The organism is Streptomyces sp. NPDC008092 (assembly GCF_042957285.1).
Taxonomy (GTDB): domain Bacteria; phylum Actinomycetota; class Actinomycetes; order Streptomycetales; family Streptomycetaceae; genus Streptomyces.
In genome coordinates, this window is sequence record NZ_JBIBHY010000008.1 from 170,921 (window position 1) to 226,801 (window position 55,881).

Annotated in this window: 53 protein-coding genes, 1 tRNA gene and 2 pseudogenes (2 of these 56 only partly in view); 30 read left to right on the forward strand and 26 right to left on the reverse strand. The window is 71.0% G+C overall.

The features are described 5' to 3' along the window. From ACFZB3_RS26280 to bldG, 3 genes are all read right to left on the reverse strand, one after another. Window positions 1-586, reverse strand: partial view of a sodium-translocating pyrophosphatase gene (locus ACFZB3_RS26280; protein WP_391379138.1) — the 5' end (the start) only. It extends 1,826 nt beyond the left edge of the window; only the first 586 of its 2,412 coding nucleotides appear in the window; it begins with the start codon at window positions 584-586; the stop codon falls past the left edge of the window. Between the two features lie 339 nt (window positions 587-925). After that, window positions 926-1,360: an ATP-binding protein gene (locus tag ACFZB3_RS26285; protein WP_391379140.1), complete on the reverse strand. Its 435-nt coding sequence runs from the start codon at window positions 1,358-1,360 to the stop codon at window positions 926-928. Window positions 1,361-1,611: 251 nt separating this feature from the next. Next, a complete protein-coding gene (bldG, locus tag ACFZB3_RS26290; protein WP_010986038.1) occupies window positions 1,612-1,953 on the reverse strand; it encodes an anti-sigma factor antagonist BldG in 342 nt (113 codons plus the stop codon). Between the two features lie 162 nt (window positions 1,954-2,115). Between bldG and ACFZB3_RS26295 the strand changes: the two genes are divergently transcribed. Then, complete coding sequence (locus ACFZB3_RS26295) at window positions 2,116-4,488, forward strand: DEAD/DEAH box helicase (RefSeq protein ID WP_391379142.1); 2,373 nt, start codon at window positions 2,116-2,118, stop codon at window positions 4,486-4,488. 64 nt (window positions 4,489-4,552) lie between these two features. Here ACFZB3_RS26295 and ACFZB3_RS26300 read toward each other — a convergent pair whose 3' ends face one another. The 7 genes from ACFZB3_RS26300 to ssd all read right to left on the reverse strand — a co-directional run bounded on the left by ACFZB3_RS26300 (window position 4,553) and on the right by ssd (window position 9,608). Further along, window positions 4,553-4,846 carry an Rv3654c family TadE-like protein gene (locus tag ACFZB3_RS26300; protein ID WP_391379787.1) on the reverse strand — a complete coding sequence of 98 codons (294 nt, stop codon included), beginning with the start codon at window positions 4,844-4,846 and terminating at the stop codon, window positions 4,553-4,555. A 128-nt stretch (window positions 4,847-4,974) separates the two neighbouring features. Then, window positions 4,975-5,289 carry a TadE family type IV pilus minor pilin gene (locus ACFZB3_RS26305; RefSeq protein WP_391379145.1) on the reverse strand — a complete coding sequence of 105 codons (315 nt, stop codon included), beginning with the start codon at window positions 5,287-5,289 and terminating at the stop codon, window positions 4,975-4,977. Window positions 5,290-5,317: 28 nt separating this feature from the next. Next, on the reverse strand, window positions 5,318-5,506 hold the full coding sequence (locus ACFZB3_RS26310) for a DUF4244 domain-containing protein (RefSeq protein ID WP_391379147.1): 189 nt from the start codon (window positions 5,504-5,506) through the stop codon (window positions 5,318-5,320). Between the two features lie 85 nt (window positions 5,507-5,591). Next, a complete protein-coding gene (locus ACFZB3_RS26315; protein WP_391379149.1) occupies window positions 5,592-6,380 on the reverse strand; it encodes a type II secretion system F family protein in 789 nt (262 codons plus the stop codon). Next, the gene (locus tag ACFZB3_RS26320; protein WP_391379151.1) at window positions 6,377-7,237 is read right to left on the reverse strand and encodes a type II secretion system F family protein; all 861 of its coding nucleotides are present in this window, start codon (window positions 7,235-7,237) and stop codon (window positions 6,377-6,379) included. The genes ACFZB3_RS26315 and ACFZB3_RS26320 overlap by 4 nt, the downstream gene beginning before the upstream one ends. Before the next feature lie 92 nt (window positions 7,238-7,329). After that, the gene (locus ACFZB3_RS26325; RefSeq protein WP_391379152.1) at window positions 7,330-8,511 is read right to left on the reverse strand and encodes a TadA family conjugal transfer-associated ATPase; all 1,182 of its coding nucleotides are present in this window, start codon (window positions 8,509-8,511) and stop codon (window positions 7,330-7,332) included. Then, window positions 8,508-9,608 (reverse strand): septum site-determining protein Ssd, encoded by a 1,101-nt coding sequence (gene ssd, locus ACFZB3_RS26330; protein ID WP_391379154.1) that lies wholly within the window; start codon window positions 9,606-9,608, stop codon window positions 8,508-8,510. Before ssd ends, ACFZB3_RS26325 begins: the two co-directional genes overlap by 4 nt. A 582-nt stretch (window positions 9,609-10,190) precedes the next feature. Here ssd and ACFZB3_RS26335 point away from each other — a divergent pair. After that, complete coding sequence (locus tag ACFZB3_RS26335) at window positions 10,191-11,015, forward strand: HAD-IB family hydrolase (RefSeq protein ID WP_391379156.1); 825 nt, start codon at window positions 10,191-10,193, stop codon at window positions 11,013-11,015. Window positions 11,016-11,491: 476 nt separating this feature from the next. Here the strand turns inward: ACFZB3_RS26335 and ACFZB3_RS26340 are convergent, their stop codons facing one another. Continuing rightward, entirely contained in the window at window positions 11,492-12,316 is an 825-nt protein-coding gene (locus ACFZB3_RS26340) for an oxidoreductase (protein ID WP_391379158.1), read from the reverse strand. Between the two features lie 100 nt (window positions 12,317-12,416). Here ACFZB3_RS26340 and ACFZB3_RS26345 point away from each other — a divergent pair, with 100 nt between their 5' ends. Continuing rightward, window positions 12,417-13,397, forward strand: a complete 981-nt coding sequence (locus ACFZB3_RS26345; protein WP_391379160.1) for an ATP-binding protein — start codon at window positions 12,417-12,419, stop codon at window positions 13,395-13,397. A gap of 26 nt (window positions 13,398-13,423) precedes the next feature. Here ACFZB3_RS26345 and ACFZB3_RS26350 read toward each other — a convergent pair whose 3' ends face one another. After that, window positions 13,424-14,686: a hypothetical protein gene (locus tag ACFZB3_RS26350; RefSeq protein WP_391379162.1), complete on the reverse strand. Its 1,263-nt coding sequence runs from the start codon at window positions 14,684-14,686 to the stop codon at window positions 13,424-13,426. Window positions 14,687-14,967: 281 nt separating this feature from the next. Between ACFZB3_RS26350 and ACFZB3_RS26355 the strand changes: the two genes are divergently transcribed. From ACFZB3_RS26355 to ACFZB3_RS26380, 6 genes and pseudogenes are all read left to right on the forward strand, one after another. Further along, window positions 14,968-17,373 carry a SulP family inorganic anion transporter gene (locus tag ACFZB3_RS26355; RefSeq protein WP_391379163.1) on the forward strand — a complete coding sequence of 802 codons (2,406 nt, stop codon included), beginning with the start codon at window positions 14,968-14,970 and terminating at the stop codon, window positions 17,371-17,373. Between the two features lie 242 nt (window positions 17,374-17,615). After that, a complete protein-coding gene (acs, locus tag ACFZB3_RS26360; RefSeq protein ID WP_391379166.1) occupies window positions 17,616-19,574 on the forward strand; it encodes an acetate--CoA ligase in 1,959 nt (652 codons plus the stop codon). A 208-nt stretch (window positions 19,575-19,782) separates the two neighbouring features. Further along, a pseudogene (gene nhaA, locus ACFZB3_RS26365) lies at window positions 19,783-21,256 on the forward strand (Na+/H+ antiporter NhaA). A 51-nt stretch (window positions 21,257-21,307) separates the two neighbouring features. Then, complete coding sequence (locus ACFZB3_RS26370; RefSeq protein ID WP_391379168.1) at window positions 21,308-21,796, forward strand: phage holin family protein; 489 nt, start codon at window positions 21,308-21,310, stop codon at window positions 21,794-21,796. After that, complete coding sequence (locus ACFZB3_RS26375) at window positions 21,793-22,713, forward strand: alpha/beta fold hydrolase (RefSeq protein WP_391379170.1); 921 nt, start codon at window positions 21,793-21,795, stop codon at window positions 22,711-22,713. Before ACFZB3_RS26370 ends, ACFZB3_RS26375 begins: the two co-directional genes overlap by 4 nt. A 127-nt stretch (window positions 22,714-22,840) precedes the next feature. After that, on the forward strand, window positions 22,841-23,020 hold the full coding sequence (locus tag ACFZB3_RS26380) for a hypothetical protein (RefSeq protein WP_391379172.1): 180 nt from the start codon (window positions 22,841-22,843) through the stop codon (window positions 23,018-23,020). A gap of 37 nt (window positions 23,021-23,057) precedes the next feature. Here ACFZB3_RS26380 and ACFZB3_RS26385 read toward each other — a convergent pair whose 3' ends face one another. The 3 genes from ACFZB3_RS26385 to nth all read right to left on the reverse strand — a co-directional run bounded on the left by ACFZB3_RS26385 (window position 23,058) and on the right by nth (window position 26,222). Beyond that, window positions 23,058-24,257 (reverse strand): MarP family serine protease, encoded by a 1,200-nt coding sequence (locus ACFZB3_RS26385; protein ID WP_391379174.1) that lies wholly within the window; start codon window positions 24,255-24,257, stop codon window positions 23,058-23,060. Window positions 24,258-24,376: 119 nt separating this feature from the next. Next, window positions 24,377-25,081, reverse strand: a complete 705-nt coding sequence (locus ACFZB3_RS26390) for an NUDIX domain-containing protein (protein ID WP_391379176.1) — start codon at window positions 25,079-25,081, stop codon at window positions 24,377-24,379. Between the two features lie 100 nt (window positions 25,082-25,181). Beyond that, window positions 25,182-26,222 carry an endonuclease III gene (nth, locus tag ACFZB3_RS26395; RefSeq protein WP_391379789.1) on the reverse strand — a complete coding sequence of 347 codons (1,041 nt, stop codon included), beginning with the start codon at window positions 26,220-26,222 and terminating at the stop codon, window positions 25,182-25,184. Window positions 26,223-26,555: 333 nt separating this feature from the next. On the opposite strand from nth, the gene ACFZB3_RS26400 reads away from it, so the two are divergent. Then, on the forward strand, window positions 26,556-27,230 hold the full coding sequence (locus ACFZB3_RS26400; RefSeq protein WP_018547939.1) for a Crp/Fnr family transcriptional regulator: 675 nt from the start codon (window positions 26,556-26,558) through the stop codon (window positions 27,228-27,230). Window positions 27,231-27,281: 51 nt separating this feature from the next. Then, window positions 27,282-28,112: a nucleotidyltransferase domain-containing protein gene (locus ACFZB3_RS26405; RefSeq protein WP_391379179.1), complete on the forward strand. Its 831-nt coding sequence runs from the start codon at window positions 27,282-27,284 to the stop codon at window positions 28,110-28,112. A gap of 53 nt (window positions 28,113-28,165) precedes the next feature. On the opposite strand, the gene ACFZB3_RS26410 is transcribed toward ACFZB3_RS26405, so the two are convergent. From ACFZB3_RS26410 to ACFZB3_RS26425, 4 genes are all read right to left on the reverse strand, one after another. Further along, window positions 28,166-29,008 (reverse strand): MBL fold metallo-hydrolase, encoded by an 843-nt coding sequence (locus ACFZB3_RS26410; RefSeq protein ID WP_391379181.1) that lies wholly within the window; start codon window positions 29,006-29,008, stop codon window positions 28,166-28,168. A 2-nt stretch (window positions 29,009-29,010) separates the two neighbouring features. Next, window positions 29,011-29,886, reverse strand: a complete 876-nt coding sequence (locus tag ACFZB3_RS26415; protein WP_391379183.1) for an NUDIX hydrolase — start codon at window positions 29,884-29,886, stop codon at window positions 29,011-29,013. A gap of 118 nt (window positions 29,887-30,004) precedes the next feature. After that, on the reverse strand, window positions 30,005-30,469 hold the full coding sequence (locus ACFZB3_RS26420; protein WP_391379185.1) for an Atu1372/SO_1960 family protein: 465 nt from the start codon (window positions 30,467-30,469) through the stop codon (window positions 30,005-30,007). Then, window positions 30,469-30,627 carry a DUF4177 domain-containing protein gene (locus ACFZB3_RS26425; protein ID WP_019992579.1) on the reverse strand — a complete coding sequence of 53 codons (159 nt, stop codon included), beginning with the start codon at window positions 30,625-30,627 and terminating at the stop codon, window positions 30,469-30,471. The genes ACFZB3_RS26420 and ACFZB3_RS26425 overlap by 1 nt, the downstream gene beginning before the upstream one ends. Before the next feature lie 107 nt (window positions 30,628-30,734). On the opposite strand from ACFZB3_RS26425, the gene ACFZB3_RS26430 reads away from it, so the two are divergent. After that, window positions 30,735-31,712 carry an ArsA-related P-loop ATPase gene (locus ACFZB3_RS26430; protein WP_391379187.1) on the forward strand — a complete coding sequence of 326 codons (978 nt, stop codon included), beginning with the start codon at window positions 30,735-30,737 and terminating at the stop codon, window positions 31,710-31,712. Beyond that, window positions 31,709-33,064: an ArsA-related P-loop ATPase gene (locus ACFZB3_RS26435; RefSeq protein WP_391379191.1), complete on the forward strand. Its 1,356-nt coding sequence runs from the start codon at window positions 31,709-31,711 to the stop codon at window positions 33,062-33,064. Before ACFZB3_RS26430 ends, ACFZB3_RS26435 begins: the two co-directional genes overlap by 4 nt. Window positions 33,065-33,078: 14 nt before the next feature. Here the strand turns inward: ACFZB3_RS26435 and wblA are convergent, their stop codons facing one another. Further along, window positions 33,079-33,417 carry a transcriptional regulator WblA gene (wblA, locus tag ACFZB3_RS26440; RefSeq protein ID WP_132856581.1) on the reverse strand — a complete coding sequence of 113 codons (339 nt, stop codon included), beginning with the start codon at window positions 33,415-33,417 and terminating at the stop codon, window positions 33,079-33,081. Between the two features lie 538 nt (window positions 33,418-33,955). Between wblA and ACFZB3_RS26445 the strand changes: the two genes are divergently transcribed. Further along, window positions 33,956-36,250, forward strand: coding sequence for a transglycosylase domain-containing protein (locus ACFZB3_RS26445; RefSeq protein ID WP_391379193.1), 2,295 nt, complete (start codon window positions 33,956-33,958; stop codon window positions 36,248-36,250). A gap of 128 nt (window positions 36,251-36,378) precedes the next feature. Here ACFZB3_RS26445 and ACFZB3_RS26450 read toward each other — a convergent pair whose 3' ends face one another. Continuing rightward, window positions 36,379-36,846 (reverse strand): GatB/YqeY domain-containing protein, encoded by a 468-nt coding sequence (locus ACFZB3_RS26450; protein ID WP_391379195.1) that lies wholly within the window; start codon window positions 36,844-36,846, stop codon window positions 36,379-36,381. Between the two features lie 103 nt (window positions 36,847-36,949). Between ACFZB3_RS26450 and ACFZB3_RS26455 the strand changes: the two genes are divergently transcribed. The 3 genes from ACFZB3_RS26455 to ACFZB3_RS26465 all read left to right on the forward strand — a co-directional run bounded on the left by ACFZB3_RS26455 (window position 36,950) and on the right by ACFZB3_RS26465 (window position 39,002). Continuing rightward, complete coding sequence (locus ACFZB3_RS26455; RefSeq protein ID WP_391379197.1) at window positions 36,950-37,876, forward strand: metallophosphoesterase; 927 nt, start codon at window positions 36,950-36,952, stop codon at window positions 37,874-37,876. A 282-nt stretch (window positions 37,877-38,158) separates the two neighbouring features. Then, a complete protein-coding gene (locus ACFZB3_RS26460; protein WP_391379199.1) occupies window positions 38,159-38,854 on the forward strand; it encodes a Pr6Pr family membrane protein in 696 nt (231 codons plus the stop codon). Window positions 38,855-38,928: 74 nt separating this feature from the next. After that, window positions 38,929-39,002, forward strand: a tRNA-Pro gene (locus tag ACFZB3_RS26465). 250 nt (window positions 39,003-39,252) lie between these two features. Here ACFZB3_RS26465 and ACFZB3_RS26470 read toward each other — a convergent pair. Then, window positions 39,253-39,480, reverse strand: a pseudogene (locus ACFZB3_RS26470) (PE-PGRS family protein); the annotation flags it as partial. A 713-nt stretch (window positions 39,481-40,193) separates the two neighbouring features. Between ACFZB3_RS26470 and ACFZB3_RS26475 the strand changes: the two are divergent. The 3 genes from ACFZB3_RS26475 (at window position 40,194) to ACFZB3_RS26485 (ending at window position 45,279) form a co-directional block, all read left to right on the forward strand. Next, window positions 40,194-41,579, forward strand: a complete 1,386-nt coding sequence (locus ACFZB3_RS26475) for a DUF4041 domain-containing protein (protein ID WP_391379201.1) — start codon at window positions 40,194-40,196, stop codon at window positions 41,577-41,579. Window positions 41,580-41,610: 31 nt separating this feature from the next. Next, window positions 41,611-42,507, forward strand: a complete 897-nt coding sequence (locus tag ACFZB3_RS26480) for a phosphorothioated DNA-binding restriction endonuclease (RefSeq protein ID WP_391379202.1) — start codon at window positions 41,611-41,613, stop codon at window positions 42,505-42,507. 96 nt (window positions 42,508-42,603) lie between these two features. Continuing rightward, on the forward strand, window positions 42,604-45,279 hold the full coding sequence (locus tag ACFZB3_RS26485) for an ATP/GTP-binding protein (protein WP_391379204.1): 2,676 nt from the start codon (window positions 42,604-42,606) through the stop codon (window positions 45,277-45,279). On the opposite strand, the gene ACFZB3_RS26490 is transcribed toward ACFZB3_RS26485, so the two are convergent. Continuing rightward, window positions 45,242-45,781, reverse strand: a complete 540-nt coding sequence (locus tag ACFZB3_RS26490; RefSeq protein WP_391379792.1) for an ATP-binding protein — start codon at window positions 45,779-45,781, stop codon at window positions 45,242-45,244. The two genes, ACFZB3_RS26485 and ACFZB3_RS26490, sit on opposite strands and share 38 nt — an antisense overlap. Before the next feature lie 233 nt (window positions 45,782-46,014). Between ACFZB3_RS26490 and ACFZB3_RS26495 the strand changes: the two genes are divergently transcribed. From ACFZB3_RS26495 to ACFZB3_RS26520, 6 genes are all read left to right on the forward strand, one after another. Then, on the forward strand, window positions 46,015-46,932 hold the full coding sequence (locus tag ACFZB3_RS26495; protein WP_391379794.1) for a Scr1 family TA system antitoxin-like transcriptional regulator: 918 nt from the start codon (window positions 46,015-46,017) through the stop codon (window positions 46,930-46,932). Continuing rightward, the gene (locus ACFZB3_RS26500) at window positions 46,892-47,026 is read left to right on the forward strand and encodes a DUF397 domain-containing protein (RefSeq protein WP_391379206.1); all 135 of its coding nucleotides are present in this window, start codon (window positions 46,892-46,894) and stop codon (window positions 47,024-47,026) included. The genes ACFZB3_RS26495 and ACFZB3_RS26500 overlap by 41 nt, the downstream gene beginning before the upstream one ends. A gap of 282 nt (window positions 47,027-47,308) precedes the next feature. Beyond that, entirely contained in the window at window positions 47,309-48,193 is an 885-nt protein-coding gene (locus ACFZB3_RS26505; RefSeq protein ID WP_391379208.1) for a hypothetical protein, read from the forward strand. Window positions 48,194-48,278: 85 nt separating this feature from the next. Continuing rightward, the gene (locus ACFZB3_RS26510; protein ID WP_391379210.1) at window positions 48,279-48,935 is read left to right on the forward strand and encodes a DUF433 domain-containing protein; all 657 of its coding nucleotides are present in this window, start codon (window positions 48,279-48,281) and stop codon (window positions 48,933-48,935) included. Window positions 48,936-48,966: 31 nt separating this feature from the next. Next, window positions 48,967-49,311, forward strand: coding sequence for a toxin-antitoxin system, toxin component, PIN family protein (locus ACFZB3_RS26515; RefSeq protein WP_391379211.1), 345 nt, complete (start codon window positions 48,967-48,969; stop codon window positions 49,309-49,311). Between the two features lie 75 nt (window positions 49,312-49,386). Then, a complete protein-coding gene (locus tag ACFZB3_RS26520; RefSeq protein WP_391379214.1) occupies window positions 49,387-50,163 on the forward strand; it encodes a hypothetical protein in 777 nt (258 codons plus the stop codon). An 87-nt stretch (window positions 50,164-50,250) separates the two neighbouring features. On the opposite strand, the gene ACFZB3_RS26525 is transcribed toward ACFZB3_RS26520, so the two are convergent. After that, window positions 50,251-50,718: a hypothetical protein gene (locus ACFZB3_RS26525; protein ID WP_391379216.1), complete on the reverse strand. Its 468-nt coding sequence runs from the start codon at window positions 50,716-50,718 to the stop codon at window positions 50,251-50,253. 397 nt (window positions 50,719-51,115) lie between these two features. Here ACFZB3_RS26525 and ACFZB3_RS26530 point away from each other — a divergent pair, with 397 nt between their 5' ends. Continuing rightward, window positions 51,116-51,406, forward strand: coding sequence for an SCO0607 family lipoprotein (locus ACFZB3_RS26530; protein ID WP_391379218.1), 291 nt, complete (start codon window positions 51,116-51,118; stop codon window positions 51,404-51,406). A gap of 60 nt (window positions 51,407-51,466) precedes the next feature. On the opposite strand, the gene ACFZB3_RS26535 is transcribed toward ACFZB3_RS26530, so the two are convergent. Then, window positions 51,467-52,294: a hypothetical protein gene (locus tag ACFZB3_RS26535; protein ID WP_391379220.1), complete on the reverse strand. Its 828-nt coding sequence runs from the start codon at window positions 52,292-52,294 to the stop codon at window positions 51,467-51,469. Window positions 52,295-52,467: 173 nt separating this feature from the next. After that, complete coding sequence (locus ACFZB3_RS26540) at window positions 52,468-52,929, reverse strand: hypothetical protein (RefSeq protein WP_391379222.1); 462 nt, start codon at window positions 52,927-52,929, stop codon at window positions 52,468-52,470. A 553-nt stretch (window positions 52,930-53,482) separates the two neighbouring features. Between ACFZB3_RS26540 and ACFZB3_RS26545 the strand changes: the two genes are divergently transcribed. The 3 genes from ACFZB3_RS26545 to ACFZB3_RS26555 form a co-directional block, all read left to right on the forward strand. Then, complete coding sequence (locus ACFZB3_RS26545; RefSeq protein ID WP_391379225.1) at window positions 53,483-54,097, forward strand: DUF1326 domain-containing protein; 615 nt, start codon at window positions 53,483-53,485, stop codon at window positions 54,095-54,097. Further along, the gene (locus ACFZB3_RS26550) at window positions 54,094-54,861 is read left to right on the forward strand and encodes a DUF2182 domain-containing protein (RefSeq protein ID WP_391379226.1); all 768 of its coding nucleotides are present in this window, start codon (window positions 54,094-54,096) and stop codon (window positions 54,859-54,861) included. Before ACFZB3_RS26545 ends, ACFZB3_RS26550 begins: the two co-directional genes overlap by 4 nt. Window positions 54,862-55,267: 406 nt before the next feature. After that, window positions 55,268-55,881, forward strand: the 5' end (the start) of a protein-coding gene (locus ACFZB3_RS26555; protein WP_391379227.1) for a beta-1,3-glucanase family protein. 742 nt of this gene lie beyond the right edge of the window; 614 of the gene's 1,356 nt are visible here — the first part of the coding sequence; its start codon is at window positions 55,268-55,270; its stop codon lies beyond the right edge, outside the window.

Genomic DNA, 55,881 nt, shown 5'->3' on the forward strand with positions numbered 1-55,881 from the left:
CGTCGGCCGCGTACACCAGCACCACACAGGAGGCGCCGAGCAGGCCGAGCCCCACCGTGAACATGCCGACGACGCCGCCCGTGCGGAAAGCGATCTTCATGGCCTTGTGCGAGACGGCGGTGAGATCCTTTTCCGGTTCGCCCGCCGCCGGAGTGGCTTCCCGGGCCGCCGCGGCGACGCGCACATTGCTGCGCACGGCGAGCCACATGCCGATATAACCGGTGGTCGCCGAGAAGGCCGCGCCGATCAGGAAGAAGATCGACCGGCCGGCGCGCTGATTCCAGTCGTCCGCGGGCAGCAGCAGGAGCAGGAAGAACACCACGACGGCGAATACGCCGAGAGTGCGCAACTGCCGGCCCAGATAGGCGTTGGCGCCTTCCTGGACCGCCGCCGCGATCTTCTTCATGCTGTCGGTGCCCTCGCCCGCCGCGAGCACCTGGCGTACCAGGATCCAGGCGACCACGAGCGCGGCCAGCGCCACGGCGGCGATGACCGCCACCAGGACCCGGTTGTCGTCGGTCAGGACCGCGGCTGCGAGGGTTGTGGGGTGGTGGCCCAACTGATGAGGGGTAGAAAGCCCCGCCATTCGTCCTCCTTGACGCTTGGGCTGAGCTCAAGATGTGGACGGATTCTAGGTACCCGCGAGTGATCTAAACAGGGGACGGTAAACGGAATTGGCCTTCTTGTGCTCTTCAGCAAATGATCGAGGTCACGCCGGAGGACCCGAAAGCGGTAATGCCCTAAAAGCATTGACGACGGCGTTTACTTGATCGAATTATCGCCCGATTGATCGTGAATGAATTCACTAAACACATCGCACGAGATCACTGTACGACCGGCCGCAGGTGGCACAGCCGCCGGGACTCGCGGACATGCCGAAGGGCCCCACTCGGTGGGGCCCTTCGTTACCCGGTCAGGGTGACTCTCAGGTGAGCGCGACCCCGGGCGGGGTCGTCGGCCAGGTCATGCGGATCAGCCCGCCGTGCTCCCCGGCCGTGACCTCCACGTCGTCCACGAGGCCGCTGATGACCGCGAGGCCCATCTCGTCCTCCTCGGCCTCCACGTCCGCGTCCGCCGCGCCACCGGAGACCCGGTCGCCGGGAACGGAACGGGGTGCCTCGTCGCCGACCTCGATGGAGAACTGTTTCTCCTCTTCGATCAGCGCCACCCGCACCGGCTCGGTGATGCCGGCGGCCTGGTGCAGACCCACGGCACGGGAACAGGCCTCGCCGACGGCCAGCCGGACCTCGTCCAGGACGGCCTCGTCCACTCCGGCCCTGCGAGCCACCGCCGCCGCCACCAGTCGGGCGGTGCGGACGTGCTCGGGCAGCGCGCTGAAGCGGAGTTCAACGGTGGCCATACGTCCCCCTCGGAACTACGGGCGTGCGGTGGGGGGCCGGGCCGCCGAAGAACCCGGAACCCCCCGATGAATTGCGTCCGCCCGCGGGCAGTGCGGCCCGTGCGCGGCTGGCGGCACGGACACGCGGGCCCGAACGGGCGGGGATGGCACGGGCGTCCGTACGGCGCGCATGGCGCGCACGAGCCCGTGCCGAGGGCCGGCCGGACGGCACGGACCGATCGGCGGTCCGGGGTACGTCGGCCGGCCCGGGGTCAGTCGGTGGCCGCCACCGCTTCCTCGACCGAGGTGTGGATCGGGAACACCTTGGTGAGGCCGGTGATACGGAAGATCTTCAGAATGCGCTCCTGGTTGCAGACCAGGCGCAGCGAGCCCTCATGGGCACGCACCCGCTTCAGGCCGCCGACCAGCACGCCGAGCCCGGTGGAGTCGAGGAAGTCCACGCCCTCCATGTCGACGACGAGGTGGAAATTCCCGTCGTTCACCAGCTCGACCAGCTGCTCGCGCAGCTTGGGCGCGGTATATACGTCGATTTCGCCACCGACCTCGACGACCGTACGATCGCCGACTGTACGGGTCGACAGGGACAGGTCCACGGATCCTCCAGCACCTTGCTATCGAGCGGTCGCCCCTCGGGACACCTCGGCTTGCGGCCCCCGGGACGGTTCGCCAGCCGCGATGGCATTCAATCACTTACGGCAGGCGTGCACGACGCCTTGGCCCCATTGTCCGTCACGCCAGTGACACACTCGGTCCCGATGGCCATAAATCACCGATCCGATCGACAGCCGGTTCCGGCCGTGTCCGGGTTCTCTCCGGGCACGGTCCTGGACCGGCTCGCCTCCGGGCCGAGCCGGGCTTCGCGCATCACTCATACGGAGCACTTGCCCCCGCGCGCGGGTCGGCATGCCGTCTGGCCTGACCGGATTCGTTCGGAGGTCGTCGCGGCCGTCCAGGAGTGCGGCATCGAACATCCCTGGGAGCACCAGGCGCTGGCCGCCGAGCACGCCCTGGACGGCGACTCGGTCGTGGTCGCCACCGGCACCGCCTCCGGAAAGTCCCTGGCCTACCTCGTACCGGTGCTGTCCACCCTCCTGGACGGCTCCGAGGCCGCCAACGGCCGCGGCGCCACCGCCCTCTACCTGGCGCCCACCAAGGCGCTGGCGGCCGACCAGTGCCGAGCTGTGAAGGAACTTTCACAACCGCTGGGAAACTCGGTCCGCCCCGCGGTCTACGACGGCGACACCCCGTACGAGGAGCGGGAGTGGATCCGCCAGTACGCCAACTACGTGCTCACCAACCCCGACATGCTGCACCGCGGGATCCTCCCCGGGCACGCCCGTTGGTCCTCCTTCCTGAAGTCGCTGAAGTACGTCGTCGTCGACGAGTGCCACACCTACCGGGGCGTCTTCGGCTCGCACGTCGCCCAGGTGCTGCGCCGGCTACGCCGCCTGTGCGCCCGCTACGGCGCCTCCCCGGTCTTCCTGCTGGCCTCCGCGACCGCCGCCGAGCCGGCCGTGGCCGCCGGGCGGCTGACCGGCCTGCCGGTCGTGGAGATCGCCGACGACGCCTCCCCGCGCGGCGAGCTGGTCTTCGCCCTCTGGGAGCCGCCGCTGACCGAGCTGCACGGCGAGAAGGGCGCCCCGGTCCGCCGTACCGCCACCGCCGAGACCGCCGACCTGCTGACCGACCTCGCCGTGCAGGGCGTGCGCTCGGTCGCCTTCGTGCGCTCCAGACGCGGCGCGGAACTGATCGCCGTCATCACCCAGGAACGGCTGGCCGAGGTGGACCGTTCCCTCGCCCGGCGTGTCGCGGCCTACCGCGGCGGCTACCTCCCCGAGGAGCGGCGCGCCCTGGAACGCGCGCTGCACTCCGGGGAACTCCTCGGGCTTGCCGCCACGACGGCCCTGGAGCTGGGCGTGGACGTCTCCGGGCTGGACGCCGTACTGATCGCCGGGTACCCCGGTACGAGGGCCTCTGTGTGGCAGCAGGCGGGTCGCGCGGGCCGGGCCGGGCAGGGCGCCCTCGCGGTCCTGGTCGCCCGCGACGACCCGCTGGACACCTTCCTCGTCCATCATCCCGAGGCCCTGTTCGACCAACCGGTTGAATCCACCGTCCTCGACCCCGACAACCCGTACGTCCTCGCCCCGCACCTGTGCGCCGCCGCGGCCGAGATCCCGCTCACCGACGACGACCTCGACCTCTTCGGCCCCGCCTGCAAGGAGCTGCTGCCGCAGCTGGAGGCCGCGAAGCTGCTGCGCCGCCGGACCAAAGCCTGGCACTGGACCCGCCGGGAGCGGGCCGCCGAGCTGACCGACATCCGCGGCGAGGGCGGCCGCCCGGTGCAGGTCGTCGAGGCGGGCACGGGGCGCCTGCTCGGCACGGTGGACGCGAGCGCCGCGCACTCCACGGTCCACGAGGGCGCCGTCCACCTGCACCAGGGCCGCACCTACCTGGTGCGCTCCCTCGACCTGGAGGACTCGGTGGCCCTGGTCGAGCAGGCCGAACCGCCGTACTCCACGGTCGCCCGCGACACCACGGCCATCTCCGTCCTGGAGACCGACACCGAGATCCCCTGGGGCGACGGCCGGCTCTGCTACGGCTCCGTCGAGGTCACCAACCAGGTGGTCTCCTACCTGCGCCGCCGGCTGATCACCGGCGAGGTCCTGGGCGAGACGAAACTCGACCTCCCTCCTCGTACCCTGCGCACCCGCGCGGTGTGGTGGACCGTCACCGAGGACCAGCTCGACGAGGCCCGGATCAACCCGGAGATCCTCGGCGGCGCCCTGCACGCCGCCGAACACGCCTCCATCGGCCTGCTCCCGCTCTTCGCCACCTGCGACCGCTGGGACATCGGTGGCGTGTCGATACCGCTGCACCCCGACACGCTCCTGCCGACCGTCTTCGTCTACGACGGCCACCCCGGCGGCGCGGGCTTCGCGGAACGCGCCTTCCACACGGCCCACACGTGGCTGACAGCGACCCGGGAGGCGATCGCCGCGTGCGAGTGCGACGCCGGGTGCCCGTCCTGCATCCAGTCCCCCAAGTGCGGGAACGGGAACGAGCCGTTGCACAAGCGGGGGGCGGTGCGACTCCTCACGGTGCTGCTGAGGGGGGCGCCGACGGGGTAGGCGTTCGGCTGCGGGCCGGTGGGGGCTGGTCGCGCAGTTCCCCGCGCCCCTTCGGGGCGCGTTGTCAGGGGCGCGTTGCGACAGGGCCGGCTCTGGCCCGGACCTCTGCCGTGAACGGCCCGCCGCCCGAGGCCGCCAGGACATCCGAGACGTCACCGACGATCACACACCGCGTCAGCCGCGTGTCCTGAGCCCGTGCCACGCGGTCCGCCAGGGCGCAGGCCGCTGCCGTGCCCTCGGCCCAGTGGTCCGCCGCGGCGAGGGCGGCCATGTCGGCGCCACCCGCCGCCCGATGCCGGACGACCACGGCCTGCCCCAGCCCCAGCACGACCCCGAACACCACGCACAGCACGGCAATCGCTCCGACGCTCCAGACGGTGGCTGAGCCTTGATCACGAGCCCCGCTGCAACGCGCCCCGAAGGGGCGCGGGGAACTGCGCGACCAGCCCCCACGCAGCCGCAGCCGAACGACCACCGCACGCCCCCTCACGGCCCCTCCGCGAGTGCCACCGCCGACTCCCGCACCTCGAACGGCAACGCGCCGAGCACCGGCGGCCTCGCCACCACCGTCACCCGCACCACGTCACCCTCCCGGCCGACCGTCACCGCCGCCCCGTCCGGCGCCGCCTCCTTCGTCACCGCGATCACCGCGTCCTCGGCGTCCTGCCGCGCCGCGGCCCGCGCCCCGGTGCGGGCGGCGTCCACGCACCTGATCTGGGCGGCCACCACGAGCAGCCCCCACACCAGCGCCATCGTGAACGCCACCAGCACCGGCAGCACCACGGCCGCCTCCGCGGTCACGAACCCCCGGTCCGCCCCGCGCCCCCGCTCACATCCGCGCACTGAGGGCTCGTTTCACGATGGCCTGGAGCTCCGCGCTGACCTGCCCGCTCGTCACGACCGCGTAGAGGACCGCCGCGAACCCGACGGCGGCGATGATCCCCATCGCGTACTCGGAGGTGACCATTCCCGCGTCCCTGCGCGTCAGCTTCCACATCTTCCAGCACATCTCACGCATTTCGACTCCCTTGAACTCTCTCGAACTCGCTTGAACTCGCTTGGATTTGACTTCGTTTCCCGTCGGCGGCCCGCTATCGCGCCCTTCATCCACCACCCCCTCGCAGCACCCCGCCCGCGAGTCCGATCACCACGGGCAGCACACCGACCGCGATGAACGCGGGCAGGAAGCACAGCCCCACCGGCGCCGAGATCAGCACGGCCGCCCGTCGTGCCCGCGTGGTCGCGCTCCTTGCCCACTCGGCCCGGGCGTCCGAGGCGAGCCGGGCGACGGGCGCGGCCGCCGGCATCCCCGACTCGTCCGCGCGCTCCAGCAGCCGGGCCAGGGCGGCGGCCCCCGGCAGTCCGGCCAACCGCCGCCAGGCTGCCGCCGGTTCGCCGCCCAGTCGCACCTCCGCCGCGCCCCGCGCCAGCCCCTCCCCGACAGGCCCGCCGAGGGCCTCTCCGACGGCCTGGGCGGCGACCACCGGACCGGCCCCCGCGGCGATGCAGGCCGCCAGGAGGTCGGCGGCGAGCGGGAGTTGACGCGCGGCCTCGGCCGCCTCCGCCTCGACCGTCCGGTCCGTGCCGCCCGCCCGGCTCCGCCACTGCCACAACCCCACCGCCGCGGCCAGCCCCAGCAGCACCCCGACGACCCCGCCGACCAGCACCCAGCCGCCGCACACCACCCCGACGACCGGCAGCCACCTGCGGACGGCATCGCCGACGGCGGACTGCTTCTCCGCCTGCGCCGGCCTCTCCAGGCCGAGCAGTTCGGCCACCTTGCGCCGGGCCCAGCGCCTGTGCCTGGCCCGCTCCAGCCGCCATGCCGACCAGCCCAGGACCGCCAGCACGGCGACCGTCACCCCCAGCCTGTGGACAACCTCCGCGCTCATGCCGCCTCGGCTCCCCGCACGATCCGGACCGCCCACCACATCCCGGCGCCCTCGAACACCGCACCGGCGACCAGGCAGCCCAGGCCCGCCCCGGTGTGCAGCAGCACGTGCAGCGGGTCGGCGCCCATGGCCGAGCCGAGCAGGAGGCCGAGGGCGGGCAGCGCGGCGAGCATCACCGCGGTGGCCCGGGCTCCCGACAACTGGGCGCGCAGGTCGGCGCGTTGGTCGCGTTCGGCACGCAGGGCGGCGTCCAGGCGGTCGAGACCGGCCGCGAGTCCGGCGCCCTGGTCGACCGCCACCCGCCAGCAGGCCGCGAGCCCCAGCAGGCCCTCGGCACCGGGCTGCCGCGCCGCCAGCGCCAGCGCCTCCGGCACGTCCCCGCCGAAGCGGGCCGCCGCCACCACGGCCGGCCGGGCCTCACCGAGCCCGCCGGAGTCCTGAGCGGCCCGCAACAGCGCCTCACCCGGCTGGCGTCCCGCACGCACCTCGCCGGCGAGCGCCCCGCACAGCGCGATCACCGCGTCGGCGCGCGCCTGCCGGGTCCGCCGCGCCCGTCGGGCCAGCCGTACCCGGCGCAGCACCGGCACCCCGGCCGCTCCCGCGAGGACCGGAAGGACCGAGGCGGCGAGAAGCGCGAGCGCGACACCGACGGCCAGGGCCCACCACTCACCCCGCCAACGGCCGTGCAGCCGCCGTAGTTCCCCGAGCGCCTGCTCCCAGGAGGGCGGCCCGGTGGTCACCGCCCCACCACCGGCGAGCAGCAGCCGCGTCCGCCGTACCTCACGCTGCCGTTCGGCCAGCAGCCAGGCCAGGACCCCGCCGCACACCACGGCCGCGCCGACCGTCGTCTCACCCATCACACACGCCCCTTTCAACCCATAAATGGCTTTCAACTCACGGATCTCTTTCAACTCACGGATCACTGAGGTCACTTCGGACCGGGCGGAACTCACAGGCAGGCCGCGTCGCTCCGCAGCAGCCCCCGCAGCCGCTCCCACCCCTGCTCCCGCGCGAACTCCGCCGCGTCCCAGCGCAGTGCCGGCACCGTTCGCACCAGTCCGGAGGGGTCCCGCTCCAGGACGTGCACCTCGGCGATCCGCCGCCGGCCCGCACGGTCCCGGACCAGGTGCAGCACCACCGACAGCGCGGCAGCGAGCTGGCTGTGCAGGGCGGCCCGGTCGAGCCCGGCGGCCGTGCCGAGTGCCTCCAGGCGGGCCGGTACGTCCGCGGCCGCGTTGGCGTGCACGGTGCCGCAGCCGCCCTCGTGGCCGGTGTTGAGCGCGGCCAGCAGGTCGACCACCTCGGGCCCGCGGACCTCGCCGACGACGAGCCGGTCGGGCCGCATCCGCAGGGCCTGCCGGACCAGGTCCTCCAGGGTGACCAGGCCGGCGCCCTCCTGGTTGGCGGGTCTGGTCTCCAGCCGTACGACATGCGGGTGTTCGGGCCTGAGCTCCGCCGAGTCCTCGGCGAGCACGATCCGCTCGCCCGGGCCGACGAGACCGAGCAGGGTACTCAGGAGGGTCGTCTTTCCTGTGCCGGTACCACCGCTGACCAGGAAGGACAGCCGGGCCGCGAGGAGGGCCCGCAGGATCCGGTCGCCGCCCGGGGGCACGGTCCCGGCCGCGACCAGTTCGTCGAGGGTGAACGCCCGCGGACGGACCACCCGCAGGGACAGGCAGGTGCAGCCGACGGCCACCGGAGGCAGGACCGCGTGCAGGCGGGTGCCGTCGGGCAGCCGGGCGTCCGCCCAGGGACGCGCGTCGTCCAGGCGCCGGCCGGCCACCGCGGCCAGCCGCTGCGCGAGGCGCCGTACCGCCGCCGCGTCCGGGAAGGCGACGCCGGTCAGTTCGAGGCCGCCGCCGCGGTCCACCCAGACCCGGTCCGGGGCGGTCACCAGGACGTCGGTGACCGCGGGGTCGGCGAGCAGGGGCTCCAGGGGGCCGCTGCCGACCAGTTCGGAGCGCAGGCGCTCGGCCGCGCCGAGGACCTCGGTGTCGCCGAGGACCCGTCCCTGGGCGCGCAGTGCCTGTGCCACCCGCGCGGGTGTCGGTTCGGCGCCGCTCTCGGCGAGCCAGCGCCGTACTCCGTCGAGGAGGGCCGGGCCGTCGGTGCCCGCGGTGCCGGGCCTCATGCGACACCGCCGGCCTCGACCAGCGTGCGCTCCCAGAAGCCCTTGCAGAAGCGGGCCAGCGGTCCGCGTGCGGCGGACCCGGGCGGTTTCCGGTTCGGGCGGGACAGGCCGGGTTCGGCGGGTACCTCGCCGGCCAGCGGCAGGCCGAGCAGCCGGGCCACCTCGCGGTCGTCGAGGCCCGGCGCGTACGGCCCCCGTACCGCCACCCTGAGGTCGCGCACGACCATGCCGACGGTGGCGGCCACCCGGCCGGCCGCGGCGACGGCGCGGAGTTCGGCGGGGACCACCAGGACGGCCAGGTCGAGCTGGGTGAGGACCTCGGCGACCCCGTCGTCCAGGCGGCGCGGCAGGTCGACGACGACCGTGCCGCCGCGCCGCCGGGCGGCGGCGAGCACCGCGCGGACGGCGGGCGGCGGGATCGCCACGCAGTCGCCGCGGTCCCAGCTGAGGATCCGCAGCGAGTGCAGTTCGGGCAGCGACTCCTCCAGGGCGCCGCTGCCGAGCCGGCCGCGCGAGGCGGCGAAGGCGGGCCAGCGCAGGCCCTCGGCGGTCTCGCCGCCGAGGAGTACGTCGATTCCGCCACCCAGCGGATCCGCGTCCACGAGCAGGGTGCGCAGTCCCTCCCTCGCGGAGGTGACGGCGAGCGCGCAGGCAAGCGTGGAGGCACCGGCCCCGCCCCGGCCGCCGATGACGCCGACGGTGAGGGCCGGGCGGCCCACGCCCTCGACGACGTCGGCGATCCGGTCCACGAGCCACTGCTCGCCGTCGGGCAGCATCAGGACGTGGTCCGCGCCGATCTCCACGGCCCGTTTCCAGACGTCGGGGTCGTCCTGGTCGAGGCCCACCAGGACCACCCCGCGCCGGCGCGTGGCTCCGCGGACCCGCCGTGCGGCGTCGTCGCCGACCAGGACGAGCGGGGCGGACTCCCAGCCGCCGCCGCGTTCCGGAGGGCCGTGGTGGACCTCCGGTTTGGCGCCGGCCGCGGCGCACAGGCGCAGCAGGTCGTCGAGGAGTTCGGCGTCCTCGGTGACGATCATCGGGCGTCCGGGCCGTCCCGAGGCGGCGGACGGCGGGTCGTGGGTGACAGTTCCGGCCACGTGAGCTTCCCCCTTGGCTGCGTTCTCCCGCGTGGCCCCTGCGGCCACGCGATTCCCAAACGTGCGAAGAACCGGCAAGCGGCTCCTTATGCACGGCCGACAGAAACCGGCCATTGGCGCCCGACAAACGGAACCGGCCATGAACTCGCCGCCGCCGGAGCGCGCTGGAATCACGGTGCAGCGAACCCGGAAATCGTGTGGATCTTGGTCCGAAACTGTGGACAACTCGACGGCTGTGAATATCGCCGTCACCCATACCGGTGAGGCCCGTTCCGGGCTCCGTGCGACTTCCACAGCGCAGCGCTGCGACTACCCACCGTGACGGATCATGGGCATGCGAAAGGGGCGGCCGAAGCCGCCCGACCACGGCCTCACGGCCCGCGAGAGAGGAGAAAAACCCACCCGGACATGCGACGACCCCCACCGGGGGGGAGAGTGGGGGTCGTCTCCACGGCCGACTCGGGGGGGGAGGAGCCGGACCGGGTTAGCACGGTCGCGAACGATCCGTGACTTCCATGGTGTACCCGAGAGCCCTCTCAGGCAAACCCACGCGCCACACCTTACGCCGAATGGTGGGCGCCTATGCTCGGGGGCGTGGAAAGCCACTCCTTGCCCCGCACAGCGGCCTTCTTTGACCTGGACAAGACGGTCATTGCGAAGTCGAGCACGCTCACCTTCAGCAAGTCGTTCTACCAAGGCGGTCTGATCAACCGCAGGGCGGCGCTGCGCAACGCGTACTCCCAGTTCGTGTTCCTGGTCGGCGGTATGGACCACGACCAGATGGAGCGCACCCGCGCGTACCTGTCCGGCCTCGTCCGTGGCTGGAATGTCCAGCAGGTCAAGGAGATCGTCGCCGAGACCCTGCACGACCTGATCGACCCGATCATCTACGACGAGGCCGCCTCCCTCATCGAGGAGCACCACAAGGCAGGCCGGGACGTCGTCATCGTCTCCACCTCGGGCGCCGAGGTGGTCGAGCCGATCGGCGAACTGCTCGGCGCCGACCGGGTGGTGGCCACCCGCATGGTCGTCGGCGACGACGGCTGCTACACCGGCGAGGTGGAGTACTACGCGTACGGGCCGACCAAGGCCGAGGCCGTCCGGGAGCTGGCCGCCTCCGAGGGGTACGACCTGGACCGCTGCTACGCCTACAGCGACTCGGCGACCGACCTGCCGATGCTCCAGGCCGTCGGGCATCCGCACGCCGTGAACCCGGACCGCACGCTGCGCCGCGAGGCCCTCGCCCGCGGCTGGCCGATCCTGGACTTCCACCGGCCGGTACGGCTCAAGCAGCGGATCTCCGCGCCCCCGCGCCCGGCCCTGGTCGCCGCGGCGGCCATAGGAGCGGCCGCCGCCACCGCGGGCCTGGTCTGGTACGCGAGCCGGCGCCGGAGCACGGTCGCCTGAACCGGCCACTCCGGCCCTCCCGGCCCTCCCGGCCCTCCCGGCCCTCCCGGCCCTCCCGGCCCTCCCGGCCCTCCCGGCTCCCCGGCCCCATTCACCCGTTCGGCCTGTCGGCGCCCCTTTAGGGAGTCTTTGAACCCAAAAGTAAAGAACTGCAGGCAGGGGTTCCGCTTGCTCCGGGCTTGCAGTACAAAGGGGTTAGCGGCCCGCGAGACCAAAGGACATCCGAGAGGATCACCTTTAAAACGCATTTGGCCCCACGGACCGAGCATGGACACTGGGCACCCACGCGACGTCGACCCGTCGATTACGGGCCAGCCGCACCAGGTGACGGGCAAAGCACCCGACCTGATGGGCGACATATCGAGGACGCTTGGTAACCCGGCGAGCATGCCAGCGGCGGTACGAGAACTCGTACCGCCGCAACCCTTTTCCGGAGCCTCGCCCGGCCTTGCGCCCGGGCCCCGCGCCGCCCCGCCCTACGCCGCCCCGCGCTGCAGCGCCTCGCACACCGCCGTCGACTCGCGCACGCCGAGTTCGACCGCGCGCCCGCAGTGTGCGATCCAGGCCGCCATCCCTTCCGGAGTGCCGGACACATAGCCGTCCAGGGCCGCCAGATAGGAGGCGCGGCCCAGTTCGGCGTGGCCGACCTCGGCGGGGCAGATCGCCTTGGGGTCGAGGCCGCTGGCGATCAGCACGATCCGCTCGGCCGCGCGGGCGACCAGCCCGTTGCACGAGGTGAAGGGCCGCAGCGCGAGCAGTTCGCCGTGCACCACGGCGGCCGTCACCAGCGCGGGCGCCTCGCTCCCCGCGACGATCAGTTCGGAGAGCCCCTCCAGGCGCCCCGACACCTCGTCGGCGTCGGGCAGTTCCAGTTCCACCAGCGGCTCGTCGACGCCCTCGCCGGCCCGCCGCGGCCGGCCGACCTGCTCGTCGCCCGTCGCGGCCGCCACCAGGTGCAGGCGGGCCAGCACCCGCAGCGGCGACTGCCGCCAGATGGACAGCAGCTGGCCCGCCTCCGCGGTCAGCCGCAGGGCCGCGCCGACGACGCGCGCGTCGTCGTCCACACCGAAGTCGGAGCGCCGCCGCACCTCCTCCAGCGCCCAGTCGGCGCCGGAGAGCGCGGCGCTGCCCCGGGCGGCCCGCAGCGCGGCCTCCGAGGTGACGGCGTTGCTGCGGCGCCGCATGACCCGGTGCCCGTAGACCCGGTCCACGGCCTTGCGCACGGACTCCACGGACTCGGCCACCCCGGACAGCGAGCCCAGGGCCGCGAGCGGATCAGCGGTCGCACCAGTCGTACTCATGAGTACGACACTACGCACCCCGCCCGGGGACTCCACGAAGGAGTGGTCTTCTTCACTTCACGTGACACGTACAGCTATCACCCGACTACCCTTCGTGAACATGAAAATTGCTTTCGTCGGAAAGGGCGGCAGCGGCAAGACCACGCTCTCCTCCCTGTTCATCCGCCACCTCGCGGCCGCCGGTGCGCCGGTCGTCGCCGTCGACGCCGACATCAACCAGCACCTGGGCCCCGCGCTCGGCCTCGACGAGGCGGAGGCGGAGGCACTGCCCGCGATGGGCGAGCGGCTCTCCCTGATCAAGGACTACCTGCGCGGCCACAACCCGCGCATCGCCTCCGCCGCGACCATGATCAAGACCACCCCGCCCGGCGAGGGTTCGCGACTGGTCCGGGTGCGGGAGCCCAATCCGGTGTACGACGCCTGCGCACGTCCGGTGGAACTCGACGGCGGCGCCGTCCGTTTGATGGTCACCGGGCCCTTCACGGACGCCGACCTGGGGGTCTCCTGCTACCACTCCAAGACGGGAGCGGTGGAGCTGTTCCTGAACCACCTCGCCGACGGCCCCGACGAGTACGTCGTGGTGGACATGACGGCGGGCTCGGACTCCTTCGCCTCCGGCATGTTCACCCGCTTCGACATCACGTTCCTCGTCGCCGAGCCGACCCGGAAGGGGGTCTCCGTCTACCGCCAGTACAAGGAGTACGCCCGGGACTTCGGCGTCGTCCTGAAGGTCGTGGGCAACAAGGTGCAGGGGCCGGAGGACATCGACTTCCTGCGCTCGGAGGTCGGGGACGACCTGCTGGTCACGGTCGGGCACTCGGACTGGGTGCGCGCCATGGAGAAGGGCCGGCCGCCCCGGTTCGACCTCCTGGAGACCCCCAACTCCCGCGCCCTGCGCGCCCTCAAGGTGGCCACCGACGCGACGTACGAGCTGCGGGACTGGGAGCGCTACACCCGGCAGATGGTCCACTTCCACCTGAAGAACGCCCTGTCCTGGGGGAACGAGCGCACCGGAGCCGACCTGGCGGCGCAGATCGACCCCGGCTTCGTGCTCGGCGAGGGAGTGGCCACCCCTGCCTGACGGGTGGCCGGCCCCGGTCTCCGCGCCTACTGCTTGACGGCCGGCGCCCCGGGCACCCCCTTCGGTGCCGGGGCGGGGCGGCCGGACAGGAAGGACTCCCAGCCCAGCCGCGGCGCCTCGCCCACGTTCAGGGTGCGCAGCCTCGCCAGGACCTGCGGGTCCTGGGCGTCCAGCCAGTCGGCCAGCTGGCGGAAGGAGACACAGCGCACCTCGGGCTTGTTGCAGACGTCGGCGACGACCTCGTCGAGGGCGCGCATGTAGGTGCCGCCGTTCCAGGACTCGAAGTGGTTGCCGATGACGAGCGGTGCGCGGTTGCCGTTGTAGGCCCGGTTGAAGCCCTGGAGCAGCCCGTCGCGCATCTGGTCGCCCCAGTAGTCGTACTTGTCGGGGTCGCCCTGGGTCGACGTTCCGGACTGGTTGACCATGAAGTTGTAGTCCATGGTCAGCTGCTCGTAGGTGTGGCCGGGGAAGGGGACGAGCTGCATCGACAGGTCCCACAGCCCTTCCCGCTTCTTGGGCCAGACCTGGTCGTTGACGCCACTGGTGTCGTAGCGGAAGCCCAGTCGGCTCGCCGCCTTCACGAAGTTCTTCTGCCCCTCCAGGCAGGGGGTCCGGGCGCCGATGAGCTCCTTGTCGTAGTCGAAGGGCAGCGGTGCGGCGTTCTTCATGCCGGTGTTGGTCTTCCAGGTCTTCACGAACTGCTTGGCCTGGGCGATCTCGCTCTTCCACTCGGCCACCGACCACTCACCGACCCCGCCGTCGGGGCCGCAGAAGTGCCCGTTGAAGTGGGTGCCGATCTCGTTGCCCTCCAGCCAGGCCAGCCGTAGCTGCTTGACCGTGTCGGTGATGCCCTGCTCGTCGTTGAAGCCGATCTCGGAGCTGCCGGGCGAGTGCTGCGGGGGCCGGTAGAGGTCACGCTTCTCCTCGGGCAGCATGTAGACGCCGCTGAGGAAGAACGTCATGTTCGCCCGGTTCTCCTTGGCGACCTTGCGGAAGTGCGAGAACAGCTTCTGGCTGTCCTCGCCCGAGCCGTCCCAGGAGAACACCACGAACTGCGGGGGCTTCTCACCGGCCTTGAGCCGCTCGGGCCGGGGCAGATGCGGCTGCGCCCCGGTGTACGCGGTGGATCCGTCGCCGATCAGACGGACTACGCTCTGGGGCGCCGGCGCTCCTTTCTGCGGCCCGGACGCCCCTTGTTCGGAGTTGGTACCGGTCGCGCAACCGGCGACCGACGCGGCACAGGCCGCGGCGGCCACGGCACCGACCGCAATCCTCTGGGTGGCGGCCAATTCCGCTCACCTTCTTCCTTCTCTCGGCGAACGCCGGTGACGGCGTTTTATGGCGATGTGCCGGGTATCTGCCGACAGCGCGGCAAAGATCGCATAGGACCGAGTGAGGGATTAATACGACAAGCCGATGAACTGCTCACTTCATCCATTGAGGTGAAGGGGTGCCCCATTTGCGCAGTAAATCCATGCTTGACCTTTACCTTGCATTACGATTCGTTTACTGAACGTTGGTTCATCCCGCCCAGATCCGCGACCGCGCTGCCCCGGAGGAGACGGGAAACATGTCATCAGCCTGCGTACCCGCCCACCCCGAGAGCCTCGGCCTCGCCCGAGCCACAACTCCCAAGGCCGTCACCGGCGCTGACCGGCCACAGCGCCCGCCCACGCCCCCGCCCCCACCCACGCGCGGCCGCCTTCCCCTCGCGGGCGCCGATCTGTCCGCGTCCGTCGCGGTGTTCCTGATCGCCCTCCCGCTGTCCCTCGGCATCGCCCTCGCCACGGGTGCCCCGCTCCAGGCCGGCCTGGTCGCGGCGGCCGTCGGCGGTCTGGTCGCCGGACGGCTCGGCGGCTGCCCGCTCCAGGTCAGCGGCCCCGCCGCCGGACTCACCGTGGTCACCGCCGACCTGATCCACCGGTACGGCTGGCGGGCCACCTGCGGCATCACCGTCCTCGCCGGACTGGCCCAACTGGGCCTGGGCTGCCTGCGCGTGGCCCGGACCGCGCTCGCCGTCAGCCCGGCCGTGGTGCACGGCATGCTCGCCGGCATCGGTGTCACCATCGCCGTCGCCCAGCTGCACATCGTCCTCGGCGGCACCCCGCAGAGCTCGGTCCTCGCCAACGTCCGGGCGCTGCCAGCCCAGTTGGTGAACCTGCACCCGGCCGCCGTCGCGATGAGCGCACTGACCCTGGCCCTGCTGTTCGGCTGGCCCCGGATCCCGGGCAGAGCGGGCCGGCTGCTGCACACGGTCCCGGCCGCCCTGGTCGCCGTGGCCGGTGCCACCGCGACCGCCTCGCTCACCGGGCTCACCCTGCCCCGGGTCGACCTGCCGTCCTGGAGCAGCCATGCCCTGGCGGGGCTGCCCGAGGGGCCGGCGCTCGGCCTCGTCGCCGCCGTGCTCACCACCACCCTGGTCTGCAGCGTGCAGTCGCTGCTGGGCGCGGTCGCCGTGGACAAACTGGTGGCGGGCCGCACCGGACCCCAGTCCCGGCTCGGCCGCTCCGACCTGGACCGGGAGCTCCTCGGTCAGGGCGCGGGCAACATCGTTTCGGGGGCGCTCGGCGGGCTGCCGATCGCGGGGGTCGCGGTGCGCAGCTCGGCGAATGTGCAATCAGGCGCCGTGAGCCGGAACTCCACGATGATGCACGGCGTTTTCGTAGTAGCCGCCGCGCTGCTGATGGTCCCGGTCCTGGACCTCATCCCGCTCGCCTCGCTCGCCGCCCTGGTGATGGCCGTCGGCATCCAGATGGTGTCCCTGCACCACATCCGTACGGTGACCCGCCACCGCGAAGTGCTGGTGTACGCCGTCACCACGCTCGGGGTGGCTCTCCTCGGCGTCCTGGAGGGCGTGGTCCTCGGGGTCTCCGTGGCCGTCGCCGTCGCCCTGCACCGCCTCACCCGCACCCGCATCACGCACGAAGAGAAGGAAGGAGTCCATCACGTACACGTAAGAGGACAGCTGACGTTCCTCGCGGTGCCCCGGCTCAGCAGAGTCCTGCATCACGTGCCCCAAGGCGCCCACGCCGTGGTGGAGCTGGACGGTTCGTTCATGGACCACGCGGCGTACGAGTCACTGCGGGACTGGCGCAGGGCCCACACCGCGCGGGGCGGCTCCGCCGAACTGACCGGCTGCCGTGTGGGCGTCCGCGCACCGGAGTACGGCCACGGGCCGGAGCACGGCCGCCGCGCCGAGCCGCACACGGGTCATGGTCCCGGCCCGCGTCCCGGCCCGCGTGCCGGTCTCGGCCCCTGGCGCCGGTTCGGGAGGCCGGCCGGCGCGGGTCATGAACTCGCCCGAGGGATCAGCGCGTTCCAGCGCGACACCGCGCCCCTGGTGCGGGAGGAGCTGGCCCGGCTGGCGCGCGAGGGGCAGCGGCCGTCGCAGCTCTTCCTCACCTGCGCCGACTCCCGGCTCGTCACCTCGATGATCACCTCCAGTGGTCCGGGTGACCTGTTCGTGGTCCGCAACGTCGGGAACCTGGTCCCTCTTCCGGGTGAGGAGAACGGCGACGACTCGGTGGCGGCCGCGATCGAGTACGCGGTGGACGTGCTGAAGGTGCGGTCCATCACGGTGTGCGGGCACTCCGGGTGCGGGGCGATGCAGGCGCTGCTCGGCTCCGGGACCGGCGGTACGGCGACCCCGCTCGGGCGGTGGCTGCGGCACGGGCTGCCGAGCCTGGCGCGGCTGGCCGACGAGGGCGGAGCGGGGGCCCGGCTGGCCGGGCGGGCGGCGGCGGACACGGTGGAGCGGCTGTGCCTGACCAACGTGGTCCAGCAGTTGGAGCACCTGCGGGCGCACGACTCGGTGGCGCGAGCGCTGGCCGCGGGTGCGCTGGAGCTGCACGGGATGTACTTCCACGTGGGTGAGGCGCAGGCGTATCTGCTGAGCCGGGGCGGTGCGGACGCGGCGGGAGAGGGAGGCGTGTTCCAGGGGGTACCCGGCACGGAGGAGCTGGCCAGCCCGGCGTGAGCGGAAGGGCGGGCCCGGTGCGCCGCACCGCGGCCTGGACTGGCAGGCTCGGCACGCCCGACGGTGACACGGGGGTGACACGGGGGACGACGACACCGCGGACGGTGACGCGCCCGACCGTGGCTCACCCCGCCGGAACCGATAGGTCTAAACCAATTATTCGGCGGCCCTTGTCACCGGGGCCCCAGGTCTGATGAGCTGTGGCCTGGGACACAACGGACACCCTTCGAAAGGGAGATGTCGTGAGCAACGAAAGCCTGGCCAACCTCTTGAGGGAGGAGCGACGCTTCGCGCCGCCCGCTGACCTGGCCGAGAACGCCAATGTCACGGCCGAGGCGTACGAACAGGCCAAGGCTGACAGGCTCGGCTTCTGGGCCGCGCAGGCCCGTCGGCTGACCTGGGCCAAGGAGCCGACCGAGACGCTGGACTGGTCGAACCCGCCGTTCGCCAAGTGGTTCAAGGACGGCGCGCTCAACGTCGCGTACAACTGCGTGGACCGGCATGTGGAGGCCGGGCTCGGCGACCGGGTCGCCATCCACTTCGAGGGCGAGCCCGGCGACAGCCGCGCGATCACCTACGCCGAGCTGAAGGACGAGGTCTCCAGGGCGGCCAACGCGCTGCTGGAGCTCGGAGTTCAGAAGGGCGACCGGGTCGCGGTCTACATGCCGATGATCCCGGAGACGGCGATCGCGATGCTCGCCTGCGCCCGGATCGGCGCCGCGCACTCCGTGGTCTTCGGCGGCTTCTCGGCGGACGCGCTGGCCACCCGGATCCAGGACGCCGACGCCAAGGTCGTCATCACCTCCGACGGCGGCTACCGGCGCGGCAAGCCGTCCGCGCTCAAGCCGGCCGTGGACGAGGCGATCGGCAAGGTGGACAACGTCGAGCACGTGCTGGTCGTGCGCCGCACCGGGCAGGAAGTGGCCTGGGACGACGCGCGGGACGTGTGGTGGCACGAGATCGTCGAGCGGCAGCCGGCCGAGCACACGCCGGAGGCCTTCGACGCCGAGCACCCGCTCTTCATCCTCTACACGTCCGGTACGACGGGTAAGCCGAAGGGCATCCTGCACACCTCGGGCGGCTACCTCACGCAGGCGTCGTACACGCACTGGGCGGTGTTCGACCTCAAGCCGGAGACGGACGTGTACTGGTGCACGGCCGACGTCGGCTGGGTGACCGGCCACTCGTACATCGTGTACGGGCCGCTGGCCAACGGCGCGACGCAGGTGATGTACGAGGGCACCCCGGACACCCCGCACCAGGGCCGGTTCTGGGAGATCGTGCAGAAGTACGGGGTGACGATCCTGTACACGGCGCCCACCGCGATCCGCACGTTCATGAAGTGGGGCGACGACATCCCCGCGAAGTTCGACCTGAGCAGCCTGCGGGTGCTGGGTTCGGTGGGCGAGCCGATCAACCCCGAGGCGTGGATCTGGTACCGCAAGCACATCGGCGCCGACCGGACGCCGATCGTGGACACCTGGTGGCAGACCGAGACCGGCGCGATGATGATCTCGCCGCTGCCGGGCGTCACCACGACCAAGCCCGGTTCCGCGCAGACCCCGCTGCCCGGCATCTCGGCGACGGTCGTCGACGACGAGGCGCACGAGGTGCCGAACGGCGGTGGCGGCTACCTGGTGCTGACCGAGCCGTGGCCGTCGATGCTGCGCACGATCTGGGGCGACGACCAGCGGTTCCTGGACACGTACTGGTCGCGGTTCGAGGGCAAGTACTTCGCCGGTGACGGCGCGAAGAAGGACGACGACGGCGACATCTGGCTGCTCGGCCGGGTGGACGACGTCATGCTCGTCTCCGGGCACAACATCTCGACCACCGAGGTGGAGTCGGCGCTGGTGTCCCACCCGTCGGTCGCCGAGGCGGCCGTGGTCGGCGCGGCGGACGAGACGACCGGTCAGGCGATCGTCGCCTTCGTGATCCTGCGCGGCACGGCGAACGCCGAGGACGAGAACCTCATCGCCGACCTGCGCAACCACGTCGGCGCGACGCTCGGCCCGATCGCCAAGCCCAAGCGGGTCCTGCCGGTGGCCGAGCTGCCGAAGACCCGCTCCGGCAAGATCATGCGCCGGCTGCTGCGCGACGTCGCAGAGAACCGCCAGCTCGGCGACGTGACGACGCTGACCGACTCCACGGTCATGGACCTCATCCAGGCGAAGCTGCCGGCGGCGCCGAGCGAGGACTGACCTCGACCGGCCCGGCCGGCACAGCCACGCAGGCCCGAAGGGCGCCCGGCGCGAAACGCGCCGGGCGCCCTTTTTGCACCTACCGTGAAACTCACCTGGCAACTCCCGCCACACCTTAGGTAAACTAAGCAAAGTAGCGTGACCTCAAGGTGTGCCGGGAAGTCTGGTCGGCAAGTAGCCCTGTCCTGCCCACCGACCGGAGGTTCCCGTGTCCGCGCCCCGCACCGCCCCTGTCCGGAAGGTCCTCGGGCGGCTCTCGCTGCCCGAGCGGACCATCGTGGCGGACGCGCTGCGGACCGAGACCGTCGGCGGTGTGCTGCTGCTCGTCGCCGCGATAGCCGCGCTGGTCTGGGCGAACATCCCCGCGCTCCACCACAGCTACCAGAGCGTCGCCGACTTCCACTTCGGCCCTCGCGCCCTCGGCCTGGACCTCTCCGTCGCCCACTGGGCCGCCGACGGACTGCTCGCGGTCTTCTTCTTCGTCGCCGGCATCGAGCTCAAGCGCGAGCTGGTGGCGGGCGACCTGCGGGATCCGAAGGCGGCCGTCCTCCCGGTGGTCGCCGCGCTGTGCGGGATGGCCGTACCGGCGCTCGTCTACGCCCTCACCAACCTCGCCGGCGGCGGCTCCTTGCAGGGCTGGGCGGTGCCCACGGCCACCGACATCGCCTTCGCGCTGGCCGTGCTGGCGGTGATCGGCACCTCGCTGCCGGGCGCCCTGCGCGCCTTCCTGCTCACCCTCGCGGTCGTCGACGACCTGTTCGCGATCCTGATCATCGCGGTCTTCTTCACCGAGCGGATCGACTTCGCCGCGCTCGGCGGCGCGGTCCTCGGCCTCGCCGTCTTCTGGCTGCTGCTGCGCAGGGGCGTGCGCGGCTGGTACGTGTACGTCCCGCTCGCGGTCGTGATCTGGGCGCTGATGTACAACAGCGGCGTGCACGCGACGATCGCCGGTGTCGCGATGGGCCTGATGCTGCGCTGCACCACCCGCGAGGACGAGCAGCACTCCCCCGGCGAGCACGTCGAGCATCTGGTGCGGCCGTTGTCGGCGGGGCTGGCCGTGCCCCTGTTCGCGCTCTTCAGCGCCGGCGTGAAGGTGTCCGGAGGGGCGCTCGGCGACGTCTTCACCAAGCCGGAGACGCTCGGGGTCGTCCTCGGCCTGGTGGTGGGCAAGGCGGTCGGGATCTTCGGCGGGACCTGGCTGACCGCCCGCTTCACCCGGGCCTCGCTCAGCGAGGACCTCGAATGGGCGGACGTCTTCGCGGTGGCCTCGCTGGCCGGCATCGGCTTCACCGTCTCGCTGCTCATCGACGAACTCGCCTTCGCCGGCGACGCCGTGCTCACCGACGAGGTCAAGGCCGCCGTGCTCACCGGCTCGCTCATCGCGGCCCTGTGCGCCACCGTGCTGCTGAAGATACGCAACACCCGCTACCGCAGGCTGGTCGAGGCCGAGGAGCGGGACGACGACCTCGACGGCATCCCGGACGTCTACGAGCAGGACGACCCGGCGTACCACCTGCGGATGGCGGAGATATACGACCGCAAGGCCGCCGAACACCGCCGGATCGCCGCCGAGAAAGCCGCCCAGTAGCCGCCCCGCAGCCACCCCGCGGCCGCCCCGAAGGCATGACGCGCCTGCCGAAGTGCCGGGCGGGGCAGGCGAGCAGGGCGGCCGTCCGGCATGATCTGACGAGACGGTACAAAAGACGATGACAAGTACGCAGAGGGAGATCGCGATGAGCGCACCCGACGGCAGCCCGGTCGGTGCCGAACGCAGCGTCGGCCAGCTGTTCGCCTCGGCCACGGCCGAGATGTCGGCGCTGGTGCACGACGAGATCGCGCTGGCCAAGGCCCAGCTGAAGCAGGACGTCAAGCGGGGCGCGGTGAGCGGCGGCGCGCTCACGGTGGCGGGTGTGCTGCTGCTGTTCTCCCTGCCGATGCTCAACTTCGCGCTGGCGTACGGCATTCGGACCTGGACCCAGTGGAATCTCGCGCTCTGCTTCCTGCTCTCCTTCTTCGCGAACGTCCTGGTGGCCATCGTCCTCGGGCTGATCGGCGTGGCGTTCGCGAAGAAGGCCAGGAAGGGCCAGGGCCCGCAGAAGGTGGCCGCGTCGATGAAGGAGACGGCGGGCGTGCTGCAGAACGCCAAGCCGCATCCGCGCCCGGAACTCCCCCGGGACGACGTGCGTGCCATCGAGGCCGCTGTGGGACGCTCGTCGTCATGACGGACCCCGCTCCCTCGGCCGTACGGCTGGAGGGCCCCTGGACGCACCGGGACGTCGCCGCGAACGGCGCCCGCTTCCACATCGCCGAGCTCGGCGACGGACCGCTGGTCATGCTGGTGCACGGCTTCCCGCAGTTCTGGTGGACCTGGCGGCACCAGCTGGTCGCGCTCGCCGACGCGGGCTTCCGGGCCGTGGCCATGGACCTGCGCGGCGTCGGCGGCAGCGACCGCACCCCGCGCGGCTACGACCCGGCGAACCTCGCGCTCGACATCACCGGCGTGATCCGCTCCCTCGGCGAACCGGACGCTGCGCTGGTCGGCCACGACCTGGGCGGCTACCTGGCGTGGACGGCGGCCGCGATGCGCCCGAAGCTGGTACGGCGGCTCGCGGTGGTGTCCATGCCGCACCCGCGGCGCTGGCGCTCGGCGATGCTCCGGGACCGCCGGCAGACCGCCGCCGCCTCCTACATCTGGGGCTTCCAGCGGCCCTGGATCCCCGAGCGGCAGCTCATCGCCGACGACGGTGCGCTGGTCGGCCGGCTGATCCGGGACTGGTCCGGCCCCCGGCTGCCGGACGACAAGGCCGTGGAGACGTACCAGCGGGCCATGTGCATCCCGTCCACCGCGCACTGCTCGATCGAGCCGTACCGCTGGCTGGTGCGCTCGCTGGCACGCCCGGACGGCATCCAGTTCAACCGCAGGATGAAGCGCCCGGTGCGCGTCCCGACGCTGCATCTGCACGGCTCCCTGGACCCGGTGACCCGCACCCGCAGCGCGGCGGGCTCCGGCGAGTACGTCGAAGCGCCGTACCGCTGGCGGCTGTTCGACGGGCTCGGGCACTTCCCGCACGAGGAGGACCCGGTCGCGTTCTCCGCCGAACTGGTCAACTGGCTGAAAGACCCCGAACCCGATCGGTGACCGCGCCGATGCGCCCGGTATCCGGATCTGCACACCTGTTCTACGAACGGCCACATGCCCGGCGCATAGGCCGATTGAGGGGCGTGCGAGAGGTTATCGACCTTGGGGCAGGGGCAGACGTCGGGGTATGGGCTGGACGCACGACTACAGTGACGCACCCCGCAACCGCCGTACGACAGGCGGCCTGAACCCCCATCGGGGAGGTGCCCCGCAGCTGCCGGGAACCGACCTCAGGGTGGGGATTCCGCACATCCTGCGCCGCCGGGCCCGCTGGGTCTCGGTACGTCTGCGCCATACCCGCGGCTGACACCTCGAAGGGCCCCGCAGCACCCCTGAGGGGGCTCCTAGAGGGCGCAGCTGTCGGTGCCCACCTGCTGGCTCGCGGTACGGCCCCGGGCGATGTCCGCCTGGATCTCGTCGGCCGTGAGGGCGTACCCGGTGTCGGCGTCGTCCAGTGACTTCGCGAAGACGACCCCGTACACCCTGCCCTGCGGCGTGAGCAGCGGGCCGCCGGAGTTGCCCTGGCGGACGGTCGCGTACAGCGAGTAGACGTCACGGCGGACGGTGCCGCGGTGGTAGATGTCCGGGCCGTTGGCCGTGATCCGGCCGCGCACCCGGGCCGGCCGGACGTCGTACGAGCCGTTCTCCGGGAACCCGGCGACGATCGCGCTGTCGGTCGTCTCCGCGTCCTGGGCGGAGAACTTCAGGGCCTTGGCCCGCAGGTCCGGCACGTCCAGTACGGCGATGTCGCGCTGCCAGTCGTAGAGGACGACCTTGGCGTCGTACCTGCGGCCCTCGCCGCCGATCTGGACGGTGGGCTCGTCGACGCCGCCGACCACGTGCGCGTTGGTCATGACACGGCGGTCGGCGAAGACGAAGCCGGTGCCCTCCAGGATCTTGCCGCAGCTCTGCGCGGTGCCCGTCACCTTGACGATGGACTGCTTGGCGGTGGTGGCCACCGCGCTGTTCGCGAGAGCCGGGTCGGGCGGCGAGACGTCGGTGATCGGCTCGTTGGCGAAGGGGCTGAAGACCTGCGGGAAGCCGTTCTGCGCGAGGACCGCGGAGAAGTCCGCGAACCAGGTGTCGGCCTGGTTGGGCAGCGCTCTGGACACCCCGAGCAGCACCTTGGAGTTGCGCACCTCCTTGCCGAGCGTCGGCAGGGTGGTGCCCGCGAGGGCGGAGCCGATCAGCCAGGCGACCAGCAGCATCGCCACCACGTTGACCAGCGCGCCGCCGGTGGCGTCCAGGGCGCGGGCCGGGGACCAGGTGATGTACCGGCGGAGCTTGTTGCCCAGGTGGGTGGTCAGCGCCTGGCCGACGGAGGCGCAGACGATGACGACGACCACGGCGACGACCGCGGCGGTGGTGCCCACCTCGGCGTTGTCGGTCACCGCGTCCCAGATCACCGGCAGGACGTAGACGGCGACCAGGCCGCCGCCCAGGAAGCCGATCACCGACAGGATGCCGACGACGAACCCCTGGCGGTAGCCGACGATCGCGAACCACACGGCGGCGACCAGCAACAGGATGTCCAGCACGTTCACCGAGTCAAGCCTCGCCTCGTCGCTTCGCGGTCTCTACAGGTCGGCCGGGGGTCCGGCCCGCCGCGCAGCGGAAATCGGACACAGCGTCCCCCGGATGGCACAGCACGGTGGACACCCTGTCATGACCGCCAGTCGAGCGGGACCAGCTTCTCGCGGTCCCAGGAGCGCTCCCATCCCGCGTAGTGCAGCAGGCGGTCGATCACCCCGGCCGTGAACCCCCATACCAGGGTCGATTCGACCAGGAATGCCGGACCTCGGTGGCCGCTGGGGTGCACGGCGGTGGCCCGGTTGGCCGGATTCGTGAGATCCGCCACGGGGACCGTGAAGACCCGCGCCGTCTCGTTCGGATCGACCACGCCCACCGGCGTCGGCTCGCGCCACCAGCCCAGCACCGGGGTGACCACGAACTTGCTCACCGGGATGTACAGCCTGGGCAGCACCCCGAAGAGCTGGACACCGGCCGGATCCAGCCCGGTCTCCTCCTCGGCCTCACGGAGAGCGGCCCGCAGCGGCCCGTCGGCCTTCGGGTCGCCGTCCTCGGGGTCGAGGGCGCCGCCGGGGAAGGAGGGCTGCCCGGCGTGTGAGCGCAGCGAACCGGCCCGCTCCATCAGCAGCAGCTCGGGCCCCTGCTCTCCCTCACCGAACAGGATCAGCACGGCCGACTGCCGTCCCGCCCCGTTCTCCGGGGGCAGGAAGCGGCTCAGCTGGAGCGGCTGGACGGTCTCTGCGGCCCGCACCACCGGGTCCAGCCACCCCGGCAGCCCCTCCTTGCTGAGCGCCACATCCCCGCGCGGCCCGTCCGTCTGCGCCTTGCTGTGTGTCACGGCATCCCCCGTCCTGCCCTGCTCCCCCGTCCTGCTGCCCGTTCCAACGCCCGAAGTCTCCTTGATCGTTCCGTTCTCCGTCCCTGAGAAGACCCCTGGGTCATGTCCCTGATACGCCGCCCAGCGGCGGCGCCGGCCGGCCGCCCGCGTCCAGATACGCCTGCGGCGGCTTCAGCCGCTGGCCGGGCAAGCCGCCCTTCTCGTACTTGAGCAGCTTCTTCGCCTTCTCCGGGTCGGTCTCGCCCTCCCCGTAGGCCGGGCAGAGCGGGGCGATGGGGCAGACGCCGCAGGCGGGCTTGCGGGCGTGGCACATCCGGCGGCCGTGCCAGATCACGTGGTGCGAGAGGTCGGTCCAGTCGCTCTTGGGGAACAGCGCGCCGACGGCCGCCTCGATCTTGTCGGGGTCGGTCTCCGCGGTCCACCGCCAGCGCCGGACCAGGCGCTGGAAGTGCGTGTCCACGGTGATGCCGGGGCGCCCGAAGGCGTTGCCGAGCACGACGAACGCGGTCTTGCGGCCGACGCCGGGCAGCTTGACCAGGTCTTCGAGCCGGCCGGGGACCTCGCCGCCGAACCCCTCCACCAGGCCCTTGGAGAGCCCTATCACCGACTTGGTCTTGGCCCGGAAGAACCCGCACGGCCGCAGGATCTCCTCGACCTCCTCCGGGTTGGCGGCGGCCAGGTCCTCGGGGGTGGGGTACTTCGCGAACAGCGTCGGGGTGGTCTGGTTGACCCTGAGGTCGGTGGTCTGGGCGGACAGCACCGTGGCGACCAGGAGCTGGAAGGGGTTCTCGAAGTCCAGTTCGGGGTGGGCGTAGGGGTACACCTCGGCGAGCTCGCGGTTGATCCGGCGCGCCCGGCGGACCAGCGCGGCCGGCGACTCGGGCTTCCCGGCCGGCCGCGGCTGCTCGGCGACGGCCTTCTCGACCACCGCCTTCCTGGCGGCCACCTTCTTCGCCGGGGCCTTCTTCGCCGGGGCCTTCTTCGCCGGCGAAGCCTTTGCGGCGGTCGCGGTCTTCGCCGGCGCCGCCTTCTTCACCGCCGTCTTCTTCGCGGCGGCCTTCTTCGCCGTGGTCGTTCTCGCCGCCGTTTTCGCTGCCGTTTTCGCTGCGGTCTTCACTGCGGTCTTCTTCACGGCTTTCACCGCTTTTGCCGCCTTCTTCGGCTCACCGGAGGCGGCATCGGACCCTTGTTCGCCCACAGCGGAATCACCTCGTACAACCACCCGCCCAGCCCCCTTGGCCTGTGCTCTCACCGGCGATTTGGACACCCGGCCAGCCTAAAGCCCGGCACCGACATCCGCTCCGGACCCGGAAGATCAGCCCCCGATTGGACCCCTGCCGCTTACCTGGGCACACCTGTGCGGCATCCTTGTGACAGATCACACTGTTTGGACCGTCCGGCAAAATGGGGAGCACGGTCCCCTGGTACCAAGGGGGAGCAAGATCCCCTGAGCAGGTCGACAAGGAGAGAACTCGTGGACGACGTTCTGCGGCGCAACCCGCTCTTCGCGGCGCTCGATGACGAGCAGTCCGCGGAGCTGCGTGCCTCCATGAGTGAGGTGACCCTCGCGCGTGGCGACTCCCTGTTCCACGAGGGCGACCCGGGCGACCGGCTCTACGTGGTCACCGAGGGCAAGGTCAAGCTCCACCGCACCTCCCCCGACGGCCGCGAGAACATGCTCGCCGTCGTCGGCCCCGGCGAGCTGATCGGCGAGCTGTCGCTGTTCGACCCGGGCCCGCGCACGGCGACCGCGACCGCGCTGACCGAGGTCAAGCTGCTGGGCCTCGGCCACGGCGACCTCCAGCCCTGGCTGAACGCCCGCCCCGAGGTCGCCACCGCACTGCTGCGTGCCGTCGCCCGCCGACTGCGCAAGACCAACGACGCCATGTCCGACCTGGTCTTCTCCGACGTGCCGGGCCGGGTCGCGCGCGCCCTGCTGGACCTCTCCCGCCGCTTCGGTGTGCAGTCCGAGGAGGGCATCCACGTCGTCCACGACCTCACGCAGGAGGAGCTGGCCCAGCTGGTCGGCGCGTCCCGCGAGACCGTGAACAAGGCGCTGGCGGACTTCGCGCAGCGCGGCTGGCTGCGCCTGGAGGCGCGAGCCGTGATCCTGCTGGACGTCGAGCGGCTGGCGAAGCGGTCCCGGTAGGCACCGTATTCCGGGGGCGCAGCCCCCGGACGGGCTGGTATCTGGTTCCCCATGCCTAAAAAAGTCGCGTCCCGGGGCCTCGACCCACTGGGCTTCATCGAGCGCGAAGGCTCGCACGCGCGCGTGCCGCACGTGTTCCGTCCCGTGGTCGCAGCCGCCCGCGACCGGCTTCTGGACGTCTTCGGCGCGCGCCTGGACAGCGCCTACCTCTACGGCTCGATCCCGCGCGGCACCGCGCGGGCGGGGCACAGCGACCTGGACCTCGTGGTCGTCCTGCGCGAGGAGCCGACCGGCGCCGACCGGGACGCGGCGCGCGCCCTCGGCGAGGCCGTGGACAAGGAGTACGCGCAGATCGACGGGGTCGGGACCCTGCTCTTCTCCCGCGCGCGGGTGCTCAGCGAGGTGGAGCGCCACGACATCGGGTGGTTCGTGGCCTGCCTGTGCACCCCGCTGCTCGGCGAGGACCTCGCCGAATTCCTGCCCCGCTACCGCCCCGACTCGCTGCTCGCCCGCGAGACCAACGGCGACCTGGCCGGGTTGCTGCCGCGCTGGCGGGAGCGGATCGCGGCCGCCGAGGACACCGAGGAGAGCCTGCGGCCCCTGGTGCGCTTCATGTCACGCCATCTCGTCCGCACCGGCTTCACCCTCGTCATGCCCCGCTGGAACGGCTGGACGAGCAACCTGCGGGAGATGGCCGAGGCGTTCGCCGGCTACTACCCGGAGCGGGCCGGACAGCTGCGCCGCGCCGCCGAGTCGGGGTACGAGCCGGTCGGCGACCGTGCCGTACTGCGGTCGTACGTGGACGACCTCGGCCCCTGGCTGGCGGACGAATACGCGCGCGTGCACGGCGTGAAGGCGCCCCGGCCGCCGGGCTGGGACTGACGCCGACGGCAGAGGCCGACAGCAGAGGCCGGACGGAAACCCGGACTGGAGCTCTAGAGCTCGGCCTGGATCAGCCCGTGTTCGGTCAGGTAGTCCAGCTGGGCCCGTACCGACAGTTCCGCCGCCGGCCACAGCGAGCGGTCCACGTCGGCGTACACGTGCGCGACGACCTCGGCGGGGCTGCGGTGGCCGTTCTCCACGGCCGTCTCGACCTGGGCCAGCCGGTGGGCGCGGTGGGCCAGGTAGAACTCGACGGCGCCCTGGGCGTCCTCCAGGACCGGTCCGTGGCCCGGCAGGACGGTGTGGACGCCGTCGTCGACCGTCAGCGAGCGCAGCCGGCGCAGCGAGTCCAGGTAGTCGCCCAGACGGCCGTCCGGGTGCGCCACGACCGTCGTACCGCGCCCCAGGATGGTGTCACCGGTCAGGACCGCGCGGTCGGCCGGCAGGTGGAAGCACAGGGAGTCCGACGTGTGGCCCGGGGTCGGTACGACCCGCAGCTCCAGCCCGCCGGTGGTGATCACGTCTCCGGCGGCCAGGCCCTCGTCGCCGAGCCGCAGCGCCGGATCGAGGGCACGCACGCGCGTGCCGGTCAGTTCCGCGAACCGTACGGCGCCCTCGGCGTGGTCCGGGTGGCCGTGGGTCAGGAGGGTGAGCGCGATCCGCTTGCCGGCCTTCTCGGCGGTGTCGACGACGTTCTTGAGGTGGCCGTCGTCCAGCGGGCCCGGGTCGATCACCACGGCCAGGTCGGAGTCGGGCTCGGCGACGATCCAGGTGTTGGTGCCGTCCAGGGTCATCGCGGAGGCGTTGGGAGCCAGCACGTTGACGGCCCGCGCGGTGGCGGGCCCCGGGAGCACTCCGCCGCGCGGCTGGCCGGGCAGGGCTGCTGCGTCCGTCATGGTCAGGCTCCACCGGTCGTCAGGTCGGTCGGTATGTGCTTGGTGAACTCCTCGTGGCCCGGCCAGGTCAGGACGATCTCGCCGTCCGCCAGCCGGGCGCGGGCCAGTACCGGGGTCATGTCCCGCGCGGGCGCCGCGGCGAGCGTCCCGGCGGCCGTGGCGTACGGCAGGAGCTGGCGCAGGGTGGCGATGGTGGGCGGCATCATCAGCAGCTCGCCCTTGTCGTAGCCGGCCGCGGCCTCGGCCGGGCGGATCCACACCGTGCGGTCGGCCTCCGTGGAGGCGTTGCGGGTGCGCTGGCCCGCCGGGAGGGCGGCGACGAAGAACCAGGTGTCGTAGCGGCGGCTCTCGAACTCCGGGGTGATCCAGCGCGTCCAGGCGCCCAGCAGGTCCGAGCGCAGGACCAGGCCCCGCCGGTCCAGGAACTGGGCGAAGGACAGCTCACGGGCGACCAGGGCCGCGCGGTCGGCCTCCCAGTCGTCCCCGGTGGTGTCGCCGACGACGGCGTCCGGGGCAGGACCGGCGAGCAGCACGCCGGCTTCCTCGTACGTCTCCCGGACGGCCGCGCAGACGATCGCCTGGGCGCCCGCCTCGTCGACGCCGAGCCGGTCGGCCCACCACGCGCGCGTGGGGCCCGCCCAGCGGACCTGGTGGTCGTCGTCGCGCGGGTCGACACCGCCGCCCGGATACGCGTACGCGCCTCCGGCGAAGGCCATGGAGGCGCGTCTGCGCAGCATGTGGACGGCGGGACCGTCCGGGGTGTCCTTCAGGAGCAGCACGGTGGCCGCCCGCTTCGGGGCCACCGGCACGAGGGTGCCCTCCGCGTGTGCGCGGATGCGGTCCGGCCACTCGGGGGGATACCACTGTCCATCGGCCATTACCGGAGGCTATCCCGTGGGGAGCGAATGTTCGAGAGGGGCTTCGGCGGACCACCCCTCCGACTCCGGCGGACCACCCCGCCGGCTCCGGCCGGCACCGCCCCGGGGCTCTGGTCGGTTACGGCTCCAGCTCGACCTGGACCTCCACCTCGACCGGCGCGTCCAGCGGCAGCACCGCGACGCCCACCGCGCTGCGCGCGTGCACGCCCTTGTCGCCGAGGACCTCGCCGAGCAGCTCGCTGGCGCCGTTGATCACGCCCGGCTGCCCGGTGAAGTCGGCGGCGGAGGCGACGAAGCCGACGACCTTCACCACGCGCGCGACCCGGTCCAGGTCACCGGCGACGGACTTCACGGCGGCCAGGGCGTTCAGCGCGCAGATGCGGGCCAGCTCCTTGGCCTCCTCCGCGGTGACCTCGGCGCCGACCTTGCCGGTGACCGGAAGCTTGCCGTCCACCATCGGCAGCTGGCCGGAGGTGTAGACGTACGCACCGGTCCGCACGGCCGGCTGGTAGGCGGCGAGCGGCGGGACGACCGCCGGCAGCGCGAGACCGAGTTCGGCCAGCTTGGCCTCCACGGCGCCCATTACGGCTTCTCCCGCTTCAGGTAGGCCACGAGCTGCTCGGGGTTGTTGGGCCCGGGCACGACCTGGACGAGCTCCCAGCCGTCCTCGCCCCAGGTGTCCAGAATCTGCTTCGTGGCATGGACGAGCAGCGGCACGGTTGCGTATTCCCACTTGGTCATGCGGCCGACTTTATCCGCTGTGACGGACGGGACACGTGGCCCACCGCACGCACGGTTATCCACAGCCTCCCGCGTGAGTGTCCGGCCGACTGGTTAGTCTCGAAGATGTGAGCAGGCTCCAGGTCGTCAGCGGCAAGGGCGGGACCGGAAAGACGACGGTCGCCGCCGCACTCGCGCTGGCCCTCGCGACCGAGGGGAAGCGGACGCTTCTCGTGGAGGTCGAGGGCCGGCAGGGCATCGCCCAGCTCTTCGAGACGGAGGCGTTGCCCTACGAAGAGCGGAAAATCGCGGTGGCGCCGGGAGGCGGTGAGGTCTTCGCGCTCGCCATCGATCCCGAACTGGCCCTTCTGGACTACCTCCAGATGTTCTACAAGCTCGGTGGGGCGGGCCGGGCGCTGAAGAAGCTCGGCGCGATCGACTTCGCCACCACCGTCGCGCCCGGCCTCCGGGACGTGCTGCTGACCGGCAAGGCGTGCGAGGCGGTGCGCCGGAAGGACAAGGCCGGGCGCTTCATCTACGACTACGTCGTCATGGACGCCCCGCCGACCGGCCGCATCACCCGCTTCCTGAACGTCAACGACGAGGTGGCCGGGCTCGCCAAGATCGGCCCCATACACAATCAGGCGCAGGCCGTGATGCGGGTGCTCAAGTCCAAGGAGACGGCCGTGCACCTGGTCACCCTGCTGGAGGAGATGCCGGTCCAGGAGACCGCCGACGGCATCGCCGAACTGCGCGCCGCGCGGCTGCCGGTGGGCCGGGTCATCGTGAACATGGTCCGGCCGGAGGTGCTGGACGCCGCCGATCTGGAACTCGTACGGACCGTGCCGCGCACCGCCGTGGCGCAGACGCTGTCGGCGGCCGGGCTCGGCGGGGCGCGGCGCGGCGGGAAGGCCGAGCAGCTGGTGGACCCGCTGCTCGCGCAGGCCGCCGAGTACGCCGAGCGGTACGCGCTGGAGCACGAGCAGCGCGCGGTCCTCGCCGAGCTGGACCTGGAGCGGCACGAACTGCCGTTGCTCGCTGAGGGCATGGACCTGGCGGGCCTGTACGAACTCGCCCGCGAACTGCGGAAACAGGGGATGTCATGACTCCGGACCCGGCCGAGGCACAGGACGAGGCCCGTCGGCTGTCGCACGCGCCCGCGCTCGACGTCGATGCCCTGCTCGACGACCCGGACACCCGGATCGTGGTGTGCTGCGGCTCGGGCGGGGTCGGGAAGACCACCACCGCGGCGGCCCTGGGCCTGCGGGCGGCGGAGCGCGGCCGCAAGGTCGTGGTGCTGACCATCGACCCGGCCAGGCGGCTCGCGCAGTCCATGGGCATCGACTCGCTGGACAACGTGCCGCGGAAGGTGAAGGGCACCGAGGGCCCCGGCGAACTGCACGCCATGATGCTCGACATGAAGCGCACCTTCGACGAGGTCGTGGAGGCGCACGCGGACGCCGAGCGGGCGGCGGCCATCCTGGCCAACCCCTTCTACCAGTCGCTCTCGGCGGGCTTCGCGGGCACGCAGGAGTACATGGCGATGGAGAAGCTGGGCCAGCTGCGGGCCCGGGACGAGTGGGACCTGATCGTGGTCGACACCCCGCCCTCCCGCTCCGCCCTGGACTTCCTCGACGCGCCGAAGCGCCTCGGCTCCTTCCTGGACGGCCGGTTGATCCGGCTGCTGACGGCCCCCGCGAAGCTCGGCGGCCGCGCGGGCATGGCCTTCCTCAACGTCGGCATGTCGATGATGACCGGCACGCTCGGCAAGCTGCTCGGCGGGCAGCTGCTGAAGGACGTGCAGACGTTCGTGGCGGCGATGGACACGACGTTCGGCGGGTTCCGCACCCGCGCGGACGCGACGTACAAGCTGCTTCAGGCGCCCGGTACGGCGTTCCTGGTGGTGGCGGCTCCGGAGCGGGACGCGCTGCGCGAGGCCGCGTACTTCGTGGAGCGGCTGGCCGCGGAGGACATGCCGCTGGTCGGTCTGGTCCTCAACCGGGTCCACGGCAGCGGCGCCGACCGGCTGTCGGCCGAGCGTGCGCTCGCCGCCGCGGAAAATCTTGAGGAGCCCCGCATTGTGGATCAGAGGGGCGGGAAAGCTGGACTTCGTAACTCTCCCGACACGTACGGCAGTTCTGAATCACCCGCGCCCGTGCCGTCCGAGTCCCGGCCCGACGGATCCCCCTCGTCAGGGCCTGCGGACACGACTGACGAATCCCCCTCGTCAGAGCACTCGGACCGCACCGTCGACCAGCTCACCGCAGGCCTGCTGAGGCTGCACGCCGAGCGCATGCAGCTGCTCTCCCGCGAGCAGCGCACACGTGACCGCTTCACCGCGCGCCACCCCGAGGTGGCCGTGGTCGAAGTGGCCGCGTTGCCCGGCGACGTGCACGACCTCACGGGGCTGCGGGACATCGGTGACCGGCTCGCGGCCGGCCGGCCGGAGCTGCCGTAGCCGAGTCGTGCGGTTCAGCTCACGGCTGCGTAGTTCTCGTACACCTCGTCGCTGTCGAGGGGGACGATTCCGGTCCCCCGCTCGTACTCCGAGCGCGCTGTCTCCAGGAGCCTGCGCCAGGAGGTCACGGTGGGACGCCTGCGCAGCAGTGCGCGGCGCTCCCGCTCCGTCATGCCTCCCCACACGCCGAACTCGACGCGATTGTCCAGCGCATCGGCCAGGCATTCCGTGCGTACCGGACATCCGGTGCACACCGCCTTGGCCCTGTTCTGCGCTGCTCCTTGAACGAACAGTTCATCCGGATCGGTAGTGCGGCAGGCAGCCTGCGCACTCCAGTCGGTTACCCAGCCCATACCGGCGCCGTCCTCTCCCGAATCGAGGCTCCCCCACGGCGGCAGCGGCATATTCACCGCCGCCAGTTGAGGACGTTACGGAAGGTGGGCACAGCGCAACACCCCCTTCGGGCCCAATCTTGAATGGCCCGAACGGACTATGGGTAAGCGGCAGATCACCCGCGGGAGTGAGCTGGCGACATGCGTGATGATCGCGGCAAACCGGGACAGCTGCGGTGCGTCACAACGGACGCCGAGTGACACACGAGGCGGATTCGGACACGCCATCAACACCTCACCCGAAAAAAAGTGGGCAGGTTCCGGAACGATTCGGGGTCGCCGGACGTATTGATACGTGGCCGCACTGCTGTGACAGTTGAGAGCAGCTTAGGCCAAGGCCTGTACGTGTGTCCGGCGAATGGCAAGGTAGACCGTTCATGTCGTCGTGCCGTCGTGCACGGTCGCCGGTGTCGCCCTCTATGTCACGATCCGGCACTCGAACATCCCGAGAGCCACCCGCTCACCCGGAATGCTCATCCCCACGGATTAGGCTGCCCCCATGCCAAAGAAGCGCTCGGGCGGTGGTCTGTCGACCACGCAGCAGGCCGCCAAGTTCCTCGGTGTCAGTGTGCTCGCGGGAGCCGTGATGGCGGGCATCGCGCTGCCCGCGGCCGGGGCGCTGGGCCTCGCGGCCAAGGGCTCGGTACAGGGCTTCGACGAGATCCCGGCCAACCTGAAGAGCCCGCAGCTGAGCCAGCGCACCAACATCCTCGACAGCAAGGGCAACCAGATCGCCCAGGTCTACTCCCGTGACCGCACGGTGGTGGAGCTCAAGGACATCTCGCCGTACATGCAGAAGGCGATCGTCGCGATCGAGGACTCGCGCTACTACCAGCACGGCGCCATCGACCTGAAGGGCGTGCTGCGCGCGCTGAACAAGAACGCGCAGAGCGGCGGGGTCGCCCAGGGCGCGTCGACGCTCACCCAGCAGCTGGTGAAGAACTACTTCATCGAGGAGGCCGGCGACGACCCGACCAAGGTCGCCGAGGCCACCCAGCAGACCCTCGGCCGCAAGGTCAAGGAGCTGAAGTACGCGATCCAGCTGGAGGAGAAGCTCGGCAAGAAGAAGATCCTCGAGAACTACCTGAACATCACCTTCTTCGGCGAGCAGGCCTACGGCGTCGAGGCCGCCTCCCAGCGCTACTTCTCCAAGCACGCCAAGGACCTGAGCCTCCCGCAGGCCGCGCTGCTGGCCGGCATCGTGCAGTCGCCGAGCCGCTACGACCCGGTCAACGACGAGGCCGAGGCCACCAAGCGGCGCAACGTCGTCCTCGAACGCATGGCCCAACTCGGCGACATCTCCCAGGCGGAGGCCGACAAGGCCAAGGAGGCCCCGCTCGGCCTGCACGTCACCCAGCCGAAGAACGGCTGCATCACCGCGGTCAAGGGCGCCGGGTTCTTCTGCAAGTACGTCGAGAACGTCTTCCTGACCGACCCGGTCTTCGGCAAGACCCGCGAGGCGCGCGCCAAGCTCTGGAACCAGGGCGGCCTGACCATCCGCACCACCCTGGACCCGCAGGCCCAGGACTCGGTGCAGGCCTCGATCAAGGACCACGTCTACAAGTCCGACTCGGTCGCGGCCGCCGCCACCCTCGTGGAGCCCGGCAGCGGCAAGATCCTGGCGATGGGCCAGTCGAAGCCGTACGGCTACAACAAGAACGAGACCGAGTACAACTTCTCGGTCGACCGGGACTACGGCGGCTCCAACTACGGCTTCCCGACGGGTTCGACGTTCAAGCCGTTCGTGGCCGCGGCCGCCATCGAGGGCGGCAAGCCGGCGACGCAGGAGTACTCGTCGCCGTACAAGATGAACTACCCGAGCCCCGTGCAGCAGTGCGACGGCAAGCAGTGGGTCAACACGGACGGCGAGCAGGTCCAGAACGAGAACGAGTCCGAGGTCGGGCCGTACCAGATGAAGAAGGCGATGGCGAAGTCCATCAACACCTACTTCGTCCAGCTGATCTCCGACATCGGCCTGTGCCCGGTGGTCAAGATGACCGACTCGCTCCACGTCCACCAGGGCGACGGCTCGAAGCTGCCGCAGACCCCGTCCATCGCCCTCGGCGCGATCGGCCTCTCCCCGCTCACCATGGCGAGCGCGTACGCCGCCTTCGCCGACCGGGGCATGTACTGCACGCCGGTCGCCATCGAGTCGATCACCCAGAAGGTCGGCAACGAGCAGAAGTCCCTCGCCGTCCCGAAGTCGACCTGCTCGCGGGCGATGAGCGAGAAGACCGCGGACACGATCAACACCCTGCTGCGCGGCGTGATCGACTCCGGTACCGGTCAGCAGGCCGGCCTGGACGACCGGGAGAGCGCAGGCAAGACGGGTACGACGGACTCCCGCAAGAACGCCTGGTTCGTCGGCTACACGCCCAACCTCGCGGGCGCGGTCTGGGTCGGCAGCGCCAAGCAGAACATCGAGATGACCAACATCACCATCGGCGGCGTCTACCACTCCGAGGTCTTCGGCGCCGACACCCCGGGCCCGATCTGGAAGGACGCCATGACGGGCGCCCTGGAGGGCAAGGCGTCCGAGTCCTTCAACCTCGTCGACATCCCGGACGAGAACGACAACAACCGGGGCCACGGGAACGGCAACGGGAACGACAACGGCGGCAACGACAACGGCGGCCTGATCGGCGGTCTCATCGGCGGCACCGACAACGGCGGCACGACCGACGGCTCGACGAACGGCGGCACCACCCCGAACCCGACCTTCTCCCTCCCCGACGGCTTCATCCAGGGGAACGGGAACGGCGGGAACAACGGGAACGGCGGAACCCGGGGCTGACCCTCAGCTCCGACCCGGTACGACGGTGGGGCCGCGCCTCCGAGAAAGAGGCGCGGCCCCACCGTCGTACCGCCTGCCGTACTGCCTACCTGTCGTACCGCCTGCCGTACTGCCTGCGTTCTGCTCTCTCAGCCCTGGAGCAGCTTCTTCACCGCGGCGGCGACACGGCCGCCCTCGGCCAGGCCGGCCACCTTCGGGTTCACGATCTTCATCACGGCGCCCATGGCCCGGGGCCCCTCGGCGCCCGCCGCCTTCGCCTCCTCGACGGCCGCGGCGACGATCCCCGCCAGCTCCTCGTCGCTCAGCTGCTTCGGCAGGTACTCGGCGAGGACCCCGCCCTCCGCCTTCTCCCGCTCGGCGCTCTCGGCACGGCCGCCGTTCGCGAAGGCCTCGGCCGCCTCCCGGCGCTTCTTCGCCTCCTTGGCGATCACCTTGAGCACCTCGTCGTCGGAGAGCTCACGCTTCTCCTTGCCCGCGACCTCTTCGTTGGTGATCGCGGCGAGCGTCATCCGGAGCGTGGCCGAGCGGAGCTCGTCGCGTCCCTTGATCGCGGCGTTGAGGTCGTCCTGCAGCTTCGACTTGAGCGTGGTGGTCATGGCACCGATTGTCGCAGGTGCCACCCGGCCGACGCCCGCCGATTTACCCGCCTCACGTCCTGCCCGGTCTCTGAGCGCTCGCTCGGTCTGACACGATGGTCATATGCGCGCTCGATACGGAGTACCCCTGGGAATCGCGGCGTTCGGCGCCGCGGGTGTGTTGTACGCGGCCGGCTACGAGGTCCGTTCCTTCCGCCTGCGCCGGGTGACGGTCCCGGTCCTCCCGCCGGGGATGCGCCCGCTGCGCGTGCTCCAGGTCTCCGACATCCACATGGTGGGCGGCCAGCGAAAGAAGCAGCGCTGGCTGCAGTCGCTGGCGGGCCTGCGCCCGGACTTCGTGATCAACACGGGCGACAACCTGTCGGACCCGGAGGGCGTTCCCGAGGTCCTGGACGCGCTGGGCCCCCTGATGGAGTTCCCGGGCGCGTACGTCTTCGGCTCCAACGACTACTACGGCCCCAAGCCCCGCAACCCCGCCCGGTACTTGCTGGAGAAGGTGAGCGGCAAGCACGGCCTGAACGGCAACCCGCCGGTCGTCGGCGCGATCCACAACCCCTGGCAGGACCTGCGGGACGGCTTCGACGGGGCGGGCTGGCTGAACCTCACGAACACGAGGGGCACCCTGAAGATCGAGGGCGCCTCGGTGGAGCTGACGGGACTGGACGACCCGCACATCAAGCGGGACCGCTATCCGCAGGTGGCGGGCGGCCCGTCCGGTACGGCCGACTTCTCGATGGGCGTGGTGCACGCCCCGTACCTGCGGGTCCTGGACTCCTTCACGGCCGACGGCTACCCCCTGGTCCTGGCCGGCCACACCCACGGCGGCCAGCTCTGCGTCCCCTTCTACGGCGCCCTGGTCACCAACTGCGACCTGGACGCGGACCGCGTGAAGGGCCTGTCCACGCACACGGCCGAGGGCCGTACCTCCTACCTGCACGTCTCGGCGGGCTGCGGCACGAACCGCTACACCCCGGTCCGCTTCGCCTGCCCGCCGGAGGCGACGCTGCTGACGCTGGTGGAGCGCAAGTAGGAGGGGACCGACGGCGCGGTCCCTCCCTCCTCCCCGATCACCCCGCCCCTGAGGAATCGCGAGGGACCCTCAGGGACCCCCGAGGAACTCAGACGAACCCAGACGCCCCCTGAGGAACCCTGAGGAACCCTGAGGGACGGGACACCCCACCAGGCCATAACCCACCCGGCCTAGACCAAAATGCCGAACATGCCCCTTTCTCCCTAATTTGAGGGCATGACGACTCCTCCGATACCCAGGGACATACCCGACCTCCCCGCGGTTCCAGGCACGCCCGTACTCATGCCCGGATACGTTCCGGCGACGGCAGTGGTCGCCCCCATCCGCCGTCCCGTGACCGCGGTGTTCCGTCTCCTGACGGCCGTGCTGGCCTCGGCGGGCGTGGCACTGGAGCTGCTGCTGGGCAGCCCGGACCGGATCCTGGGCTACTTCGGAGTCCAGGCGGCCGTACTCCTGACCCTGGTGAGCCTCGCCTCGGCCCGCCGAGCCTGGCTGGCGGCCCGCCCCCTGTCCTCGTCCCTGACCGGCGCGGCACTCCTGTACGCCGTGATCTCGTCCTTGGTCTACCACCTGCTTCTGGGCCACACGACTCCCCCGTTCTCCATGACGGGCTCGACACATCTGCCGGTGGCCTGGCACGGCCAGTGGCTGGCCCTGCAGCTCCTCTACACGGCGGCCCCCGCGGCAGCCCTCCTGGACTGGCTCGTCCTCACTCCCCCGGCCCGCCTCCACCTCCGTCAGACGCCGGCGTGGATGCTGTACCCCCTGGCCTACCTGACCTTCACCTTCGTCCGGGCGGAGATGCTGCTCCCCGGCACGCCGGGCCGCTACCTCTACCCCTTCCTGGACGCCGAGCAGCACAGCTACCGCGCCACCCTCGCCAACGCCCTCCTCCTGGGCCTCGCCTGCTACGCCCTGGCGGTCCTCCTGGTAGCCCTCGACCACACCCGCCCGAACCCGGTCGGCCGCCGCCCCTAAACCGGATTTCGTCTCCGGCCACCAGTGGGCTAAAGTAAACGACGTCGCCGCGACAAGCAGCAAAGCAGCGACACCGGGGTGTAGCGCAGCTTGGCAGCGCGCTTCGTTCGGGACGAAGAGGTCGTGGGTTCAAATCCCGCCACCCCGACGCTGAAGTACCAGGTCAGGGGCCTGATCCGCATCGCGGGTCGGGCCCCTGAGTGGTTCCGGGGGCTGTTTTGGGAGCCGTCTGGGGGCCGACTTCGAATTTGGCTCCCACACAGGCGTTGGTGGCACGCCTCAGGGGGCCGACGCCTCCGAGTACAGCCCAGTCATGCTCAAGCAGCCAGCTGCTGTCCCGGACTGGCTTCCTCCGGCGGGTCGAGAAGTCTGAAGTCGCAGTTTTCCGGGCGTCGCGCCAACTCCGCCGCGTCGTCTGCGCGGAACGTATCGACATTCGCCCACGGTGCTACGAGAGAGCCGGAATTGACCCACTCTTGCAGGCCGACGGCATCGCCTTCGAGAAACCGTACGTGGACCCAGCCAGACCCGCCAGGGCCGCCCACGCGAACGACCTCAACCTGGCGAACCGCACCGCCCAGCTCCTTCGGCCTCGCGCGGTAGGCCCAATGCTCGCCAATCTCCATGTGCCTATTGAGCCAGGTCTGTTGGACCCGCCACTGGGCGTTTGCCATAACTACCGGCGCGAACCCCTCATCACCAGGTTGACGCCGCTCTGCGAAGCATCGCGCGAAACAGCTTCACCCCGGCAGCAACCGCAAGGAGGCACAGCAGCAGGTCCGGCCATCCGTGCTGTCCCTCGCAGCGTTCCTCACCGGACGACGCTCCCTCCACGTACGAGACTCAGTGGCTGGTCGACGAGTTCACCGGTCGGGGACTTCGTCGCGTTCCACGTGGAACCTGTACCCCTCCCCCAGAGAGGCCCTCACGCATAGTCACAGGATGGTCACGAGGTGGAATATGCGGGTGATCAAGTGGCTGATCTCCAAGAAAATGTCACTCTACGTTTGCCGGGAATGTCCGGCGCCCTGTGTGCTGGGGAGCCTCAGGGGCGAGGGGGTGGGGAATGACTACTTACCGTTTCAATCCGCCGCCGGGTTGGCCTGTGCCACCCGCGGGATGGATGCCGCCGCCGGACTGGCGGCCCGACCCCACGTGGCCCCCGATGCCAGCAGGATGGCAGCTGTGGGTTCCTGAGGCCGACTCCACCGTCGACACCCTCGCTGTCGGCCCTGCCACGGGAGCCTCTGCGGTGCCGGTCACGCCCGCTGCCGGGAACACGACCGCGGTGCCGGCGCCTCGAAAGGGAGGGCTGTTCGGACGTCGGCGTTCGGATGCCGTGTCCGAGGCCGAAGAGCTGCGGGCGTGGATCGCAAGCACGCAGGGACTGGATGCCGCGCGGGTCGCCGGTCTTGTGCGGCAGGTCGAGGCGGAGGCCGCCGCGCTGCGTGAGAAGGCGTCGGCCGAAGCCGTCGAGGAGGCCGAGAGGATCCTCAAGGACGCGCGTGAGACGGCGAAGGAGATTCTCGCCGACGCGCGCCGGACGGCGAAGGAGACCGAGCGGGTCCGTAAGGAGGCCGACCGGCACCGCAAGGACGTCTTCGACGCCGAGCGGCGGCTTGCCGAACTGCAGGGCCGGATCGTCAACGCCGATGAGACCGCCATGCTGCAGGAGGCCGGGATCTATGCCTACCGGCACGCGCTGCACGACGCGATCGCCTACCGCAGCCGGCTCGACACGCTGCAGAACGAGATCAAGGCGCTGGCCCGTGCAGGCCGCGCCGTCCAGGCGGCGACAGACTGGACGGTCAACGGCTCCAAGCGCGAGGGCCAGAAGATGGTCCGCGACTTCTCCAAGCTCATGCTGCGCGCCTACAACGCCGAAGCCGACTACGCCGTGCGGTCCATGCGGCCGCACCGGCTGAGCTCCCTCGTCGACCGCCTCTACAAGAGCCGAGAAACGATCGCCAGACTCGGCGCCACCATGCACATCCGGATCACCGACGACTACCACAACGCGCGCGTACGGGAGTTGGAACTCACCGCCGACTTCCTGCAGAAGAAGGAAGAGGAGAAAGAAGCCCAGCGTGAGGTACGTGCCCGGGAGCGTGAGGAGGCGGCGGTCCAGCGGGAACTCGACCGGCAGCGCGAAAAGCTGAACAAGGAACTCGGCCACTACCAGTCAGCCCTTGACCGCCTGCGCGAGCGCGGTGACGAGGCCGGTGTGGCGGAGATGGAGGCCAAACTGGCCGAGATCGAGAACGCTCTGCAGGACGTCGAGTCCCGCGCGGCGAACATCCGCGCCGGCTATGTGTACGTCATCTCGAACATCGGCGCCTTCGGCGATCGTATGGTGAAGATCGGAATGACGCGTCGACTCGAACCTCTGGAGCGCGTCTACGAGTTGAGTGGTGCGGCCGTGCCCTTCCGGTTCGATGTGCACGCGCTGATCTTCAGCAAGGACGCGGTCGGCCTGGAGACGGAACTCCACCGGCAGTTCGCCTCGCGGCGGGTCAACCAGGTCAACAGCAGGAAGGAGTTCTTCTACGCCACCCCGGCGGAGGTGCGCGACGCGCTGCAACGGTTCGCCGGACAGCATCTGATCGAGTTCACCGAGGAACCCCTGGCGCTGGAATGGCGGGCCGGCAGGCGCGCGGGCGAAGCCGGTGCGCCCGTCGCAGGCGTCGGCGCAGGCGCAGGAGGAGTTGCCGCCCGGACAGCATGAGGTGCGAGCAGGCATCACTACGATCACCGTCATGGACTGGCTGGAGCGGGCGGCGAAGCTTAGGCAGTGGAGTCGGGACGGGGTGCGGGCGCCGCACAAGCCGTTGCTGCTGCTGTACGCGCTGGGCCGGTTTCAGGCGGATGCCGCGGACGAGTTGCCGTACAGCGCGGTGGAGGCGGATCTGAAGCAGCTGCTGGTGGAGTACGGTCCGCCGCGTGGGACCACGCCCGCCTATCCCTTCCATCATCTGATCAGTGACGGGGTGTGGGAGGTGCGGACCGAGCGCGGCGCCGGCAGCCCGGGCACCGGGGTCCGGGAACTGCGGGCCAGCCGGGCCACCGGGCGGCTGGCCCCGGAGCTTCGGGTGGCGCTCCAGCGGGAACCGTCGCTGCTGGGGCGCATGGCAAGGGTGTTGCTTGATCTGCACTTCCCGGCGTCACTGCACCAGGATCTGTGCGACGCGGTGGGCCTGGAACTGGAACTCGCGGAGACCGACGCTCTGGCAGCGCCCGGGAGGCGGCAGCGGGACCGCCGGATGCGGGAGATGGTCCTGACCGCGTACGAGTACCAGTGCGCCTTCTGCGGCTACGACGGCATGATCGGCTCGGCGCCCGTCGGGCTGGAGGCCGCGCACGTGCGCTGGTGGGCGTTCGACGGCCCGGACGACGTCGACAACGGGCTGTGCCTGTGCTCGCTGCACCACAAACTCTTCGACAAGGGCGTCCTCGGCATAGGCGACGGCCACCGCGTCCTGGTCTCGCAGCAGTTCATCGGCCGCAGCCACGCTGCCCGCGAGCATGTCACCGCACTAGCGGGCCGTCCGCTCACAGGCCCTCAACCCGGACTGCCGACCGTCGCGGCGGCCCACCGTTCCTGGCACACCCGCCAGGTCTTCCGCGGCAGCCCGCGCCTCGCCAGGATCACCTGACGTGCATCGCACCGGCATGCCCGCCCTGTTCGCGAGCTTGTCAGGCTGTCCTCAAGGCGGCGTAGATTGACTCCAGTTGCTCGTCAAGGGGGAACGGTGGCAGGGCGGGATCTTCGAACTCTGTTCAGCTCGAACGACCGGAGCATCGCCGCCGATGAGGCGTTCACGAACCGGCAGGCGCAGTGGCGGGCGGTGGCAGCCGGCATCGCCGAGCACGTACGACACGTGATCCGCGCGGACCTCGATGTGGAGGATCTGGAAGCTCCCCGCCGGAACGTGCTCGTGTTCCACGGTGTGGGCGGGATCGGGAAGTCCACGCTCTCCCGCAAGATCGAAGCGTCGCTCACCAGCAGCGAGTACCGTCCCGTGCAGTGGGAGTCGCCGTCCCACCCCGAGGAGCGGACGCTGCCGGTCCGCATCGACCTCAGGCGTGCCGCAGGCATGGACTTCGAACGCGTCATCCTCACCGTCCGCCTTGCCGTCGCCGCGCTCGGCCGGCCGATGCCCGCCTTCGACCTCGCTCTGCGCCGCTACTGGGAGCACAATCACCCGGGCGAGCCGATCGAGGACTACCTGCGCAGGGGTGGGTTGCTGAGCCGCTTCAGCGCCGCTGCCGCTCTACCGCAGCAGATGCAGTCGGCCCTCAGCGACGTCGCCCAGGCCCTGCTCCTGCCCGGCACCGTCGGCAGCGCACTCGGGCACGGGGCCGGGGCGCTCATCAAGGCGTTGCGCGAGCGGCGCCAGTCCGTACGCGCCCTCGCCGGCTGCTCGCGTCTGGCCGACCTCCTGGAGGCCGAGCCCGACCTGGAGGCACTCAGCTTCTACCCACACCTGCTCGCCTGGGACCTGGCCCAGCTCCCGGCAAGGAGGAGCGCAGTTCCCGTCATCCTGCTGGACACGTTCGAAGACACCGGGGACCGCACCCATCGTGACTTCGAGCGTCTGCTCCAGCGCATCGTCTGGCTGATGCCCAACGCGTTCTTCGTCGTCACCGGACGCAACCGCCTCCAGTGGGCGGAGACCAGCCTGGAAGGGCAGCTCGACTGGGTGGGGCCGAACGCCTGGCCCGGCCTGGTCTCCGGCGAGGCCGCGTATACCCAGTCGGATGTCTCTGGCCGCCAGATCCTGATCGGCGACTTCTCCCCGGAAGACTGCGAGGACTACCTGACCCGCAGGCTCAGCCGCGACGGGCAGCCGCTGATCGACGAACCGGTCCGCCGGATCATCGCCGAGCGCTCCCACGGGCTCCCGCTCTACCTGGATCTTTCGATCATGCGCTACCTGGAGCTGCGACGCGGCGGCAGGCAACCGCAGGTCACCGACTTCGACCACGGCTTCCCCGCGCTGATCACCCGTACCCTCAGCGACCTGACCGCCGAGGAGCGTCACGTGCTCCGCTCGGTCAGCCTGCTCAGCGCGTTCTCCGTACCCCTGGCCACCAAGGTCGCCGGGATGGACCACGACGCACCCGCCCTGCGGCTGATCGAGCGTCCCTTCGTCCGGGAGTCCCCCTCCGGTGCGTGGCCTTTCCACATCCACGACCTCATACGCTCCGCCATCCGCAACACGGAGGACGGCGCTGACGACCGCTGGTCGCAACAGGACTGGCAGCGCGCGGCCCATCGCGCGTTCCACGCCCTGGAAGCGGAATGGCGTCAGGATACGAGACGCGACCGAACCGTTCTGCTCGGCTGCCTCCAACAAGGTCTGGTCCTGGCTCGGGACTTCGGTCTGGACCTCGACTGGCTCGGCGATGCCTCATTTCAGTACGTGGCGGATTCCGTAGGGGAACCACTCGTGCTGCCGGCCGCGAGTGACACGTCACCGGACGGCCCGCAGACTGCCGCGAATGCCCTGGTGGAAGCTCTGAGCGCCATCACTCGCCGCCAGCACGAGCACCGCGGGCGTACGGCCCGTCGGCTGTCGGCCGTCCTGGCATCGGGACTGCTCCCCGATGAGCTGGTGGAGCTCGTCACGTATTACCTGGCGAAGGCCCAGCGCGACCTCGGGCTGACCGATGAGTCCCGTCGCGGCATGCAGCGGGTCGCGTCCGCCGGCGGTCGGCTCGCTTCCGCCGCCGGACGCGGCCTGGCCCATCTGAGCCGGCTGTCCGGGGACTTTCCCGCCGCGATGGATGCCGCCGGGAGGCTGGGCTGGGAGGGACGGCACCAGCGAGTGCTCGGGGACGTGTGGTGGGTCCAGGGAGACATGGACCGGGCGGCAGCCGCCTATCGTGCGGCCCGGAGCGAGGCCGAACAGAACGGTGCGGTCGGCGAGACCGCAATGTCCCAGGCGCATCTCGCTTTCGCCGTCGCCTTCACCGACCCCGTTCAGGCCGATGACGAACTCGACCTGGCCGACCGGCTGTTGTCGCCCCTCAGCCTGCGCTCCACCGAGCTGACCGCTCGCATCGCCTCGTTGGTACGCGATGCCGGGTACGCCGCAGACGTACCGGACCGGGCCACCGTCCTCTTCGCCGAAATCGGAGTCTCCGGCGTCTCCTATGCCGCGGCCAAGCTCCAACTGGCGCTGTGCTTCCACCATGCGGTCCTCGACGCTCACGACGAACTCGCCGCCGGTATCGCCCTCCTGCGCGAGCTCACTCACAGCGGCGACTACGCCTACTACGTCGAGATCGCGCACTTCATGGCCGGTCTCCCACTCCCTCCGGGCTCCGCACGGGCACGGTGGATCGAGGGGGAGCCGAGGACTCGCGAACGGTGGCGCAATGTAGTCATGACACGTCGCGATCGCCTCGGTGGGGCGAGGTGAGTCCGCCCATGAGGGTCTCGCCGCGCGCGCCGTAGCGACTCATGCCTGTCGGTGGGGTGACGGGCACGTCCGCCCACACCGTCTTGCCCAGCGGGTGACGCGGCACCGAACCCCAGAACACCGCCAGGGCCTCCACCAGAAGCAGCCCCCGGCCTGACTCGCCCTCAGGAGCCGACGAGGGCGGCGTCGCTGGGATCCGTTTCGCGGAGGCCGCGTCCGAGACCTCGATGCGGACCAGGCATGCCGCCGTGTCGACAGCGAGTCGGAGGCCGAAGTCGCGTCCGGGCACACGGCCGTGCCGCACGGCGTTCGCGGCGAGTTCGGCGACGACGAGCGCGACCGTGCACGACGCGTCCGATGCAGGCGGGTACCCCCACTCCTCCATACGCCGCACGGCAAGCCGACGGGCCAGCCGCGCACCCCGCGGAGTGGACGCGAACTGCGCGACGAGAGGCGGAAGTGCGCTCGGTACGTCGGTGAGTGCGCCCGGCTCCGCGGCCAGGGGCGAGGTGCCAGGCCCGGGTTCGTCCGCCGGGACGGTCGTTTCTGTCAGCACGGCGTGTTCCGTCCTTCTCCGTCGAGCAGGGAGATGTCGCACGATGTGCGCGATCCATCACGTTCCGCATTCCAGAGTCGTCCGGCCGCCCTACGCTCAACAGGTGACGCAGCCTTACTTTTCGCCCCGTAAGGAACGGAAGTGACGCTTTGGCCAACGGAATTGACCCCAGTGGCTCCATGGCCGCGCTGTTCGGCGCCCGGGTGCGCAGACTCCGCACGGCGGCCGGACTGACCCAGGCCGAACTCGGCGCCAGGACGCATGTGGTGAGCACGCGGATCACACAGATCGAGCGGGCGTCCGGGGCGAAACCGACACTGGAGCTGGCGCGTGCGCTGGACGTGGCGCTCGGTGCGGACGACCTGCTGGTGGAGCTGTGGCCGTACGTGTACCGGGAGGCGTTCCCGGACTGGTCGCGGAAGTTCATGGAGTACTCGGAGCGGGCCGTGACCGTCCGGCAGTACGCGGCGCATGTGGTGCCGGGCCTGCTGCAGACCGAGCCGTACGCGCGGGCGGTGTTGAGTGTCGGCCGGACGCTCGGCAGCAGGGAGCAGTTGGAGGAGCGGGTCGCCGCACGCATGGGGCGGCAGGAGCGCCTCCGGACGCCCGACCGGCCCGAGCTGTGGGTGGTCCTCGACGAGGCGGTGCTCAGGCGTCCGGTCGGTGACCAGGCGGTGATGCGTGACCAGTTGGGGCGACTGCTGGTGACCATGCCGGAGCGTCACATCACCGTGCAGGTACTGCGGTTCGACCAGGGAGCGCACGATGTGATGGGCGGCTCGCTCACCGTTCTCACCATGCCGGACGGCTCGGAGATCGCCTACACCGAGGGCGCGCACTACGGCCAACTCATCGAGGATCCGGACGAGGTCAGGAGCTTCTCACTCACCTACGATCGGCTTCGGGCGGCAGCTCTGCCCCCGCTCATGTCGCTCGACATGATCCGATCCGTGCTGGAGGACAACCGCCATGGCTCGAATCTCCCGTCCCGAACCGACCAGCGCCGCCTGGCGCAGGAGCAGCTACAGCAATCAGGAGGGTGGCGACTGCGTAGAGGTGGCCGACGGATTCCAGGCGGCCGTCGTCCCCGTCCGTGACAGCAAGGTCCCGCACGGTCCGGCCCTGTGCTTCGAAGCCGCCTCCTGGACCGCATTCATAGGCGAGTTGAAGGCCGACGGGCACCGTCACTGAGTCCGCCGGGCTCCGGTCGCCGTCCACGCCCCGGGCTCACCGGACCCCAGTCCGCGAGGGCCCGGCAGGCCACTGACCTCCCCAAAGAACCGGGGGAAAGAACTACCCGCCCACCCGCCCTCCCCGACCGCACGGCCCGCGTCACTCGTCCGAGTGACCAGCTTGCAGGCGCGGGATACGGACGGTTACGTTCGCCGCAACAACCGCACACAGACTTCGGCCCCCGGCCGGGACTGGCATCCCGAACGAGGGCCTGACCGATCAGGAAGAAGCACCTTCCCGATGGCTGACCCGCAGTCTAACGCGCCCGTGCGCGCCGACGCCGGACTCCCGACCTCCGGCGTGATCCACGTCCGTACCCGGCTCACCGCCGACTTCACCGTGATCTCCAACGCTCTCGCGCAACGGCGTGGCAGCGCGGTCACGGTCGGCGTCGCGGCATACGTCCTCTCCCTGCCCGACGGCTCGTCCGTGACCATCTCGGCGCTCTGCGAACACTTCACCGAGGGCGAGATCCTGATCTCCCGGGCTCTCAAGGAACTGGAAGAGGCCGGATATCTGGAGCGTCGCCGTGAGCGGACGTCCACCGGGCAGATCCGTACCCGGACATACTTCTACGACGTTCCCGGTGGGGAGCCCGGTCCCGAGCCCGATCCGAACGGGCCTCCCAAGCCGCCTCGGCCCCGGAACCCGCCCGCCGCGGCGGTCGCGCCCACGTCCGCAACGGTGCGGGAAACGGTCCAGGCGCCCGTACCGGCGAAAGCCGAGACACCGATCCCGCTGGCCGACGCCGACCCCAAGGCCATCGCCGTACTCGCCGCCCTGCGCCGGGTCGACCCCCGTCTCGTCCTCTCCGAGCGGGAGGCCGCCCGCCTCGCCCCGGCCGTCACCCGGTGGCTCGCGACAGGACTTCTCCCCACCCAGATCACGGACCATCTCACCGCAGGACTGCCGCACTCCTTGCTGTCCCGCCCGGTCGGCATCCTGGCCCACCGCCTCAAGGAGACCCCTCTGCCCGCACCGGCAAGGAGCGCGGAATCCCCGGCAGGTCCGGCCGTCGTACCCCTGCGGAACTGCGACGGGTGCGACCGGGGATTCCGCTCGGCAGACCCCGGCCGCTGCCGGGACTGCCGACGACGCGAGCAACTGCTCTCCGACGCCGCCTGAACCGATGACGGGGTGTGCGGTCCACCCGCAGGTGGGAGGCTTGATGTGGCACGATGCGAAACCCGGCGCCAGGAGGAGGTGGGGCATGGTCGACAGATTCACAGACGGGCTGCTGACACCCACGGAAACGGCCTCCTACCTGGAGATTCCGCAGTCGACTCTCATGTCGTGGCTGAAGGGCAAGGCCGCCGGAGCACCCCTGGTCCACCAGGTCGAGCCGGTACGGAAGGGACAGCCTTCGGTACCGTTCATCGCGGTGGCCGAGGCGCATGTCCTTCGATCTCTGCGTTCCCTGGGGCTCCGCATGAGCGAGATCAGGGAGGCCGCAGCCGCCGTACGGGACGCCTTCGACACCCCCTACGGGCTCGTGTCCCAGCGGATCGCCACGGACGGCGTGGACATCTTCATCGAGCATGGCTGGGGAGACCTTCGCAGGGCCCGCGACGGCCAGGTGCCCATCAGGGAGGTGGTGTCCGACTATCTCCGCTACCTCACCTGGGATCCGGGCGACGACTTTCCCTCCAGCCTGCGGTTGAGGCAGTACCCGGACGCTGTCCCCGTCGTGATCGACCCGCGGTTCGGTCACGGTCTCCCTGTGGTGGCCGCCAACCGCGTCACAGTGAAGGCGATCACCGACCTGTGGGAGGCCGGGGAAGCCGTCGAAGACATCGCGTACGACTACGACATGACGCCTGAGCAGGTGGACGCGCTGTGCCAGGCAGTGGTGCACCTTGCCGCCTGAGTTCTTCCTCGACCGGAATCTCGGTCGTCGTGTGGCGGAGGGACTGAGGGCCTGTGGGTGGACGGTTCACCGCATCGGAGATGCCTTCCCGAGCGACGGGCAGGACATCCCGGACGAGGAGTGGATCACGTACGGCCTGGACCGTTCCTGGGTCCCACTCTCGAAGGACGGGCGGATCAAGACCCGGGACCTGGAGATCCAGCCTGTCCTGGCGCGCGAGGCCGTGCTGTTCTACCTGGACAACCAGCAGCTTCGCAGCACGGAGATGGTCGAACGGCTCGTCACGTGCCGTGAGGCGATCCACCGAGCCATCGACAAAGGCGGTCCGGCGGCGTATGCCGTACGGCACGACCGCATTGAGCGCACATGGCCCTGACGGGCGGGTGCCACTGACCCGTCGGTGAGGAACGATCTGTCTCGGTGTCCGTGGGCGCTGGCATGATGCGGGCTCGTGGGAGCGAGAGACGACAGTGACGAGGCGTACGTTGTCGGTCTGTGCAATCAGGTGCTCGGGGAGACCGCGCTGACCCAGCACAGGTTCGACTGGCTGCGGGGGGACCCCGGGGTGGGCGGGCGATGCGTCAGGCTGCCGGTCGATGGGTACTGGCCAGGGCATCAACTCGTTGTCGAGTACCGGGAACTCCAGCACGACCGGCCCGTGCCCCACTTCGACAAGCCCGACAGGCTCACGGTCAGCGGTGTCCACCGGGGCGAGCAGCGGGCGTTGTACGACGGTCGGCGTGATACGGAGATTCCCGCGCACGGACTGCGGCTGATCGTGATCCGGCCGGCCGATCTCGATGCGGACGGGCGCGGGCGGCTGCGTCGTAACGAGGAGGCGGACCTGGCCGCGCTGGGGCGGATCCTGGCGCGGCGCAGCGACGAGGACCGGGTCACCGACGCCTTCCGTACCTGGCTTCTTGCCGAGGGCTGGACACCGGTTGATCCCACGGACCGCTGGACCGATCTCGAAGCCGTGCGCGGCGACGAGCGGCTGGTCTGCGAGGCCAAGGGCCGCACCAGTGAGAAGGGGATCGACGCGGACATCGCCTACGGGCAGTTGCTGCGGCGGATGACGAGCCAGGACCCCCGCACGCGGTACGCGCTGGTGGTGCCGTCCTCGTCCGTGAAGGCCGTCGAGCGTGTTCCGGCGCATGTTCGTGAGCTGTTGCGCATAGAGGTGTACGAGGTGACGGACGGCAATGCGGTACGCCGAATGACGGCGTAGTGGGGTTCGGTGGCGGGCGTTGCCTTTCGCTGCTCCGTCAGGGCGGGCATGAGTCGCCTGTCGGCGTAACGGTCGCGGGGGGGCCGATCACGGTGGTTCCGGGCGTGGGTCGTCTCCGTCGTAGGCCGCCAGGGCCGCCTGGCGGCATTCCAGCAGGCTGCCGAGGGCCTCGGGGGGCACGTGTTCCTGGGTGAGCGCCAGCGTGGCCCTGGCCTCGACCGATGCCCATGCGTGCCGGGCGCGCTTGTTGGCGCGGCGTCTGGCGTCGCTGCGCAGGAAGCCCGCTCCCGCCGCGAATCCCGCCGAGGCCAGAGCGGCGAGGGCGGCGGGCACGCGCGCGTCCGGCGAGGCCAGTCCCGCCGTTCCCGCCGTGCCGGCGAGCAGGGCCGCGGGGAAGCCGAGGGCGATGTCCATCTTGGTCCAGAAGTCGGCCCGGCGGTGGGCGAGTTCCCGTTGGCGCGTCGCCTCGTCTCTCAGTCGCTCGATCTCGGCACGCAGGCGGCGCTCGGGCCCGTCCGGACTCAGGTGGGTGGTTCCGTCAGCGGGAGTGGCCATAAGGGCATTCCAACACGCCTGTGGTGAAAGGTAATTGGTGGTTCCGAACAACCTTCGGGCGGGACGGACCGCCTGTCGCTGACAACCGTATGACGTCGGTCCCGGCAAGTCGTGGCAAGTCATGGCAATACGGGCCGACTTGGCTCCTCGCGCAGAGAGAGGCTGCCTTCGTCGGCGCTACGGTCACGATCTCGGTCATGGACTGGCTGTGGTGCGCCGCGAAACCGAGGCAGCCGCAGCCCCGCCGCCCGGGATCACGTCATTGCGGTGCCCCGGTGCGCACGCGATTGAGTAACCCGTGTGCCGTTGCTGAGCACGCGTACTCATGAAGCGCCGGGCGCCCTCCGCCAGCCTTGTGCTCACACCGACCGAGCACATCGCTGAAGGAGCTTCCACCATGAGCAAGCACATGCGCGCCGCGGTTCTCGCCTCCGCCCTGGCCTTTGCCGCCGGGCTGCTGTCCGCCTGTTCGTTCACGACGGCGGACGCCATCTGCAGCAACGGTGAGGACCCGGTCATAGCCGTGGGCAGCACCGCGGGCGCCTGCGTGAAGAGCGGCGAGGCCGCGCCGAAGGGGTACCTGCGCTATCCCGCGGGGAAGGTGCCGCAGCACGTCGGGGACAAGTGGGACACGTACTGGGAGTCCCACACGCTCGACGAGAACGGGAAGATCGTCCCGGCGCCGTAGCCGGTGTGCGGTGCGGAGAGTCGGCTGCCGGGAGGACGTGGTGCCTGGTCGGGACGGGTTCTACTCGAAGCCGCCGTGCTGGTCCTTGGCCCACCAGAGGAACTCGGCGGAGTGCTGCTGGTTGGCGAAGCCCTCGCCGACGAGGGTGTGCAGGAGGTCGTTGCTCCAGAGGATGAGGCGGCCGCGGGTCCAGTTCACCGACTCGGGTGCCGGCAGTTCGAGTCCGTAGACGGTCCGGGCTATCTCGCGTTTGCCGCCCGCCTCCGTCGTGTACTTCAGGATCGACAGGAACCGCTCGGGCTGCACCACGCACAGGACCCTCGTGAGCAGCGCCTCCTTGAAACCGGTCATGGCGAACGGCTTCGTCCCGGCCAGCAGGTTCTGGAGCCGGTCTTCGAGGGGCTCGTCCTCGGGGCCGTAGAGGAGGTACTCGACGGTCTGCCGGGTGGACTCGCCGGCCGCCGCGTCGCCCATGTCGTTCCAGGCCGAGTTGAAGGTGGCCTGGTTGCCGGGGTGGGCTCCGATGTCGGAGTTGGCGAAGTCCTTGAGGACTCTGGGGTCGCAGCTGTGCAGCCCGTCGAGGGAGAAGATCTTCTGGTACCTCGCCCAGTATTCGGCGACCCGGGCGTCGAAGTCGGGCCTGGTGGCCAGGTACCGCGCCTTGAGGCGGGCCGCTCGCGCCAGCCGTCCGGGGTCGACGTCGCCGGGTCCCGGAAAGCGGGCCTTGAGGTCGTCGAAGGAACGGGCCGACTGCTTCGGGGCGGTGGGCTCACCGTGCTCCCACGTGTAGCCGCACCGGTGCTTCACGACCCGTCGTCCCTCGTCTAGGACGCGGACGACTTCGATGTCCTCGTCGTCGCTGCACAACGGGCACATGGCCAGCGCCATGACTCCCCCACTCCGTCGGTCTCCGCACCGCAGGCCGGTGTGTGCCTCACCTCAGGGCCGCATCCTCGCATCCGCGGGCCCCCATGGGCGCTGAGTCGACGGGGAGTTGACGGTGAGTTGGCGGTGAGTCGGTGATGCGGGACGGGTACGTCCGTCCTGAGGCGACCTGTGTGTCACAGTCCGGCCGCCTCGGCCAGTGACGCCCGATCCTCGTCGTCCAGTTCCAGGCCGGCCAGCAGGTCGTCGTCGGCCAGCAGTTGCCGCACCCGGTCCGCGTTCGCGACGAACGCCGCACGGCACAGGGCGCGTTCGGGGTGGTCCTCCTCGGGGCCGCCGATCGCGAGCTGTCGCGCGTTGCCGGGGGCGGTCGGTGCGGTCGGTGCGGTCGGTGCGGACAGGACGGCCGCCACGAGTACGAGGGCGAGCAACTCGTTCCGGCGCGGGACCGACGGATCGACGGTCAGCCGCAGCAGGTACGGGACGACCGCCGGCATCGTGGCGCTGATGGACATCGGCCCCGACATCACGAACCAGTCCAGTGCTCGTTCGGCCATCTCGGCCGCGTCGGGGTCGAGCAGCCCGCGAAGGACGACCGGGACATCGACCGGGCAGCCGGGAAGGGCCGACCACGCCACGTCCTCGCACCCCTCAAGCGCCGGATGCGGCGAAGCCTCCTGCCTCAGGTGCGGGTGGGCCGCGGTCAGAGCCGCCGTGGCCCTCGCCGCCGAAGCCTCGTGATCCACCGTGCACACAGGCGTGTCCCCCCGTCCGCCCGCCGACGCCGTACCTCCGGACGCCGACCACCACGTCGAAGCCGCGAGTCTACGCACGCCCCGGCCCCACCAGCACCCCACCAGCAACCCGCCTGCACCCCCACCAGCACCCTGCCCGCAACCTCACCGGCACCCCGCCTGCAACCTCACCAGCACTCTGCCTGGAACCTCACCGGCACCCCGCCTGCGACCTCACCGGTACCCCGCCGCCGGCCCCACCGGCACCCAGCCCTCGACCTCACCGGTACCCCGCCGCCGACCCCACCGGCACCCCGCCCGCGACCCCACCAGCACCAGTACCGACAGCCGCGGATCTGCGGGACCCGGGCCGTCGGGAATAGCCTGAAGAGGAGAGCGGTACCGGATGGAACGGGCCCTCCAGCGGCATTCCCTTCGCCGAAGGGGAGGTAGAGCGATGCCCTGGAATCTGAACGGCACCTATCTGGAGAGTTGCAACTGCGACGTGGTCTGCCCCTGCACCACCTCGGGCCTCACCGCGCCGGCCGACCACGAGCGGTGCCAGGTGACCTTCGCCTTCCACGTGGACAACGGGAGCGTGGACGGCGTGGACGTCTCCGACCGCAGCGTCGCCGTCGTCGTCGACGCCCCGCGGGTGATGGCCGAGGGCGGCTGGCAGGTGGCGCTGTACCTCGACGCGTCGGCCGACGACAGCCAGGCGGAGGCCCTGGGCAGGGTCTTCTCCGGCGAGGCCGGCGGGCCGATGGCCGCGCTCGCGCCGCTCATCGGCAAGGTCCTCGGCGTGCAGCGCGTTCCCATCGAGTACCGCGACGACGGCCGCCACCACTCCGCGCGGGTCGGCGACGCCATCGACATCGAGATCGAGGACCAGGTCGCCCCGCAGTTCGGCGAGGACGGTCCGGTCATGCACCTGACCGGCATGTTCCACCCGGCGAACAGCACGCTGGCCATCGCCCGGTCCATCCGGTCCCGGGGCGGCGGCGTGTACGGCCGGTCCTGGGACTTCTCCGGTGGCAACGGGCACTCGGCGCCCTTCGCGTGGTCGGCGTGACCGGTCGGCCGGTCGCCGTCCGCCGCGGGGCGGCCCCCGCCGGGCTCCTCCTGGTCGCGGCGGCCGCCGCCTGGGTCTGGATGGTGGCGCGCTGGGGCGGCATGCCGGCGGTGCCGGGCACGATGGGCCTGGGCCTGCCCGCCTTCCTGGCGGTGTGGACCCTGATGATGGCCGCGATGATGCTGCCCGGCACGGCGCCCGTCGCCGCGCTGTACGCACGCACCATCACCAGGCACCGGACGCCGCGCATGTTCGTCTTCACGGCCGCCTACCTGCTCGTCTGGGCCGCGGCCGGGCTGCTGGCGTACGGGCTGGTCAGCGGCCTGGGCCGGGTGGCGGGCCTGCCCGCCACGACGGGCACCGCGGTGGCCGCGGCCGTGTTCGCCGTCAGCGGCGTCTACCAGCTCACGCCCCTCAAGGACCGCTGCCTCGCGAAGTGCCGCTCGCCGGTCGGGCTGATGCTGCGCTACGCCTCGTACCCGGGGCGCTCGCGCGACCTGCGCGCCGGGACCCGTCACGGGGCCTTCTGCCTGGGCTGCTGCTGGTCGCTGATGGTGCTGCTGGCGGCGTTCGGGGTGATGAACCTGTGGGCCATGGTGGTCCTGGCCGCCGTGATCACCGCCGAGAAGCTGACTCCGGCCGGCTATCTGGTGGCCCGTGCCGTGGGGATCGCCTCGCTCGCGCTGGCCGTCGCCGTGTTCTGGTTCCCGGGGCTGGCTCCGGGGCTCACCGGCGGCGGCATGGCCGGGATGTCCGGGATGTGAGGTGCGGGCGGCCGCCAGGGCCGAAGGGCGCACGACCTGTTCCCGGCCTCCCGTGGCGCCGTGTCGGCGGCACGACGGCACGACGGCACGACGGCACGCAAAGATCCGTACCGGATGCGCAAAGATCCGTACCGGATGCATAAAGGTCCGTACCGGATGCGTCAAGGGTTGTAAAGGCGGTGCGGGTCCGGGTCGTTGGAGTGGTCGGGAACCGAATGCGACGGCCGGCGGGTGCGCGATGCCGGGGCCGGGATCAGCAGCGTGTCGGCCGCAGGGCCGCAACCCGACCGATTTCGGCTTCAGTTGTTGACGGCGGGCAGGGGCGGGTCTACAACCCGAGGGAGCGCTCTCACGTCTGCCGTTGCTCCATCCCCACGCACGCCGAACCGGCCTGAGGAGACTTCGCATGCAGAGTTCCGTCGGCGCACCCACCCGCAGACCCCCGGCCGCCGCCTTACGCCCGCGCCTGGCGCTCGGCCTGGTCGTCGCCCTGATCGCCGCCTTCTTCGCGGTCCTCGCCCCGTCGCCCGCGTACGCGGCCGACCAGTTGCTGTCCCAGGGCAGGCCCGCCACCGCCTCCTCGACCGAGAACGCGTCCTTCCCCGCGAGCGCGGCGGTCGACGGCAACACCGGCACCCGCTGGTCCTCGGCCTTCGCCGACCCGCAGTGGCTGCAGGTCGACCTCGGCTCCGTCCAGCAGCTCAGCAGCGTCACCCTGAACTGGGAGGCCGCCTACGCGAAGGCCTTCCAGATCCAGACCTCCACCGACGCCGCCACCTGGACCACCGTCTACTCGACGACCACCGCCACCGGCGGCACCCAGAGCCTCGCCGTCACCGGCAGCGGGCGCTACGTCCGCCTCTACGGCACCGTGCGGGGCACCCCGTACGGCTACTCGCTGTGGGAGTTCCAGGTCTACGGCCCCGGGTCCACCACCCCGCCCGACGCCTTCTGGGGCAGCACCGCCGACATCCCCGCCGCGAACAACGCCGTCGAGGTGAAGATCCTCAACCGCACCAA

What these genes read in the sequence shown, in the direction of transcription:
- ACFZB3_RS26285 (WP_391379140.1), bottom strand. Translation starts at nt 1,360, where the DNA reads ATGGCCACCGTTGAACTCCGCTTCAGCGCGCTGCCCGAGCACGTCCGC.
- ACFZB3_RS26295 (WP_391379142.1), top strand. Translation starts at nt 2,116, where the DNA reads ATGGCCATAAATCACCGATCCGATCGACAGCCGGTTCCGGCCGTGTCC.
- ACFZB3_RS26310 (WP_391379147.1), bottom strand. Translation starts at nt 5,506, where the DNA reads ATGCGTGAGATGTGCTGGAAGATGTGGAAGCTGACGCGCAGGGACGCG.
- ACFZB3_RS26315 (WP_391379149.1), bottom strand. Translation starts at nt 6,380, where the DNA reads ATGAGCGCGGAGGTTGTCCACAGGCTGGGGGTGACGGTCGCCGTGCTG.
- ACFZB3_RS26320 (WP_391379151.1), bottom strand. Translation starts at nt 7,237, where the DNA reads ATGGGTGAGACGACGGTCGGCGCGGCCGTGGTGTGCGGCGGGGTCCTG.
- ACFZB3_RS26325 (WP_391379152.1), bottom strand. Translation starts at nt 8,511, where the DNA reads ATGAGGCCCGGCACCGCGGGCACCGACGGCCCGGCCCTCCTCGACGGA.
- ACFZB3_RS26335 (WP_391379156.1), top strand. Translation starts at nt 10,191, where the DNA reads ATGCTCGGGGGCGTGGAAAGCCACTCCTTGCCCCGCACAGCGGCCTTC.
- ACFZB3_RS26340 (WP_391379158.1), bottom strand. Translation starts at nt 12,316, where the DNA reads ATGAGTACGACTGGTGCGACCGCTGATCCGCTCGCGGCCCTGGGCTCG.
- ACFZB3_RS26345 (WP_391379160.1), top strand. Translation starts at nt 12,417, where the DNA reads ATGAAAATTGCTTTCGTCGGAAAGGGCGGCAGCGGCAAGACCACGCTC.
- ACFZB3_RS26355 (WP_391379163.1), top strand. Translation starts at nt 14,968, where the DNA reads ATGTCATCAGCCTGCGTACCCGCCCACCCCGAGAGCCTCGGCCTCGCC.
- ACFZB3_RS26370 (WP_391379168.1), top strand. Translation starts at nt 21,308, where the DNA reads ATGAGCGCACCCGACGGCAGCCCGGTCGGTGCCGAACGCAGCGTCGGC.
- ACFZB3_RS26375 (WP_391379170.1), top strand. Translation starts at nt 21,793, where the DNA reads ATGACGGACCCCGCTCCCTCGGCCGTACGGCTGGAGGGCCCCTGGACG.
- ACFZB3_RS26380 (WP_391379172.1), top strand. Translation starts at nt 22,841, where the DNA reads ATGGGCTGGACGCACGACTACAGTGACGCACCCCGCAACCGCCGTACG.
- ACFZB3_RS26405 (WP_391379179.1), top strand. Translation starts at nt 27,282, where the DNA reads ATGCCTAAAAAAGTCGCGTCCCGGGGCCTCGACCCACTGGGCTTCATC.
- ACFZB3_RS26410 (WP_391379181.1), bottom strand. Translation starts at nt 29,008, where the DNA reads ATGACGGACGCAGCAGCCCTGCCCGGCCAGCCGCGCGGCGGAGTGCTC.
- ACFZB3_RS26415 (WP_391379183.1), bottom strand. Translation starts at nt 29,886, where the DNA reads ATGGCCGATGGACAGTGGTATCCCCCCGAGTGGCCGGACCGCATCCGC.
- ACFZB3_RS26420 (WP_391379185.1), bottom strand. Translation starts at nt 30,469, where the DNA reads ATGGGCGCCGTGGAGGCCAAGCTGGCCGAACTCGGTCTCGCGCTGCCG.
- ACFZB3_RS26425 (WP_019992579.1), bottom strand. Translation starts at nt 30,627, where the DNA reads ATGACCAAGTGGGAATACGCAACCGTGCCGCTGCTCGTCCATGCCACG.
- ACFZB3_RS26435 (WP_391379191.1), top strand. Translation starts at nt 31,709, where the DNA reads ATGACTCCGGACCCGGCCGAGGCACAGGACGAGGCCCGTCGGCTGTCG.
- wblA (WP_132856581.1), bottom strand. Translation starts at nt 33,417, where the DNA reads ATGGGCTGGGTAACCGACTGGAGTGCGCAGGCTGCCTGCCGCACTACC.
- ACFZB3_RS26445 (WP_391379193.1), top strand. Translation starts at nt 33,956, where the DNA reads ATGCCAAAGAAGCGCTCGGGCGGTGGTCTGTCGACCACGCAGCAGGCC.
- ACFZB3_RS26450 (WP_391379195.1), bottom strand. Translation starts at nt 36,846, where the DNA reads ATGACCACCACGCTCAAGTCGAAGCTGCAGGACGACCTCAACGCCGCG.
- ACFZB3_RS26455 (WP_391379197.1), top strand. Translation starts at nt 36,950, where the DNA reads ATGCGCGCTCGATACGGAGTACCCCTGGGAATCGCGGCGTTCGGCGCC.
- ACFZB3_RS26460 (WP_391379199.1), top strand. Translation starts at nt 38,159, where the DNA reads ATGCCCGGATACGTTCCGGCGACGGCAGTGGTCGCCCCCATCCGCCGT.
- ACFZB3_RS26480 (WP_391379202.1), top strand. Translation starts at nt 41,611, where the DNA reads ATGGACTGGCTGGAGCGGGCGGCGAAGCTTAGGCAGTGGAGTCGGGAC.
- ACFZB3_RS26495 (WP_391379794.1), top strand. Translation starts at nt 46,015, where the DNA reads ATGGCCGCGCTGTTCGGCGCCCGGGTGCGCAGACTCCGCACGGCGGCC.
- ACFZB3_RS26505 (WP_391379208.1), top strand. Translation starts at nt 47,309, where the DNA reads ATGGCTGACCCGCAGTCTAACGCGCCCGTGCGCGCCGACGCCGGACTC.
- ACFZB3_RS26510 (WP_391379210.1), top strand. Translation starts at nt 48,279, where the DNA reads ATGGTCGACAGATTCACAGACGGGCTGCTGACACCCACGGAAACGGCC.
- ACFZB3_RS26525 (WP_391379216.1), bottom strand. Translation starts at nt 50,718, where the DNA reads ATGGCCACTCCCGCTGACGGAACCACCCACCTGAGTCCGGACGGGCCC.
- ACFZB3_RS26530 (WP_391379218.1), top strand. Translation starts at nt 51,116, where the DNA reads ATGAGCAAGCACATGCGCGCCGCGGTTCTCGCCTCCGCCCTGGCCTTT.
- ACFZB3_RS26535 (WP_391379220.1), bottom strand. Translation starts at nt 52,294, where the DNA reads ATGGCGCTGGCCATGTGCCCGTTGTGCAGCGACGACGAGGACATCGAA.
- ACFZB3_RS26545 (WP_391379225.1), top strand. Translation starts at nt 53,483, where the DNA reads ATGCCCTGGAATCTGAACGGCACCTATCTGGAGAGTTGCAACTGCGAC.